The organism is Phyllobacterium sp. 0TCS1.6A (assembly GCF_026420825.1).
Taxonomy (GTDB): Bacteria; Pseudomonadota; Alphaproteobacteria; order Rhizobiales; family Rhizobiaceae; genus Phyllobacterium.
Genome location: NZ_JAPMAB010000001.1, coordinates 455,456 through 512,591 on the forward strand (window position 1 = coordinate 455,456; position 57,136 = coordinate 512,591).

The 57,136-nt window shown below is 60.7% G+C and carries 50 protein-coding genes (2 of these 50 cut by a window edge); 29 read left to right on the forward strand and 21 right to left on the reverse strand.

From position 1 onward, the window contains the following. On the forward strand, positions 1-1,015 hold the 3' portion of the coding sequence (locus tag OSJ75_RS02170; protein ID WP_267226629.1) for an ABC transporter ATP-binding protein. The gene continues 800 nt to the left of window position 1, outside the view; only the last 1,015 of its 1,815 coding nucleotides appear in the window; its start codon lies off the left edge, out of view; it ends in the stop codon at positions 1,013-1,015. A gap of 78 nt (positions 1,016-1,093) precedes the next feature. Then, a complete protein-coding gene (gene gltX / locus OSJ75_RS02175; protein ID WP_267226631.1) occupies positions 1,094-2,467 on the forward strand; it encodes a glutamate--tRNA ligase in 1,374 nt (457 codons plus the stop codon). On the opposite strand, the gene OSJ75_RS02180 is transcribed toward gltX, so the two are convergent. Beyond that, on the reverse strand, positions 2,385-3,350 hold the full coding sequence (locus OSJ75_RS02180) for a DUF2865 domain-containing protein (RefSeq protein ID WP_267226633.1): 966 nt from the start codon (positions 3,348-3,350) through the stop codon (positions 2,385-2,387). The genes gltX and OSJ75_RS02180 overlap by 83 nt on opposite strands. A 66-nt stretch (positions 3,351-3,416) precedes the next feature. Further along, a complete protein-coding gene (locus OSJ75_RS02185; RefSeq protein WP_267226635.1) occupies positions 3,417-5,714 on the reverse strand; it encodes an NADP-dependent malic enzyme in 2,298 nt (765 codons plus the stop codon). Positions 5,715-5,934: 220 nt separating this feature from the next. On the opposite strand from OSJ75_RS02185, the gene OSJ75_RS02190 reads away from it, so the two are divergent. From OSJ75_RS02190 to OSJ75_RS02200, 3 genes are all read left to right on the forward strand, one after another. Beyond that, complete coding sequence (locus tag OSJ75_RS02190; RefSeq protein ID WP_250013599.1) at positions 5,935-6,756, forward strand: UDP-2,3-diacylglucosamine diphosphatase; 822 nt, start codon at positions 5,935-5,937, stop codon at positions 6,754-6,756. After that, entirely contained in the window at positions 6,746-7,807 is a 1,062-nt protein-coding gene (locus OSJ75_RS02195; RefSeq protein WP_250013602.1) for a glycosyltransferase family 4 protein, read from the forward strand. The genes OSJ75_RS02190 and OSJ75_RS02195 overlap by 11 nt, the downstream gene beginning before the upstream one ends. Positions 7,808-7,912: 105 nt before the next feature. Then, on the forward strand, positions 7,913-9,127 hold the full coding sequence (locus OSJ75_RS02200) for an MFS transporter (RefSeq protein WP_267226637.1): 1,215 nt from the start codon (positions 7,913-7,915) through the stop codon (positions 9,125-9,127). Here OSJ75_RS02200 and dgcA read toward each other — a convergent pair. Then, the gene (gene dgcA, locus OSJ75_RS02205) at positions 9,124-10,107 is read right to left on the reverse strand and encodes an N-acetyl-D-Glu racemase DgcA (RefSeq protein WP_267226639.1); all 984 of its coding nucleotides are present in this window, start codon (positions 10,105-10,107) and stop codon (positions 9,124-9,126) included. The genes OSJ75_RS02200 and dgcA overlap by 4 nt on opposite strands. Before the next feature lie 58 nt (positions 10,108-10,165). On the opposite strand from dgcA, the gene OSJ75_RS02210 reads away from it, so the two are divergent. The 4 genes from OSJ75_RS02210 (at position 10,166) to OSJ75_RS02225 (ending at position 13,871) form a co-directional block, all read left to right on the forward strand. Then, complete coding sequence (locus OSJ75_RS02210) at positions 10,166-11,341, forward strand: ABC transporter permease (RefSeq protein WP_267226641.1); 1,176 nt, start codon at positions 10,166-10,168, stop codon at positions 11,339-11,341. Positions 11,342-11,350: 9 nt separating this feature from the next. Next, on the forward strand, positions 11,351-12,226 hold the full coding sequence (locus tag OSJ75_RS02215) for an ABC transporter ATP-binding protein (protein ID WP_250013608.1): 876 nt from the start codon (positions 11,351-11,353) through the stop codon (positions 12,224-12,226). Positions 12,227-12,229: 3 nt separating this feature from the next. Next, positions 12,230-13,222 (forward strand): MlaD family protein, encoded by a 993-nt coding sequence (locus OSJ75_RS02220; RefSeq protein ID WP_250013610.1) that lies wholly within the window; start codon positions 12,230-12,232, stop codon positions 13,220-13,222. Between the two features lie 79 nt (positions 13,223-13,301). Continuing rightward, positions 13,302-13,871, forward strand: coding sequence for an ABC-type transport auxiliary lipoprotein family protein (locus tag OSJ75_RS02225; RefSeq protein ID WP_267227029.1), 570 nt, complete (start codon positions 13,302-13,304; stop codon positions 13,869-13,871). 147 nt (positions 13,872-14,018) lie between these two features. Here OSJ75_RS02225 and OSJ75_RS02230 read toward each other — a convergent pair whose 3' ends face one another. Next, positions 14,019-18,980 (reverse strand): kinesin, encoded by a 4,962-nt coding sequence (locus OSJ75_RS02230; RefSeq protein WP_267226644.1) that lies wholly within the window; start codon positions 18,978-18,980, stop codon positions 14,019-14,021. 303 nt (positions 18,981-19,283) lie between these two features. Here OSJ75_RS02230 and OSJ75_RS02235 point away from each other — a divergent pair, with 303 nt between their 5' ends. From OSJ75_RS02235 to OSJ75_RS02245, 3 genes are all read left to right on the forward strand, one after another. Continuing rightward, the gene (locus tag OSJ75_RS02235) at positions 19,284-19,652 is read left to right on the forward strand and encodes an Hpt domain-containing protein (protein WP_267226646.1); all 369 of its coding nucleotides are present in this window, start codon (positions 19,284-19,286) and stop codon (positions 19,650-19,652) included. A 102-nt stretch (positions 19,653-19,754) separates the two neighbouring features. Next, positions 19,755-20,075 (forward strand): 2Fe-2S iron-sulfur cluster-binding protein, encoded by a 321-nt coding sequence (locus OSJ75_RS02240; protein WP_250013618.1) that lies wholly within the window; start codon positions 19,755-19,757, stop codon positions 20,073-20,075. A gap of 205 nt (positions 20,076-20,280) precedes the next feature. After that, positions 20,281-21,306, forward strand: a complete 1,026-nt coding sequence (locus OSJ75_RS02245) for an NAD(P)/FAD-dependent oxidoreductase (protein WP_267226650.1) — start codon at positions 20,281-20,283, stop codon at positions 21,304-21,306. An 18-nt stretch (positions 21,307-21,324) separates the two neighbouring features. On the opposite strand, the gene OSJ75_RS02250 is transcribed toward OSJ75_RS02245, so the two are convergent. Further along, the gene (locus tag OSJ75_RS02250) at positions 21,325-21,951 is read right to left on the reverse strand and encodes a DUF922 domain-containing Zn-dependent protease (protein ID WP_267226651.1); all 627 of its coding nucleotides are present in this window, start codon (positions 21,949-21,951) and stop codon (positions 21,325-21,327) included. Between the two features lie 135 nt (positions 21,952-22,086). Here OSJ75_RS02250 and folP point away from each other — a divergent pair, with 135 nt between their 5' ends. Continuing rightward, positions 22,087-22,935 carry a dihydropteroate synthase gene (gene folP / locus OSJ75_RS02255; protein ID WP_267226653.1) on the forward strand — a complete coding sequence of 283 codons (849 nt, stop codon included), beginning with the start codon at positions 22,087-22,089 and terminating at the stop codon, positions 22,933-22,935. After that, on the forward strand, positions 22,932-23,438 hold the full coding sequence (gene folK, locus OSJ75_RS02260; RefSeq protein ID WP_267226655.1) for a 2-amino-4-hydroxy-6-hydroxymethyldihydropteridine diphosphokinase: 507 nt from the start codon (positions 22,932-22,934) through the stop codon (positions 23,436-23,438). Before folP ends, folK begins: the two co-directional genes overlap by 4 nt. Positions 23,439-23,450: 12 nt before the next feature. Here the strand turns inward: folK and OSJ75_RS02265 are convergent, their stop codons facing one another. The 4 genes from OSJ75_RS02265 to OSJ75_RS02280 all read right to left on the reverse strand — a co-directional run bounded on the left by OSJ75_RS02265 (position 23,451) and on the right by OSJ75_RS02280 (position 27,273). Next, positions 23,451-23,987 (reverse strand): hypothetical protein, encoded by a 537-nt coding sequence (locus tag OSJ75_RS02265; RefSeq protein WP_250013631.1) that lies wholly within the window; start codon positions 23,985-23,987, stop codon positions 23,451-23,453. Between the two features lie 164 nt (positions 23,988-24,151). Beyond that, on the reverse strand, positions 24,152-25,222 hold the full coding sequence (locus tag OSJ75_RS02270) for a YcjF family protein (protein ID WP_267226658.1): 1,071 nt from the start codon (positions 25,220-25,222) through the stop codon (positions 24,152-24,154). Then, positions 25,219-26,676, reverse strand: coding sequence for a YcjX family protein (locus OSJ75_RS02275; protein ID WP_267226660.1), 1,458 nt, complete (start codon positions 26,674-26,676; stop codon positions 25,219-25,221). The genes OSJ75_RS02270 and OSJ75_RS02275 overlap by 4 nt, the downstream gene beginning before the upstream one ends. 81 nt (positions 26,677-26,757) lie before the next feature. Further along, positions 26,758-27,273 carry a SixA phosphatase family protein gene (locus tag OSJ75_RS02280; protein WP_267226662.1) on the reverse strand — a complete coding sequence of 172 codons (516 nt, stop codon included), beginning with the start codon at positions 27,271-27,273 and terminating at the stop codon, positions 26,758-26,760. 358 nt (positions 27,274-27,631) lie between these two features. Between OSJ75_RS02280 and dksA the strand changes: the two genes are divergently transcribed. After that, positions 27,632-28,048 (forward strand): RNA polymerase-binding protein DksA, encoded by a 417-nt coding sequence (gene dksA / locus OSJ75_RS02285; protein ID WP_091877580.1) that lies wholly within the window; start codon positions 27,632-27,634, stop codon positions 28,046-28,048. A gap of 58 nt (positions 28,049-28,106) precedes the next feature. On the opposite strand, the gene OSJ75_RS02290 is transcribed toward dksA, so the two are convergent. After that, positions 28,107-29,129 carry a flagellar biosynthetic protein FliO gene (locus OSJ75_RS02290; protein ID WP_267226664.1) on the reverse strand — a complete coding sequence of 341 codons (1,023 nt, stop codon included), beginning with the start codon at positions 29,127-29,129 and terminating at the stop codon, positions 28,107-28,109. A 407-nt stretch (positions 29,130-29,536) separates the two neighbouring features. Here OSJ75_RS02290 and cckA point away from each other — a divergent pair, with 407 nt between their 5' ends. Then, positions 29,537-32,134 carry a cell cycle histidine kinase CckA gene (cckA, locus tag OSJ75_RS02295; protein ID WP_267226666.1) on the forward strand — a complete coding sequence of 866 codons (2,598 nt, stop codon included), beginning with the start codon at positions 29,537-29,539 and terminating at the stop codon, positions 32,132-32,134. A gap of 36 nt (positions 32,135-32,170) precedes the next feature. Here cckA and OSJ75_RS02300 read toward each other — a convergent pair whose 3' ends face one another. Then, entirely contained in the window at positions 32,171-33,601 is a 1,431-nt protein-coding gene (locus OSJ75_RS02300; RefSeq protein ID WP_267226668.1) for a PLP-dependent aminotransferase family protein, read from the reverse strand. Between the two features lie 103 nt (positions 33,602-33,704). Between OSJ75_RS02300 and OSJ75_RS02305 the strand changes: the two genes are divergently transcribed. Beyond that, positions 33,705-33,959 (forward strand): DUF1127 domain-containing protein, encoded by a 255-nt coding sequence (locus OSJ75_RS02305; protein WP_267226670.1) that lies wholly within the window; start codon positions 33,705-33,707, stop codon positions 33,957-33,959. Positions 33,960-34,036: 77 nt separating this feature from the next. Here OSJ75_RS02305 and purB read toward each other — a convergent pair whose 3' ends face one another. The 5 genes from purB to OSJ75_RS02330 all read right to left on the reverse strand — a co-directional run bounded on the left by purB (position 34,037) and on the right by OSJ75_RS02330 (position 38,999). Then, positions 34,037-35,338 (reverse strand): adenylosuccinate lyase, encoded by a 1,302-nt coding sequence (purB, locus tag OSJ75_RS02310; RefSeq protein WP_267226673.1) that lies wholly within the window; start codon positions 35,336-35,338, stop codon positions 34,037-34,039. Between the two features lie 88 nt (positions 35,339-35,426). Further along, complete coding sequence (locus OSJ75_RS02315) at positions 35,427-36,164, reverse strand: DUF2259 domain-containing protein (protein ID WP_267226675.1); 738 nt, start codon at positions 36,162-36,164, stop codon at positions 35,427-35,429. After that, positions 36,164-36,838, reverse strand: coding sequence for a ribulose-phosphate 3-epimerase (rpe, locus tag OSJ75_RS02320; protein WP_250013660.1), 675 nt, complete (start codon positions 36,836-36,838; stop codon positions 36,164-36,166). Before rpe ends, OSJ75_RS02315 begins: the two co-directional genes overlap by 1 nt. 70 nt (positions 36,839-36,908) lie before the next feature. Beyond that, positions 36,909-37,916 carry a P1 family peptidase gene (locus OSJ75_RS02325; RefSeq protein ID WP_250013662.1) on the reverse strand — a complete coding sequence of 336 codons (1,008 nt, stop codon included), beginning with the start codon at positions 37,914-37,916 and terminating at the stop codon, positions 36,909-36,911. Continuing rightward, positions 37,917-38,999: a branched-chain amino acid ABC transporter substrate-binding protein gene (locus tag OSJ75_RS02330; protein WP_267226678.1), complete on the reverse strand. Its 1,083-nt coding sequence runs from the start codon at positions 38,997-38,999 to the stop codon at positions 37,917-37,919. 186 nt (positions 39,000-39,185) lie between these two features. Here OSJ75_RS02330 and OSJ75_RS02335 point away from each other — a divergent pair, with 186 nt between their 5' ends. The 5 genes from OSJ75_RS02335 (at position 39,186) to OSJ75_RS02355 (ending at position 42,134) form a co-directional block, all read left to right on the forward strand. After that, positions 39,186-39,641 carry a flavin reductase gene (locus OSJ75_RS02335; RefSeq protein WP_250014384.1) on the forward strand — a complete coding sequence of 152 codons (456 nt, stop codon included), beginning with the start codon at positions 39,186-39,188 and terminating at the stop codon, positions 39,639-39,641. Positions 39,642-39,643: 2 nt separating this feature from the next. Further along, positions 39,644-39,967, forward strand: a complete 324-nt coding sequence (locus OSJ75_RS02340; protein ID WP_250013668.1) for an XdhC family protein — start codon at positions 39,644-39,646, stop codon at positions 39,965-39,967. A gap of 2 nt (positions 39,968-39,969) precedes the next feature. Beyond that, positions 39,970-40,671 (forward strand): XdhC family protein, encoded by a 702-nt coding sequence (locus OSJ75_RS02345; RefSeq protein WP_267226681.1) that lies wholly within the window; start codon positions 39,970-39,972, stop codon positions 40,669-40,671. A gap of 20 nt (positions 40,672-40,691) precedes the next feature. Continuing rightward, the gene (locus OSJ75_RS02350) at positions 40,692-41,573 is read left to right on the forward strand and encodes an alpha/beta hydrolase (RefSeq protein ID WP_416362513.1); all 882 of its coding nucleotides are present in this window, start codon (positions 40,692-40,694) and stop codon (positions 41,571-41,573) included. Positions 41,574-41,696: 123 nt separating this feature from the next. Continuing rightward, on the forward strand, positions 41,697-42,134 hold the full coding sequence (locus OSJ75_RS02355; RefSeq protein WP_267226683.1) for a hypothetical protein: 438 nt from the start codon (positions 41,697-41,699) through the stop codon (positions 42,132-42,134). Positions 42,135-42,161: 27 nt separating this feature from the next. Here OSJ75_RS02355 and OSJ75_RS02360 read toward each other — a convergent pair whose 3' ends face one another. Together OSJ75_RS02360 and OSJ75_RS02365 are read right to left on the reverse strand one after the other, a co-directional pair. After that, on the reverse strand, positions 42,162-43,085 hold the full coding sequence (locus OSJ75_RS02360) for a diacylglycerol/lipid kinase family protein (RefSeq protein WP_267226686.1): 924 nt from the start codon (positions 43,083-43,085) through the stop codon (positions 42,162-42,164). 34 nt (positions 43,086-43,119) lie between these two features. Then, positions 43,120-44,424 carry a glucoamylase family protein gene (locus OSJ75_RS02365; RefSeq protein WP_267226688.1) on the reverse strand — a complete coding sequence of 435 codons (1,305 nt, stop codon included), beginning with the start codon at positions 44,422-44,424 and terminating at the stop codon, positions 43,120-43,122. Between the two features lie 87 nt (positions 44,425-44,511). Between OSJ75_RS02365 and OSJ75_RS02370 the strand changes: the two genes are divergently transcribed. From OSJ75_RS02370 to OSJ75_RS02385, 4 genes are all read left to right on the forward strand, one after another. Continuing rightward, positions 44,512-45,207 carry a fumarylacetoacetate hydrolase family protein gene (locus tag OSJ75_RS02370; RefSeq protein ID WP_267227031.1) on the forward strand — a complete coding sequence of 232 codons (696 nt, stop codon included), beginning with the start codon at positions 44,512-44,514 and terminating at the stop codon, positions 45,205-45,207. Between the two features lie 247 nt (positions 45,208-45,454). Further along, positions 45,455-45,934, forward strand: a complete 480-nt coding sequence (locus OSJ75_RS02375) for a hypothetical protein (RefSeq protein WP_267226691.1) — start codon at positions 45,455-45,457, stop codon at positions 45,932-45,934. Positions 45,935-46,063: 129 nt separating this feature from the next. Further along, positions 46,064-48,685 (forward strand): bifunctional lysylphosphatidylglycerol flippase/synthetase MprF, encoded by a 2,622-nt coding sequence (mprF, locus tag OSJ75_RS02380; RefSeq protein WP_267226693.1) that lies wholly within the window; start codon positions 46,064-46,066, stop codon positions 48,683-48,685. Next, on the forward strand, positions 48,682-50,052 hold the full coding sequence (locus OSJ75_RS02385; RefSeq protein WP_267226695.1) for an AcvB/VirJ family lysyl-phosphatidylglycerol hydrolase: 1,371 nt from the start codon (positions 48,682-48,684) through the stop codon (positions 50,050-50,052). Before mprF ends, OSJ75_RS02385 begins: the two co-directional genes overlap by 4 nt. Positions 50,053-50,054: 2 nt before the next feature. On the opposite strand, the gene OSJ75_RS02390 is transcribed toward OSJ75_RS02385, so the two are convergent. Further along, positions 50,055-51,044, reverse strand: a complete 990-nt coding sequence (locus OSJ75_RS02390; RefSeq protein ID WP_267226697.1) for a bile acid:sodium symporter family protein — start codon at positions 51,042-51,044, stop codon at positions 50,055-50,057. A 74-nt stretch (positions 51,045-51,118) separates the two neighbouring features. Beyond that, the gene (locus OSJ75_RS02395) at positions 51,119-51,823 is read right to left on the reverse strand and encodes a GntR family transcriptional regulator (protein WP_250013690.1); all 705 of its coding nucleotides are present in this window, start codon (positions 51,821-51,823) and stop codon (positions 51,119-51,121) included. A 76-nt stretch (positions 51,824-51,899) separates the two neighbouring features. Between OSJ75_RS02395 and OSJ75_RS02400 the strand changes: the two genes are divergently transcribed. Genes OSJ75_RS02400 through OSJ75_RS02410 form a run of 3 tightly spaced genes read left to right on the forward strand, consistent with a single transcriptional unit; the run spans position 51,900 to position 55,765 of the window. Beyond that, positions 51,900-53,498, forward strand: coding sequence for a sugar ABC transporter ATP-binding protein (locus tag OSJ75_RS02400; protein WP_267226700.1), 1,599 nt, complete (start codon positions 51,900-51,902; stop codon positions 53,496-53,498). A gap of 26 nt (positions 53,499-53,524) precedes the next feature. Beyond that, complete coding sequence (locus tag OSJ75_RS02405; RefSeq protein WP_371929508.1) at positions 53,525-54,781, forward strand: ABC transporter permease; 1,257 nt, start codon at positions 53,525-53,527, stop codon at positions 54,779-54,781. A 24-nt stretch (positions 54,782-54,805) separates the two neighbouring features. After that, the gene (locus OSJ75_RS02410) at positions 54,806-55,765 is read left to right on the forward strand and encodes a substrate-binding domain-containing protein (protein ID WP_371929509.1); all 960 of its coding nucleotides are present in this window, start codon (positions 54,806-54,808) and stop codon (positions 55,763-55,765) included. Between the two features lie 30 nt (positions 55,766-55,795). Here OSJ75_RS02410 and treY read toward each other — a convergent pair whose 3' ends face one another. Next, positions 55,796-57,136 carry the 3' portion of a malto-oligosyltrehalose synthase gene (gene treY, locus OSJ75_RS02415; RefSeq protein WP_267226705.1) on the reverse strand. 1,266 nt of this gene lie beyond the right edge of the window, so 1,341 of the gene's 2,607 nt are visible here — the last part of the coding sequence; the start codon falls outside the window, past its right edge; its stop codon occupies positions 55,796-55,798.

Here is a 57,136-nt window from a genome sequence, read left to right on the forward strand (position 1 = left end):
GCTGCTTGTCCTGTTGCGCGCCGCCATCATCGGATTTTCGCTGGTCCTGTGGGCCAGCGGCCAGGCCAGCGCCGGTGATATCACCTTCGTCCTCACGTCGTTTTTCATTCTGCAGGGTTACCTGCGGGAGGTCGGCATGGACGTCCGCAACCTGCAGCGATCGGTGAACGACATGGAAGAACTGGTTGAAATCCATGGGCAGAAGCTGGGTATCGAAGATGTGCCTGGGGCCAAGCCGATTCGGATTTCCGCCGGCAAGATCGAGGTGGACAATGTGACGTTCCATTATGGTGCTCACCAGAAACCGCTCTATGACCGCTTCTCCGTTGTCATAAAGCCCGGTGAGCGGGTGGGTCTGGTCGGTCATTCGGGCTCGGGTAAATCGACCTTCGTCAAGCTGGTACAGCGCCTGCACGACGTGAAGGCGGGTCAGATATTGATCGACGGGCAGGACATCGCCAGCGTCACGCAGGCATCCCTGCGCCAGCAGATAGCCATCGTGCAGCAGGAACCGATCCTGTTTCACCGTTCGTTGGCCGAGAATATCGCCTATGGACGGATGAATGCCACGCAGGCGGAGATCGAAGAGGCCGCGCGTCAGGCCAGTGCTCATGATTTCATCATGAACCTGCCGAAGGGCTACGCGACGCTGGTCGGCGAACGGGGCGTGAAGCTATCGGGCGGCGAGCGCCAAAGGGTGGCGATTGCGCGTGCTTTCCTGGCGGACGCACGGATCCTCATCCTGGACGAAGCCACGTCGAGCCTCGACTCCGAATCCGAGGTGCTGATCCAGCAGGCGATGGAGCGGTTGATGTATGGGCGGACGACCCTGGTCATTGCCCATCGGCTGTCGACCGTCCGCTCGCTGGACAGGCTGCTCGTGTTCGACCATGGCCGGATAGCCGAGGAAGGAGACCATGATACCCTGATCCGCAGGCCGAACGGCATCTATCGCGGCCTGTTCGAACTGCAGGCGCTGGAACTGACAAAGGGGCTCGTCCTCAATGATGGCTAGGCTCTTCGCCCCTGATATGGGCCGCGGCGACACGCGGCCCATATTGCCAATCCAGGCGCCATCCGATATGCCCCGGTCATGACTGTCACCGTTCGTTTTGCGCCGTCTCCGACTGGCTACATCCACATTGGCAATACGCGTACTGCCTTGTTCAACTGGCTGTTCGCCCTGAAGAATGACGGTCAGTTCATTCTGCGGTTCGATGATACCGATGTGGAACGTTCGAAGCCCGAATATGCCGAGGCGATCAAGGAGGACGTCGAATGGCTCGGCATCCGTCCGTCGCGCATCGCCTATCAGTCGGATCGTTTCGCGATCTACGCGTCCGCGGTGGAAAAGCTGAAATCCGCCGGGCTGCTATATCCCTGCTACGAGACACCGGACGAGCTTGAGCGCAAGCGCAAGCTGCGCCTTGCGCGGCGATTGCCGCCGGTTTACGGCCGTGATGCGCTGAAATTGAGCGCTGACGACCGCGCGAAACTCGAAAGCGAGGGCCGCAAGCCGCATTGGCGCTTCCTTCTGCCCAATTTCTCCGCCGATCCTTTCGCGCCGCAAAGAACCGATGTTCATTGGGACGATGTCGTGCGCGGGCCCGAGACGGTCGATCTCGCCTCGCTGTCAGATCCTGTATTGGTGCGTGAGGACGGCACTTATCTGTATACGCTTCCTTCGGTCGTCGATGACATCGACATGGGCGTTACGCATATCATTCGTGGCGATGATCACGTCACCAATAGCGGCGTCCAGATCGCCCTGTTCGAAGCTCTTGGAGCCGTGGCGCCTGCACTCGGCCACCATAATCTCCTTACGACGGTTTCGGGCGAGGGCTTGTCGAAGCGGTCCGGCGCTCTTTCCGTCGGCAGTTTGAGACGCGACGGCTATGAGCCCATGGCCGTTGCAAGCCTTGCGGTGCTTATTGGCACGTCCGAGAATGTTTCGGCGATGCCCGACATGGCGGCGCTGGCGGAAGTCTTCGACCCCAAGGCGACATCCAAATCCGCCTCGAAATTCGACCCGGGCGAGTTGGATACGCTGAACAGGACGCTGATCCACGCAATGCCCTTCGCTGAAGCTGCCCCGCGGCTTGCGGCTCTCGGTATCGAAGGCGATATCGCCGAGCCATTCTGGCTGGCCGTGCGGGGCAACCTGTCGCGTCTGAGCGAAGCGTCGCAATGGTGGGGTATTATCAGGGATGCGCCGTCGGGCGAAGAGACGGTGGCGGAAGACGACAAGGATTATGTGCGTTCCGCATTCGATCTGCTGCCGCCGGAACCCTGGAGCCGCGATACGTGGAAGATCTGGACCGACGCGGTCAAACAGCAGAGCGGACGCAAGGGAAAGACCCTCTTCATGCCGCTGCGCATCGCACTTACCGGACTTGCTTCTGGTCCGGAGCTCGCAGATCTATTGCCCCTTCTTGGTCGGGAAGAAACGTTGGCCCGACGACCCTGACCTTGCGGCTCGGGTCCATCGGCTTGTCTGGCGACAAAGGCTTGGGCAGGGGAGCCTCTGCCTTCGGTGCCTCTGGCTCGCCAGGTCCTGTCACGGCTGAAGGTTTTGCATCGGCGTCGGTCTTCGGGGCGGGCTGCTGTGCTTCAACTGCCGCAGGCGTTTCCACCGGATCTGCCGTTGTCGGAGCGGCCGGCGGCGTCGTCTTGGCCTCGACGGGTGCATCGGCACGCGCGGCGGGCTTTGGCGCGGGAACAACCTCTGCAGCCTTGCCCATGGACCCATCGCCGAGACCTTTGTCATTGCCGGCAGTGCTCTCGCACGTGCACTGCGCCGTGCCATTGGCTCCGGCCTTGCGGAATTTGAAGGCGTTCGGCAGCTTGCCATAGGGCTGGCCGGCGAGCGACATCATCGCCTCCGGGCTCTGCCTGTCGGTCGGCCTGTAGAACAGTTTCGCGCCCGGGCACTGCGCTTCGCACCTCGCCTGGTCGCGCTGGAAGTTCTCGGCGCCCGTCTGGTAGGTCAAGGGAAAGTAGTAGCCGTCGCAACTGCGTACGCAGAGCGTCTGGTAGTCGCCGCCATAGATGGGCGTCGTTTCCGCCGGCCGCTCAGCCCCTGGCTGCCCCAGGACCTCATAGGGCGGGTCGTCGTTGACGGAGGGCAGATTGCGGTACTGATGATCGCGTATGGGGCAATCATTGGCATCGAGCGCAGCTTCGATACGGTCCCTGCGCAGATTATATTCGTAGTCGTCGATAGCGTAGTCGCTCGTCAGTTCATCGAGCCTTGCCTGCATGCGGGCACAAACGGCAGGATCGGCCAAGGCCGGTCCTGTCAGCAGAAATGCACCCAGCGCGAAAAGCAGCAGTGAACAGAAACGTATCATCGTCATGCCTATTGATTGGCCGCATGAACCATCACGTCCATGCGGCAGCAATAAGACACCGGGCCGTCAGTCAATTCGTTGTGATGCTTCAACAACCGCAAGCGCCGTCATGTTCACAATACCGCGCGAGGTAACGGACGGCGTCAGGATATGTGCCGGCTTGGCGGCGCCCAGCAGGATGGGGCCGACATGCAAGGCATCCGTCACCGACTTCACCACATTCAAGGTGATGTTCGCGGCATCGAGATTGGGGAACACGAGGAGGTTTGCCTCGTCGCTGAGCCGTGAGTGCGGCAGCACCCTGTCGCGCAGGATCTGCGAAAGCGCTGAATCGCCGTGCATTTCGCCATCCTGTTCCAGGTCGGGCGCTTTGGAGCGCAGGATTTCCGATGCGAGGCGCATCTTCGCCGCGCTTTCCGAATCGCGGGACCCGAAGTTGGAGTGCGACAGCAGCGCAGCCTTGGGCTCGATGCCGAAGCGGCGGATTTCGTTGGCGGCAAGCACGGTCTTTTCAGCGATCTCCTCCGATGTCGGGTCGATGCTGACATAGGTATCGGTAAGGAAGAGCACGCCGCGCTGCGAGATCAGCAGGCTCAGGGCGGAAAAGTTGCGAATTCCCTCCGTCTTGCCGATGATCTGTTCGACATTGCGCAAATGGCGTTCGAACCTGCCTTCAAGGCCGCAGATCATGGCATCGGCTTCGCCGCGCACAATGGCGAGGGCGGCGATCACGGTTCCGCTGGCGCGCACCATGGTCCGCGCTACCTCCGGGGTCGTGCCACGACGCCCGGTGAGGTTGACGAGAAGATCGACATAATCGCGGTAGCGCGGATCGTCTTCAGGGTCGATGACGTCGAAATCCGTCCCCAGCTTGATCTTGAGGCCGTAGCGCTTGAGCCGCGTCTCGATGACCTGCGGGCGACCGATGAGCGTCGGGATGGCTATGCCTTCCTCCAGCACCACCTGCGCGGCGCGCAGGACCCGTTCATCTTCGCCATCCGAGTAGATCACGCGCTTCTTTTCCGCCGATTTTGCTGCGGTGAAGATCGGCTTCATGATCAGGCCCGAACGGAAGACGAACCTGTTGAGCTTGTCGAGATAGGCGTCGAAATCTTCGATCGGCCTGTCGGCGACACCGGTTTCCATGGCGGCCTTGGCCACCGCCGGCGCGATACGCAGGATAAGCCGCGGATCGAATGGCGATGGAATGAGATAATTCGGTCCGAAAGTCGGCGTGTCGCCGGAATAGGCGCGGGCCGCCACGTCCGACGGCTCCTCGCGCGCCAGAGCGGCAATCGCCTTTACCGCCGCCATCTTCATCTCCTCATTGATGGCGCGCGCACCGCAGTCCAGCGCACCGCGGAAGATGTAAGGGAAACACAATACGTTGTTGACCTGATTGGGAAAATCCGATCGACCGGTGCAGATCATCGCGTCCGGACGGGCAGCGCGGGCCTCCTCCGGCATGATTTCGGGGTTGGGGTTGGCGAGCGCCATGATCAGCGGGTTCGGCGCCATCTGCTTCAACAGTTCAGGCTTGAGGACCCCGGCCGCCGAAAGGCCGAGAAAGACGTCCGCGCCGGAGATCACGTCCGCCAGGACCCTCGCATCGGTCTTCTGGACGTAGGCGGATTTCCACCGGTCCATCAGCGTATTGCGTCCTTCATAGACGACACCGTCGAGATCGCAGACCCAGATGTTTTTCCGATCCACGCCGAGCTTGACCAGGAGGTTCAGGCAGGCGAGGGCCGCCGCGCCGGCACCGGAGGCGACGATCTTCACCTTGGAGAGATCCTTGCCGGCGAGTTCCATGCCATTCAGGATGGCTGCGGCAACGATGATGGCCGTTCCGTGCTGGTCGTCATGGAAGACAGGGATGTTCATCCGTTCGCGCAGCTGTTCCTCGACCTCAAAGCACTCCGGAGCCTTGATATCCTCGAGATTGATACCGCCGAATGTGGGTTCGAGCGCCGAAACGACATCGACGATGCGCGCAATCTCATTGGCGTCGATCTCGATGTCGAACACATCGATATTGGCGAACTTCTTGAAGAGGACGGCCTTGCCCTCCATGACCGGCTTCGAAGCCAGCGGGCCGATATTTCCAAGGCCGAGCACCGCCGTACCGTTCGAGATCACGGCGACGAGATTGGCGCGGCTGGTATAATCCGCGGCGGCCGCGGGATTTTCATGGATTGCAAGACAGGGCGCTGCGACGCCCGGCGAGTAGGCGAGCGCCAGGTCGCGCTGGTTGCCCAGGGGCTTGATCGCCTGGATTTCCAGCTTACCCGGCTGCGGAAAGCGATGATAGAACAGAGCGCTCTCTTCGAGATCAGATTTACCGGGCGTTTTATCCTCTGCCATGGACGGTCCTTTCACCTTCGCTCTGCTGCCTTCACGGTTGCACATCCCGAAGAGGTTTGCATCCGCGTCTTGAGGCTGAGAGGCTTAAATGAACTCAGAATCGATACAAGTGTTTATCGCCAGGAACCCCCATTTTTAGCGCCGTCATACGTTTGTGACATGAATCGGGTTTGTGTCGGCCAATCGGACGCATCCACGTCGTAGCAACGGAGATCGGATCATGATGGATGGCGAGGCACGAAAATTCCGTACGCTCTTTCTGTCAGATATCCATCTTGGGTCGAAGGGCGCAAAGGCCAACTTCCTGCTGGATTTCCTCAAGCATCATGACGCCGATACGATTTATCTCGTCGGCGACATCGTCGATGGATGGCGGCTCCGGCGTTCCTGGCATTGGCCGCAGGAGCACAATGACATCGTGCAGAAGCTGTTGCGGAAGAGCCGGAAAGGCGCCCGGATCTATTATATCGCGGGCAATCACGATGAATTCCTGCGCGATTTCCAGGGGACGCATTTCGGCGGCATCGAGGTGACGGACCGGATGATGCACGAAACCGCGAACGGCAAGAAATATCTCGTCATCCATGGCGATCAGTTCGATGTCGTGGTGCGAAACGCCCGTCATATCGCCTATCTCGGTGATTGGGCCTATGACGCAGCACTGGCGATCAATACGGTCATGAACAAGATGAGGCGCTTGCTGGGCCTGCGCTACTGGTCGTTCTCGGCCTGGGCAAAATTCCGGGTGAAGAAGGCGGTCAATTTCATCGGCTCGTTCCAGACGGTGGTGTCTGACGAAGCCCGGCGAATTGGCGCCGATGGCGTCATCTGCGGCCATATTCATCACGCGACGATCGAGCAGATCGACGGTATCGAATATATCAATACGGGCGATTGGGTGGAAAGCTGCACCGCCATCGTGGAACATTTCGACGGCCGGATGGAGCTCTTGTCCTGGACCCACCTCATCGGCGAGAATGCAGGCTTCGCCCCTGTCGTTCAGCTTGCCGATAAGCGGCCAAAGGCGGCGAATGCAGCCTGAAGACGATACACGGCGACTGGTGATCGTTACGGATGCCTGGCATCCGCAGGTCAATGGTGTTGTCAGGACATTGACCAAGGTGCGCGAGCTGATGGAGGCTCGCGGCTACGAAGTCACCATCATGTCGCCGGCGGATTATCCCTCGGTGCCTTGCCCGACCTATCCGGAGATAAGACTTGCAATGACGCTGCCCGGCGCGCTGAAGGCGCGTCTTGAGGCCATCCAGCCCGCCTATATCCACATAGCGACGGAGGGGCCGCTTGGTTTCATGGCCCGGCGCGCCTGCATGAAGAACAATTGGCGCTTCACGACCAGCTTCCACACGCGCTTTCCCGAATATCTGCGCCAGCGCCTTCCGGTTCCACTGTCGCTTTCCTACGGCCTGCTGCGTCGATTTCACAACTCGGCCCAATGTTGCCTGGTGCCGACGCAGTCGATCCACGATGAACTGTCGCAACGGGGCTTCAAGACGCTAAAAGTCTGGACGCGGGGCGTCGATCGCGCGCTGTTCAAGCCTGAACGCGGTGCCGACCTTGGGCTTCAGCGACCCGTCTTCCTCTGTGTGGGGCGGGTAGCACCGGAAAAAAACCTTGAAGCCTTCCTCGACCTGGATCTGCCCGGCACAAAGCTGGTCGTTGGCGACGGCCCTGAACTCGAGTCGCTGCGGCGCAAATATCCGAGCGTCGTCTTCGCAGGCAAGAAAGAGGGCGCGGAGCTCGCCCATCACTACGCGGCATCGGACGTCTTCGTGTTTCCCAGCCGGACGGACACTTTCGGCCTTGTTCTGCTTGAGGCGATAGCTGCCGGATTGCCGGTCGCGGCCTATCCGGTGCCGGGACCCAAGGATGTCATCGCAGCGACGGGTGCGGGCATATTGGCCGAGGATCTGAGCGTTGCCGCTCTGGAAGCCCTGGCGATGGGGCGGGTCGATCCCGAGAAAAGCCTGAATAAATTCAGCTGGGAAGCCTGCGCCGAAATATTTGAAAGCATATTGGCCTTTATCGGCGCCTCAAGGCCGCGCAATCTGTCCGACCAGGCCCAGAAACCTTAGGCCTCGCTGGATGGAGGTTTTCTAGGCAGCGGCGCGGTTTCGTGTTAGCGACGTAGGGCCGGGCTATTGATTCTACCGGCCTGTTTCACACCCGAAAGTCGATTGATGACAGCCGCATTGGCGGATCCCAGCGTAGAAAAACCGTCGCGGTTCGAGCTTCGGATCGCGCTGATGTATTTCGCGATCTTCATGTCGACCGGGCTGCATCTGCCCTATTTTCCGCTCTGGCTCGAATATAGGGCGCTCACGCCCACCGAGATTTCGATCGTGCTGTCGATGCCGCTTTTCGTGCGCGTGGTCGCGGCTCCACTCGTATCGATGCTTGCGGACAAATCCAGTGACCGCGCCCATGTGCTGTCGGCGGCGGCGGTAATGGCGGCGCTTATCGCCGCGTTTTATTTCGTCCCTTTCGGTTTCGCTGGAATCCTTGCCGTTTCACTGCTGCTGTCCCCGCCCTGGACGTCGCAGATTCCTCTAGCCGACACGATCGCCCTGTCCGGCGTGCGCCGATACGGCATCGATTTTGCGCGGATGCGGGTCTGGGGCTCAATTTCCTTCCTGCTCACCTCTTTCTTCGCGGGGATCATCATCCAGCGCATCGGCGAACACATCATCCCCTGGGCGCTGCTGGCGGCGTTGATCCTCGCCTGTGCGACAAGTTTTGCCGTGCCCCGAATCGGCAGGCCCCGCCGCATATCGCCGCTGTCGGACATAGACATAGCCAATGCAGGAAGGGCATTGCGCCGGCCCGCCTTCGTGACGTTCCTCATCGCGACCGGCATCACGCAGGCGAGCCATGCCTATGGCTACAGTTTTTCAGCCATCTACTGGAAGTCGATCGGCATCGAAGAGACGGTGATCGGCATATTCTGGTCCATATCGGTGGTCGCAGAAGTCATCATCTTCGCGACGTTCCGGCGGTTCTTCGGCAAGGTTCATCCGGCCAAGGTGCTGATGATCGGCTCTGCCGTCGCCATGTTCCGCTGGACCTTGTTCCCTCTGGTCGAGCCGCTCGGGCTCGGCATAGGCGGGTTCCTGTTCTCGCAGTGCCTGCACTGCTTTTCCTTCGCATTGTCGTTTCTCGGAATGCAGAAGATGATCGCCCTGACCATTCCGGAGGAACGGGGCGGCACCGCCCAGGGCCTGTCGACCTTCTTCGTCGGAACTTCGCTTGCGGCGGCGACGATGGCATCCGGGCCGCTTTATTCGGCGACGGGCATAAATGGCTTCTACGTGATGGTCGCCCTGGCCGCCATCGGCCTCGTTCTGGCGCTGGCCTCGTTGAAACTCGAGAGAGGCGAGCGGGCTGCCGCCGCCTAGCCCCAGAGCACGGGCGAAGGCGGAGAAACGAGGCTGCCGGAAAATGTCAATCCCGGCTCCCGGTCCTTCTTCAGTATGAGCGGCCCGTCGAGATCCACATAATCCGCATCCTGAGCGACGAGCATTGCCGGCGCCATGGCCAGCGATGTGCCGACCATGCAGCCCACCATGATGCCAAATCCCAGGCGCCGGGCTTCCTGCTGCATTCGCAGCGCTTCCGTCAGGCCGCCGGTCTTGTCGAGCTTGATGTTTACATAATCATAGAGTCCGGCCAGTTGGTGCAGATCGTCCGCAGCATGGACGCTTTCGTCCGCACAGATCGGCACAGGATGCGGTATCCGGCGCAGGATGGCATCTTGGCCGGCCGGCAAGGGCTGTTCGACGAGTGCCACCCCGGCCTTGGCGCAAGCGAGGAGATTGGCGACGATATTATCGTCGTTCCAGCCCTCATTGGCGTCGATTATGATGCGGCTGGCAGGAGCGGCGGCTGCAACCGCGCTTATGCGATCGGCATCGTCGTCGCCGCCGACCTTGACCTTGATCAGCGGCCGATGAGCGAATTTCGCCGTCGCGGCAGCCATGGTCTCGGCGTCGCCGAACGACACGGTTACCGCCGTCGTCAGGTCCCGCAATTCTCCAAGACCGAGTAATTCTGCGACACTGGTCCGCGCGCTCTTGGCTTCGAGGTCCCACAGGGCGCAATCGACCGCATTGCGCGCCGCGCCAGCGGGAAGCAGCTTCGCCAGATCGTCGCGGTCCAGTCCTTGAACCAGCTGCTCGCGGATCGATTCGATCTGCTCGCAGACGCTGTCGATACTTTCGCCGTAACGCGCATAGGGAACGCATTCACCCCGACCGGTTGCAGTTTCGGTGACGAGCCTGCAGATGACGACGGCGGCCTCGGTTTTCGAGCCTCGGGATATGGTGAACGTTCCGGCGATGGGCCATCTCTCCACCCCGATTTCAAGTATTGTTGACATTATTGAGTGCCTTAATTGTTCAAGTGACACGCACCGAAAGACTCGATATGTGTGAGGAATGTTGACCGATAGAGCAAGCAAATCAAGTGCTTCTACCGCAGCGCCGCCTCAGGTTGAGTTCAGTGAGGACGGCGGTCAGGCCCTGATCGCTCTATCGGGTGCCTGGACGACGCGGAACGTCAGGCGTGTGGACGATACCATGCGGCAAATCGGCGAGAATCGCAGCTTTTCCAGCGCAACCATCGATCTTTCCGGCGTTGAACTGCTTGATACGGCCGGTACCTGGCTGGTGGAGCGGCTGCGGACGACGCTTGAGAAGGCAGGCAAGCAAGTCGCCCTGAGGGGCCAGGCGCCGGGTTGGGCGGCATTGTTCGAAGCCGTAGGCGAGGCAGCTTCTGCTCCGGACGAGGCTGTGACCGTCGATCGGCCGTCGATGCTGACCCGCATGTTTGCCGGCATCGGGCGCGGGGTCTATGCTTTCGGCGACGACTTCCTGAAGGCAATGCACATTCTTGGCGCCACCGTGCGTGGCGCGCAGATGAAGGGCAGCGGGCGCACGGGCATACGGCCGGCCGCAATCGTCCATCAGATCGACAGCATGGGGATCGGCGCCATCCCGGTCGTCGTACTCATGTCGACGATCATCGGCGCCATCATCGCGCAGCAGGGTGCGTTCCAGCTCCGCTATTTCGGCGCCGAGATTTTTGTCGTCGATCTCGTAGGCATCCTCGTCCTGCGTGAAATCGGCGTGTTGTTGACGGCAATCATGATCGCCGGCCGCTCGGGAAGCGCCATCACGGCCGAAATCGGCTCCATGAAGATGCGGGAAGAAACCGATGCGCTGACGGTCATCGGCCTCAATCCCGTCGGCGTGCTGGTGTTCCCCCGTCTGGTGGCGCTGGTGATCTCGCTGCCTCTGCTAACCATAATTGCGGACTTTGCCGCATTGGTCGGCGCGATCATCATCACCTGGGCCTATTCCGGCATTTCCCCCGATGCCTTCATTCAGCGGCTCCGCGATGCGGTGGATCTCTCGAGCTATCTCGCGGGGCTGATCAAGGCGCCGTTCATGGCAATGATCATAGGCGTAATGGCCTCGGTCGAGGGCATGAAGGTAGGCGGCAGCGCCGAATCCCTCGGACAGCGCGTGACGGCCTCCGTGGTGAAATCGATCTTCGTGGTAATCGTGGTCGATGGCTTTTTCGCCATCTTCTACGCGTCTATCAATTTCTGAGCGAGCGGTATGAACCCGAAACAGCAGAACCCGGATGGAGACACGACGACCAGGGAGGTAATCCTCTCGGTCAAGGATGTCAGCGTCTCGTTCGGCCGGGCGCAAATCCTTGATCACCTCGATCTCGACGTCTATCGCGGTGAAATCCTCGGCTTTGTCGGCGCTTCCGGCACGGGAAAATCGGTGCTGATGCGGACGATCCTCGGGTTGAACCAGAAGCAGAACGGCAGCATCAGCATATTCGGCCACGACATAGATCATGCCAGCGAGCAGGAAAAACTCGCCGTGGACATGCGCATGGGCGTGCTTTTCCAGCACGGCGCCCTGTTTTCATCCCTCACCGTACTCGAGAACATTCAGGTACCGATGCGGGAATATCTGGACATCCCGCCGCGCTTGATGGACGAACTTGCCCGGCTGAAGATCGACCTGGTGGGATTGAAGCCGGATACGGCCGACAAATTCCCGTCGGAACTTTCAGGCGGCATGATCAAGCGCGCGGCGCTGGCCCGGGCTTTGTCGCTGGATCCGGAAATCGTCTTCCTCGACGAGCCGACATCGGGGCTCGATCCGATCGGTGCCGCGGAATTCGACGAACTGATCGCGAATTTGCGCGATACGATGGGCCTGACGGTCTACATGGTCACGCATGATCTGGACAGTCTGTTCGCGGTATGCGACCGAATCGCGGTATTGGGCAAGAAAAGGGTACTCGTGGAAGGAACGATCGACGATATGCTGGCGTTTGACGATCCTTGGGTTAAGGAATATTTCCAGGGAAAGCGAGCCCGCCAGATCGTGCCGGCGGGCGAGAATTTGCGTCGGTCCGAACGCGCGGCCACAACAGAAACGGCACCAGCGGGGCTGCACGGGCAGGCGAAATAATCGATGGAAACCAAGGCAAACTACGTTCTGGTCGGAATCTTCACGCTGGTCGTCTGTCTGTTCGCATTCGGATTCGTTTATTGGATCGCCCGTTATGGCGACAAGACGGAGACCGCAACGCTGGAAATCCGGATTCTTGGCTCCGTCACGGGTCTCGCCGATGGCAGCCAGGTGCTCTTCAACGGCATCAAGGTTGGCACCATCCGCCGCTTGTCGATCGACGACAAGAACCCGGATGCCGTCATCGCCCAGGCGGAAGTGAACGCATCGACGCCGATAACCCGCTCTACCCAGGCCACATTGGGCTTTGCCGGTCTCACGGGGCAGGCCTTCATCGAATTGAAGGGCGGCAAGCTCTACGAGCCGAAGCTTCTGGAAGAGGCGGCGAAGGAAGATGTCGTCGCGCGCATCGATGCCGATCCTTCAGTCGTCAACAATTTGCTGCAGAAGGCGCAAACCATCCTGGAGCGTGTCGAGACGGCGGTTGGTTCGATCGAGAGTTTCATCACCGAGGTAAAGGGACCGCTGGTCGATACTGTCAACAATACGAAGAAATTCACCGATGCCCTCGCCAAGAATTCGGACGTCATCGACAAGTTCAGCCGCAGCGCGGAGGATGTGCAGGTCCTCGTGCGCGAAGCCCGAGAGATGATGACGCGGCTCAATGCGGCTTCGACCCGCGTCGATGGTGTATTGGCCAAGCTCGATCTGCAGCTTTCCGATCAGGATGGCAGCATCGTTCGGGAAGCGCGCGCCACGTTGCAATCCTATCGCAGCGTTGCCGACAATCTGAATACGCGGCTTGGGCCGATTGCCGACAATCTCAACCGGTTTTCGGGGCAGGGCCTGCGCGACGTGCAGTCATTGGTCAATGAAAGCCGGCAATCCGTGCAGCGGATCGAACGCGCCATCAGCGATCTCGAAAAGAATCCGCAGAGGGTGATTTTCGGGGGCGGCGGTAATGTGCCGGAATATGATGGCCGCACGCGGCGTTGACATTCGCTCGTGCCCATATCATTAACGTGAATTAAGAATTGCTGTGCAGGGATGGGTTGAATCGGTGAGTTCGCAAAAAATCATTGCAGCTTTGATTGTTGCCCTTTCCGTTACTGCATGCGCCAGCGCGAAAAAGCTCGATACGTTCGATCTCTCGGCCGCAACGCCGGAGGTAACAGCCTCGAGGAAGCAGGGTCGGCAGATACTGATCGCTGCCCCATCGGCGCTCAAGGCGCTGGATGGCGAGAATATCGTCGTAAGGTCCGGCCCCAATTCGATATCGTTCCTCAAGGGCGCGCAGTGGGCGGATCGGCTGCCGAATATCGTCCAGTCGCGCCTGGCCCAGGCCTTTGAAGGGACAGGCCGCCTCGGCGGAGTAGGGCGTCCGGGTGACGGCCTCGCGATCGATTACCAGATCATCACCAATATCCGTACATTCAACATCGATGCGTCAACTGGAGAAACCGCTGTCGTCGAGATTGCCGTCAAGGTGCTCAACGACAAGAACGGCACGGTGCGCGCAACCCGCGTCTTCCGTTCGGCGGCGCCGGTCGCGGGGGGCGGCAACGCATCCTACGTCGCGGCGCTTGACCGGGCCTTCGACGATGTGAGCGGCGAGATCGTCCGCTGGACGCTGTCCGTCATTTAGTCAAAAGTAGATCGATTGGGATAGAGCGGCAGGTGCCTTGCCGAGGCGCTGGGCTTCCCTGAATTCATCCTCCCCTGAATTCTTCGCTAAACAAAAAAACGCGGCCGAAGCCGCGTTTTTTACGTTTGTGGCTCGTCGAGCCGGCGCTTAGCGCAACCGTCCGCTGGCATGGGCAAGCATCGTATAGACCTTGCCCGTGTCCGATGTGAGGTAGTTCTGCGTCGTGGTATTGTCACGATCATTGCGCGTCACATCTTCCAGCAGGCGCTCGAAATCATCCATATAGCGGTCTACAGCGCGCTTGAATTCGCTGTCGGACTGATATTTGCGCTTGATCTCGTCGAAGGTCTGCTGGCCCTTCAGCGTGTAGAGGCGACGCGTGAAGACGTTGCGCTCGCCCGCCCGATAACGCTGCCAAAGTTCAACAGACGCATCATGATCAATGGCACGCGTGATGTCGACCGACAGTGAGTTGAGGGATTCGACCACCTGGCCCGGCGTGCGGCCGGCGGGCACCTTGGCAGCCGCGTCGCTCTCTTCGGTCGATGCGCGGCGCAGAAGATCCGACACCCAGCCATTGCCGCCGGCGCGTGGCTGCTCGGCATTGCCGCGCGTGTCGATCGTTCCGCGCATGGCGGGTGCCGCCGGTGCGGGAGCGGCAGGGGCGGGACGCGGTGCGGCGACCTGCGGCTGCGGAGCCGCAGCGACCGCCGCTCTTGCCGGTGCAGCGCGCTGGGCGCGGGCTTCACCGACATCGGTAAGGCGGCCGGACTTCTGCACGATTTCCGAAAGTTCCTTCAACGCATTGATCTGTTCCGCCACGGCCTTGCGCATCTGCGCAGTGGACTGCTTGGCTTCTTCTGGCATGTCCATGACGCCGCGCTGCAGTTCGGCGCGTGTCTGCTCGAGTTCCGTGCGGATCGCCGCCGAGGAACGACGGATTTCATCCGTCGCATTGGCGAACTTCTGCGAAGCCTGCTCGACGACTTCCGAAATCGAGTTGCGAATCTGCTCCGTCGTCTGCGACGCGCGTCCTTCAGCCCGATCGAAGGCAGAAGCCACCAGCGTTTCGAAGGAGCGCATATTCTTCTCGATCATCTCCGACTTGGCGACGAGACCTGCTGCCAGCGACTGAAGTGCTTCCTGCCTGTCATCGAAAGTGGATGCGAGGTTGGACTGGGAAGCATTGATCAGTTCGGCCGCGTTGCTCAGCATCGCACCATGTTCGTCGAAGCGCTTGGCGATGGAGGCAATATCCGTGAGCGTGCTGTTCGACAGATGCGAAAGCTTGCCCATATTGCCGTCGATCAGGCGCGTCGAGTTCTCGAACGATTCCGCGGCCTTGGTCGCGTTCTCGGCGAAGGCGGTCGTCGTATCCAGCAGGCGGCCGTCAATATCGCCGAGGTTCTTCGTGGCCATGTCGATGAGTTCGCCCAGCTTGGCATTCGACGACGACAGGCGATCGATGAGATTGCTTACATCGTCCGTCAGGCCTGCCTTGGCTGCCTGAACGGCGGTGATGGTTTCCGCGGTACGGCTGGCGATCGCGTTGATGAGCGCTGCATTCTCTACCCGCAGCCGCTCAGTTGCCGAGGTGGTGGCCTCGACCAGTTGCGATGCGAGCGTGCGTCCATTGTCCGCAAGGCTTTCGACCAGCGGCTGGGCGGTATTGTCGAGAATGCTGAGGATTTCCTGCGAACGGGCGGAAAGAACCTCGTTCAGCTGGCGTGTGCTCTCGGCGAGCTTGGACGCCGTGCTGTCCGTTGCCGCCGTGAAGCGCGCCTCGAGAGCTTCGAGGTTGGCGGCGGCTTCGGTCGCACGCTGGCCGAGACGCTTCTCGGTTTCGCTCAGGCTTTCCACCATGCGCTGGCTGAAAGCTTCGCCATGGCCGTCGAGCGCCTCTCCGGCCTTCTGCGCTTCGGTGGAGAGCGACGAGGCGGCCTCCGAAATCTTGTCGCGCAGGCTGCGTGCAACGACAGACGCGCTCTGTTCGAGCGATTTGCGGACGTTTTCCACGCCGATCGCCAGTGCGTTCTGCATCGTATTGGTCCGCTCGTCGATCGTCCCGCCATGGCTTTCGAATGCCTTGGCCAGGATTTCGGAGCTGTTCTGCAGGACCGTCTGTAGCTCTGCAGTACGGCTGTTGATGGCCTCCGACTTCGCGTCGAGGACCGTTCCGAGTTCGGCATTGCCCTTTTCGAGCGCCGCACGAATGCCAGCAATGCGCTGCTCCAACTGGTTCGCATGATCGTTGAGCGTGTCGCCGACGCGGGAGTCGCTTTCCGACAGCGCCGCGCGGATGGCCGCTGCGCGTTCATCCAGAGCGTTGAGGTGCAGCGACAGCGTATCGCCGATCTGGCCGTTGCTGCTATCGAGCAGGGAACGGATGCCGGTAGCGCGGTCCTCGATGTCGCTGGCATGCTTCGCCAACGTCTCGCCGATACGCACATGTGTGTGCTCCAGCGCCGCCTGGATACCCGAAGCACGCTCGTCGAGCACGGAGGCGTGGGCGGCAAGCGTCTGGCTGATACGCTCGTCACTGTTGACAAGGGCCTGCTCGATGCCTGCGGTGCGTTCGTCGATAGAACTTGCGTGGGACGACAGGATCTCGCTGATGCGGGAATCGCTGTTGATCAGCGCAGCACCGATTCCGGCCGTACGTTCCTCGATCGTGCTGGCATGGGAGGCGAGCACATCGCCAATCTTGGCATCGCTGTTGCTGAGCGCCAGTTCGATGCGATTGGTGCGCTCGTCCACGGATTCGAGGAAGCTGCCGAGCGTGCCGTCGATCTGGGTGCCGCTGTTGAGCAGGGTTGCCTGGATCTCCGCATTGCGTGCATCGATCGTCTGGGTATGGGCGGCGAGGGTTTCGCCAAGCCGGGCATTGCTATTGCTGAGAGCGAGCTGAATCTCCTGATTGCGCTCGTCAAGGCCTTGATTGTGCTTGTCCAGGGTCTGCGCGATCTTGGCATGAGTCTCGACGAAGGCCGAGCGCATGCCCGAAGTCCGGTCGTCCATGATCTTGGCATGCGCTTCCAGCGTCTGCCCGATCTTGGCGTCGGTTGCCTGGAGCGCCGTCTCTATGTCGGCGCTGCGCAGATCGATATTGCGTGCATGCTCGTCGAGCGTGGCGCGGATTCTGCTATCCGTATCGGCGAATGCGGCATGTATGCCGGACGTCCGCTCCTCGACAGCCTTGGTATGCTGCTCCAGTGCCGCGCCGATGCGGGCATCATTGTCTTCAAGGGAAGCGCGCAGGCCCGCAGCCTTTGTCTCGAGAGCATTGCCGTGACCCTCGATGATCTGGCCGATAGCAGACGTGCTGCTCTCGAGGATGGTCTTCAGGTTGGACGTATGGTCGCCGATCTGACCGGCCTGGTCCCTGATGATCGATGCGGCGCGTTCGGTCTCGCCGGCGAGCGTCGCCGCCAGTGCTTCGCGGTTTTCGGCCAGCTTTTCGGCAAATGCTGCCGTATTGGTCGAAAGCAGGCTGCCAACCGACTCCGAAAGGCTGGAAAGGTCGTTGCCGATCTTCGCCTTTGTCTCATCGACGATACCGTCGATCGACGCACGTCCGTCGGTGAAGGTGCGGGCGATATCGCGGGTACGCTCTATCAATTGCTCGTTGATCTGGCGCGCACGCGCTTCCAGTGCCGAATTGAGGCGTTCCGTGCTGGTATCCAGCGCCTGCGCACGCGTCTCGAACTCGGCGAGAAGCGAACGGCCGCGTTCGTTGATCGTCGTATCGAGGCCGGCAAGGCGGCTGTCGAACTCACCGACCAGCGTCTGTGTTGCGTTGCCGAGGAGCGACAACATGCTGTTGGTACGTCCGTCGAGCGTATCCGCCAGCTTCATCGTCACGGAATCGGTCTGTTCCGACAGGGCGGCGATGCGCATTTCCAGAAGATTTGCAAAGGCTTCGCCGGAAGTGCTGATCTTGTTTGATATGTCGTCGGAACGCGATACGATCGATTCCGCGATGGCCTGGCCACCCTGCGTTAGCCGGTCGATGAGCGATTCGCCCGACTGGTTGATCGACATGCTGAGATTGGTCGAGGCATGGGCAAGATGATCGCGCAGCGATTCGCCCGCCTGGGAGAGTTCGTCCTTCAATTGTTCATGAGCGCTGGAAATCGACGCCCGGACGCGCTCGGCATGGCCGATGACGGACTCGCGCTCGCCGCCCAGGCGATCGACCAGTGTGCGGATGCGATATTCATTGTCGGTGTAGACGCGCTCCAGCTGGTTGACCTCGGTCTGAACGAGGGTTTCGAGTTCCACGGCGCGAGCAAGCGTGCGTTCGACGCCTTCGCTCATGGCCGCCACCTCGCGACGCACGGCCTGGCCGAGCGAGGCCACGCGATCGGAGGAAAGCATTTCCGGCTCGGAAAGGCGCATCGCCGCTTCGGCCATCGACCGCGCAGCGTACTGCATTTCCTGTGCCCGCCTGATCATCATGGAGAAGGCGAAGAACAGCATGATCGGAACGACGATCGCCACCGCAATGCCGATTGCATGCGGGCGCGCCGCGAAGTCCGACAGCGAACCGATAGACCACAGCGAGGAGCCGTAAAGTGCATGGCCGAGCGCCAATACGCCGGCTGCCCAGACTGCGCTGACCACGGCAGTGATGAGGCCATAGGAGCGCGGCTGCGGCAGGGACGATGCGGAGCGCGAGGCTTTCGATGCCTGCAGGAGATCGTCGTTGGCCGCTCTGAAGGATGGCTGCGCCGGCACCGCCGGGGCCTTCGGCGGGGCAGGAGGAGCAGCCGGAATGGGATTTGCGGCCTTGATCTGCGGCTTTGGCGCAGGAAGGGGAATCGCGGCGATTTCAGCCGTGGCCGGCTTGGGCTGAGGCTCGGACAGCTTTACAGGCTCGGCCTCCGGCTCGCTGTTCGTGTCGAATTTCTCGGCCGCCAGTTCCTGGGCAGCCTGGGAAATCTGCTCTTCGAGATCGTTCAGGGAAAGGATGTCATCATCATCGATTGGCGACAGGTCCATATCCATCCCGAGCGTCGACTCGTCGAAGTCGATTTCCAGGGCCTTTTCAAGGGCTTCTCCGAGTTCGTCTTCGGCTTTGAACGCCTTGTTTTTTGGGGCTGTGGCCATGTTTACCTCACAATATTGGACGGCGGCCACATGCGAAGCCTGCCGCGCCATACTCTTTACGCCGCTATCCTAATGTACTGGCACATGGATTGGAAAGAAACAATGGAATCCCGAAATGCTTAAAAGTTTAAACACAAGGTTAATTTTTGAAGCTCGCGACAAATTTCATTTGCCGGAAAAAATTTACCAGGTGTTCACCATAGCACGCCATTTCGGGGGCTTTTCTGCCTCGTTTTAACCTAGAAGCAGGTGCAATGGGGGACTGTGTTCGTTCAGTTGTAAAAGCGTTCAGGAGAATATTCAATGGCACTACAAGCATCAATGGCCTTCGCTTCGCCGGGTGGCGAGCGATCGCAACCGACGCGTAACCGACCGATTGATCTTGTTCATCTAACGCGCGAAACATTCGGCAACAGAGCTCTCGAAACCGAGATACTGAACCTGTTTTCCCGTCAGACATGCGGCATCGTGGATCGCCTGCTCCAGGCGAATGCACAGGAGCGCGTGCGGCTTGCCCGTTCGCTCAAGGGGTCGGCGGAGGCCATCGGCGCGTTTGGAGTGGCCGAACTGGCGGAGGCTGTGGAAAACGCGCCTGCCGACGCGAAGAATGTCAAGGCGCTGCGGCCGGCGATCGATGCGGCCCGGGATTATATAGCAGCCATTACCCGCTGAAAGCTGCCCGGGCATCGCGGGCCCTGCGTCAGGGAGTACAGTTGACTTGGCCGTTCAAAGCCCTATGTCAGCGGTAAATTTCTCGACCAGGACACTTTAATAATGGCGAAGATTACATTTGTCGCATTCGACGGCACACGCATCGAGGCGGAAGCAGAAAATGGCTCGACCGTCATGGAAAACGCCATCCGCCACGCGGTGCCGGGCATAGACGCCGAATGCGGGGGCGCCTGTGCCTGTGCAACCTGTCATGTCTATGTCGACGAGGAGTGGACGAGCACCACGGGCGATCCCGAGGCGATGGAAGAGGACATGCTCGACTTTGCCTATGATGTGCGCCCCAATTCCCGCCTGTCATGCCAGATACGCGTATCGGACGAGCTCGACGGCCTGGTGGTTCACGTTCCCGAGCGGCAGTCCTGACACTGGCGACGCCGTCTTTCCCTTGAAAATTCCTCACCGGCTGTTGAGATAATTCCTCGGCAGCCGGTTTTGACGTCAGACAACCGGTTCTCCGGCTTGACCTGACCAGACACAATCGCTACGCGAACGGCAGCCCGCGTGCTTGCACGCCAGCCATCCCCCACATTCTGCGCCAGCAGATCATTCCCGGCACGAGGACGTTGTGATGAGCGAGATGATAAAAACCGATGTTGTGATCATTGGAGCAGGGCCTGTCGGCTTGTTCGCCGTGTTCGAGCTTGGTCTTTACGATCTGAAATGCCACCTCATCGACATTCTCGATCGTCCCGGAGGGCAGTGTGCCGAGCTCTATCCGGAGAAGCCCATCTATGACATCCCGGCCTGGCCGGTGATCAGCGGCCACGAACTGACCGAGAAGCTTCTGGAGCAGATCAAGCCGTTTTCGCCCGAGTTCCATTTCAACCGCATGGTCACAAAGCTCGAACGCCAGGAAGACGGGACGTTCCATGTCGAGACCGACGAGGGCGAAGTCTTCGAAGCGAAGGTGGTGGTGATTGCTGCCGGGGGTGGCTCCTTCCAGCCAAAGCGGCCGCCTGTGCCGGGCATCGAGGAATATGAGGGCAAGAGCGTCTTTTATTCCGTCCGCCGCATGGAAGAGTTCCGCGACCAGGACATATTGATCGTCGGTGGCGGCGATTCAGCGCTCGATTGGGCGCTGAACCTCCAGCCGATCGCACGCAGCCTGACCGTCGTGCACCGGCGCGCGGAATTCCGTGCTGCCCCGGACAGCGTGAAGAAGATGTTCGAACTCGTCGAGAGTGGCAGCGTTCGCTTTGAATTGGGGCAGGTCGCCGGCCTGAAGGGCGCCGATGGCCAGCTCTCCCATGCGGTGATCAAGGGTTCGGAGGGGGAGGTCGAAATCCCCACGACCCGCCTGCTTCCTTTCTTCGGCCTGACGATGAAGCTTGGCCCGATCGCAGATTGGGGCCTCAATCTTCACGAGAACCTCATTCCGGTGAATGTCGAAACATTCGAAACGTCGGAAGCCGGAATATTCGCCATCGGCGACATAAACTGGTATCCGGGCAAGCTGAAGCTCATCCTTTCCGGCTTCCATGAGGCTGCCCTCATGACCCAGGCCGCCAAACGCATCGTCAATCCGGGCGAGCGGGTGGTGTTCCAGTACACGACGTCATCGACGAGCCTGCAGAAGAAGCTCGGCGTCAGTTGACGCCGACGCGGTCGGGAATCAATGGCTGCCGAACTCGCGAATGATGCGATAGGCCAGCAGACGCTCGAAACGGGCATCGAAATTGATGCTTTCGACCCTGTCGAAACGGACCTGCGCGGCGTCGTGCTCCTTGAGCAGTCGCGCGGTGATCTTGTCGACGTCGGCCTTCATCTTCACGCAATCGCTGCGCCAGTGCAGGGCCTTGATCCGCCGTTCCATATCGCCCGCCGCCGTATGGGCGATGGCGATATGGCTCTCCTCATGCCGTTTGATGTCGGCTGAAAGCGTATCCCAGATCAGCGCCAGATCCGTCCTTGCGGTGCGCCTTTGCTTCCAGCGGGGCAGGTAGACATTGGCATGGACGATGATATCGGCATCGACAACCCGGCAATTTTTGGCGGTCGACGCGAATTTCACCTTGCTGTCGAAGCGCATCCGCGTCATCCCGGGATGTCTGGCGCCGGTCTTGCGCAAGATCGGGCCGCGTCGCCCGAGTTCGCGGTCAAGATCGCTGGCGGTCGTCCCGTTGATCGGGAAATACTGGTATTTTCGCAGCACGGTTGCCGCATTGGCCGTGGTCAGCGTCATTGCCGAGCCAATGAGGGCAGCACAGACGGATGCAAATATTCTGGCCCGGATACGCATTGAAAACTTCCTTTGATCATGGCCAGTCTGCCTCATCGACAGCTTAGCGTCAAAAACCTTGCCGATGAATTGACGTAGACGCGGTTCTGTTGAAAAACGGCTTAGGCAATCAACGATGTATTGGAGGCGCGGCTGATGGAACGGGAATGGCAATTGGCGCATGGCCGCTCTCTGACGCTGGGCAAACGGGCACTGCTCATGGGCATATTGAACGTCACGCCCGATTCCTTCTCCGATGGCGGCTTGCATCTATCCATTCCGGCAGCGCTGGCTGGCGCGCGCAAGATGATCGGCGAGGGCGCCTCGATCATCGATGTCGGCGGAGAATCGACGCGGCCCGGCGCAACAAGGGTGGAACCGGCGGTCGAACAGTCACGGGTGCTCCCGGTCATCGAGGCGCTGAGCAAGGAAACCGATATCATCATTTCCGTCGATACCTACCGGGAGGAAACCGCGCGGCTGGCCGTGGAGGCGGGCGCCCATATCGTCAATGACGTCTGGGGCGTCCAGCGCGAACCTGCCATTGCCGATCTTGCCGCCCGGACGGGGGCGGGCCTGGTGATCATGCACACGGGACGCGAGCGGGAGCGGGACCCTGACGTGATCGCCGACCAGTTCTTCTTTCTGAATCGCTCGCTCGAGATCGCCAGACTTGCCGGTGTCGCAGAAAACCAGATCGTTCTTGATCCTGGTTTCGGCTTTGCCAAGGATACGGCCGAGAACATCGCGCTGATGGATCGTTTCTCGGAATTGTCGGCCTTCGGCTTTCCGTTCCTGGCGGGCACGTCGCGCAAGCGGTTCCTTGGCGGCGTTTCGGGCGGGGAGGCCGATGAGCGCGACGTCGCCACGGCGGCATCCTCCGCGATTCTGCGTCTGGCCGGCGCCGAGATATTCCGCGTCCACGACGTTGCCATGAGCAGGAAAGCACTGGCGCTGGCCGATGCCATCCTCGAAGCCCGGAATCAAAGGGGTGGGAGGCCATGAACCGCGCGTGGCTGGGCCTCGGCGGCAATCTCGGCGATCCGATCAAGGCCATGAGCAAGGTCCTGCGGAGCCTCGATGGACGCGACGATACGACGGTGAGGGCGGTGTCGCCGGTTTATATGACGCCCCCCTGGGGCAAGACGGACCAGCCGGCTTTCAAGAATGCCTGTGCCGAAATTGCGACGACACTCTCTCCGCAGCAATTGTTGCGTGTGGGCCTCGATATCGAACTCGAATTGAAACGGGAGCGGCTCGAACGCTGGGGGCCGCGTGTCATCGATGTGGATATATTGGTCTATGAAGGGATCGGCGTTCTCGAAGAGCCGGAACTGACGCTGCCGCATCCAAGGATGACGGAACGGGCATTCGTGCTGGTTCCTCTTGCCGACATAGCGCCGGATCTGGTCGTCGGGGGTCTTTCCATCGCCGAATGGGCATCCAGTTCGGATGCTTCCGGCATAGAGAGGATCACGCCGGGCGACGATTGGTGGCAGTCAGGCTGATCCTGGTGGGGATCAGTTCTTGGCGATGCTGCCGACAGCGGTCTCATCGACGCGCTTCAGCGACATGCCGACGACCGGAATCATCTGGTCCTCGAGACGTACGGATATCGTGACGTTGAGGCTGTTGTCGCCGGTCATTTTCGCCTGCATCGCACCGCTCAGCTGCTTGCGGCTGATGGCGAGCACGACGCGATTTCCCGAAACATTGCCGCCGGTGATGTCGAGGCCCTTGCCGGCGGAGCCATCAAGGAAGCTGCCCTTGTAGCTGTTTCCGGTGCGCACGACCGTTGCTTTCATCGGCTGATTGAAGATGCCGACGCGGCAGTTTCCGTCGAGGGTCATGCCTGTTGCTGCTGTTGGTGTCGAACCGTCCAGCGTGCAGGTGAATTTCGTGCCCTTGTACTTGCCGGCGACAATTTCGCCGGGCCCCACCCATTGGCCTTCGATGGTCTGGAAGAATTCCGCGTCCTTGTCCTTGGCATGGGCCGTCATTGCCATAAGCGAGCAGGCAAACAGGGAGAGGGCGGCGGCTGCAACGCTTGTTTTCATTGAACGGACTCAACACAAATCATTGGAATGGATCGTTGGGCCAATCATCGTCCGGAATGGTTAATGGTTGGTTGCCACGGTTACGGCAAAGCGTGTTTATTCAAGCGGCGGCGCCTTTTGTCAATGGCAGAACCAGGCCGGAGGCGGCGATTGGCAGCCAGCTATCAGGGTTTCTTGACGCCGCCGATGCGGGCGAGATCGCCGATGAAATCGCCGATCGTGGGGCGCTTCTCCGATTGGAAGGGGAAGGGCCTGACCAGATCCATGGCCGATATACCGATGCGGGCCGTCATCAAGCCATTGATGACGCCTTCGCCAAGACGGGCGGAGAGGCGGGCGGCGATGCCATGGCCGACGAGTTGTTGAACGATACTGTCTCCCATCGCGACCGTGCCGGTCACGGCGAGATGGGCGATTACATTGCGCGCCAGCCGCAGGAAGCCAAGCGTACCCGGCCTTCCGCCGTAGAGTTCCGACAGGCGACGGATCAGCCTTGCCGATTCGAAGACGACATAGCCCACATCGACCAATGCACGCGGACTGACGGCCGTCACGATCGATACCCGCTTGGCGGCCGCCAGGATCAGTTCCCGCGCCTGGCGATCGAGCGGACGCAACAGCTCGGCCTCGCTCAACCTTATGAGGTCGCGCCCGTCGATCACGTCATCGCGCAACTCATGCAGCATGGCGCGGCCCTTGGCGGTGGCGGGCAGCGTCTCGGCGATGCCGACGAGTTTGGCCACGGCGGCCTTGGCCTGGCGCACGTCATTGTCGTTGGCCGCCCGCGCGGCTTCGACGCGCAATTCCTGCACCGTCGCCAGCCGCCGCAGCGCCAGCGCCTCCCGGGCAAGGAAGGCAAAGAGCGCGAGAGCGCCAACGACCGTTGCCGCCAGTGCGACCCAGCCGAGCCATGGCGCGCGTTCGAACAGCGTCCGGATCAGATTGTCGGCCCACAAGCCCACACCAAACGACACCAATATGCCGAGCGCGCTGGCGAAGACCGCCGCAAAGGAGAGACGCCTGCGCCTCGGAAGCGCCGGCGGCGGCGTCAAGGCGTCGAGTTCGTTCGCGGCGGCAGGGTCGAGATCGAAGATGTCGACCGCAGATGGCGTTACGACAGCGAGGTCCTTTATCGCAGCCGGCCGGCGCGGCGCGGAAGGCTCGCTGGTGGCTGGGGCCTCCTCATTCGGGGAACTGTCGACGCGGAACGATGCCGGCTTGCGCTTGTCGGTCATGCGAGGCGATCTCCGATGAGGAACTCGATTGCCCGGTCCAGCCTGATATGCGGCAGGGAGAGCGTATAGCCTTCCGCGGTCCGTTCGAGTTTCGGCGGGCGAAAACGCACGAACCTGACCATGGCATCTTCGGCGACAGGGCCTTCGAAAAGCGAATCAGGATCCTTGGGTAAGTCTCCGGGAAATATAGCGGTTTCCGTCTTTCCGTCGAACTCTTCATCGCCGATCGTCTCGCCCTCGATGGGCGTGCCGACGATGACCGGAAGAACGTCCTTTCCTTGCGTGACGGTTGCTTCCCTGGTCGTCCGGACAGCTGCCATGGCAAGGACATCCACCTGCGCGCCCGAGAAATCGGCGCGGGAGATTGCCCGGTCGACCAGGCGGCGCACGATCGCCTGCAGCCGGTCGTGGCTTTCATGATGCAACTGATCTGCCTTCGTCGCCGCCACCAATATCCGGCCGATGCGGCGTTGGACCAGACCAGTCAGGAAGTTGGTCACGCCGGGACGGAAACACGACAATATCTCCGTCAGCGCCCGCTCCAGATCGGCGACGGCGGCGGGACCCGCATTGATCGCCTGCATCGTATCGACAAGGACGATCTGTCGGTCGAGACGCGCAATATGTTCGCGAAAGAATGGCTTGACGACGTGGGTCTTGTAGGCCTCGTAACGCCGTTCCATCATCGCGGCCAGCGATCCCGGCTTGGTGCGGCCATCGCCAAGGGACGGCAAGGGCGCAAAGGTCAGGGCAGGCGAACCATCCAGGTCGCCGGGCATGAGAAAGCGGCCGGGTGGCAGGGTCGACAGCGCGCGTTCGTCCGCCTTGCCGGCGCGAAGATAATCGGTAAAGGCCTTGGCCAGCCCTTGCGCCGTCATCTCGTTGGCGTCGCCAGCCGGATCAACGGCGCCCGCGGCGGCAAGCCATGCCGCGGCAAGGTCCTTGCGGCTCTCCAATTGCGCCAGTTCGAACGAAGGCCGCGAGAACTCGGCATAGGACTTGTGCAAAAGCGGCAGATCCAGCAGCCACTCGCCAGGATAATCGACAATATCGACCGAGAGCTTGCCGCCGGAGAACATGCGGTTCCACATCGAGGCGGACTCATATTCGATCGTCAGCCGCAATTCGGAGATGGCGCGGGTCGAATCCGGCCAGATTCGCTCGTCGAGCAGTGCGTTCAGATGGTCTTCATATTGAAACCGCGGAACCGCATCATCGGGCTGCTGCTCGAGATAGGCTCGGGCGATACGTCCGGACTTCTGCGCCTGGAACAGCGGCAGCCGGCCGCCATGGAGCAGATTATGGACAAGTGCGGTGATGAACACGGTCTTGCCGGCGCGCGAAAGCCCGGTAACGCCGAGCCGCAGGGAAGGAGAAACCAGTGAAGCCGTACGGTCCGACAAAGTGTCCAGGGCAATCTTTGCTTCGTCGGTCAGTGTGGTCAGCGTTCCCAAATTTATATCCTGTGGCGGCGTTTGAGAGGTTGATGCCTCGCCCATATGGGGCACCGGCCCGCTAAAGACAAGAATTCACGCTCATAAGTGCTCGGATGGCGACAGGAACTCCCGCAATATGCCGTGGCCGGGACGGACATCCTGCAAGGGCGCGTCGAACTCGATCACGGCAAGCCCGGCAGTGGGAAAACCCGGCACGAAGCTTGGATGGGTAGGCGGATCGCCGCGCCCGGCCAGCGCGGTCGCCATTTCCTCCATCATGGGATTGTGCCCCACAAGCATTACCGATTGGGCCTGGTCGAATTCGAGGCCGATCATGCGGACGGCGAGGAGATAGGCATCCGGGCCGCCCGAATAGAGTTTTTCCGCCTCCTGGTGCGCCAGGCGCGGCGTGATATCGACATGTTCGAGCGTCTGGCGGGCGCGGATTGCCGGCGAACACAGGATGACGTCGGGAATGAGCTCCATTCGCCGCATCGTCTCGCCCAGCATTCGCGCTGCGTCGATACCGTCCTTGTCGAGCGTTCGATCGAAATCCTTCTGGCCGGTGGTCGGCCAGACAGCTTTTGCATGCCGCAACAGGAAGACTCTACTCATTGGCACCCCCCTCCGGATGAGCGTTGCACGCTTTTCACGCAGAGGCAATTGCCTGCTTTGCGCGCCGGGAAACAGCCCGGCCGATCAAAAAAATGTGCACAACCATACTGCGAAATTAATATGCTCCGTGCATCCATTGCGAGCATCGCCTGGTCTGCTGCGCATGCCCACGCCACTAAAAATGATCAATTTGGTCCGATTTCGGCCGCTGCAACGATAATTTTACGGAACTTTGCTGATATTTTGAGCGTATTCGTAGGGAGATGTGGCCGACCTCTTATGCTTTTGTAGTTGTGTGCCAATCTGACACGACATATATAGGCCTCCTCGCGTCTCATAGGTGCAGGGTGATTCAATGATGAATAAGCTTATCGATCTTGACTACAAGCCCACGGATGACGAGCCCTTCATGAGTGATCGGCAAAAATCCTACTTTCGTGAAAAACTGATCAACTGGAAAAACGATATCCTGCGGGAGGCGCGCGAAACGCTTGAGATCTTGCAGCAGGAAAATGCAAATCTACCGGACATCGCTGACCGTGCTTCCTCGGAAACAGACCGAGCGATCGAATTGCGTGCGCGTGACCGTCAGCGCAAGCTGATTTCGAAGATCGACGCGGCACTGCAACGGATCGACGACGGGACCTACGGGTTCTGCGAAGAGACCGGTGATCCCATCAGCCTGAAGCGGCTGGATGCCCGGCCGATCGCCACCTTGTCGATCGAGGCGCAGGAGCGCCACGAACGGCGCGAAAAGGTCTATCGCGACGACTGATACAGAAAAAGCCCGGTTCGCCGGGCTTTTTTTATGACCGCTGCATCGGACTGGAGGTTCAGCGCCTTTCGTCGCGCGAAAGTTCGCCAAGCAGACGCTCCATTTCGTCTTCGATTTCATCCGTTTTCTTCGGCGCCTCGTCCTTGCCTGGAGCGATATGGAGCTCGCCATCCGAGTCGCTGTCGAACTGGTCGTCGAAATCGACCTCGCCAAGATTGACCCTGTCCTCGTCCTTGGCAGGCGTCACCGCATCAAGGGACGAGCCTTGCACAGGCTCGGCGGGCGGGCTGTCGCGCAGGCTGAACGGAAAGGCGGCGGCCGTCGTCGGCCTCGGCTCGCTGATCGGCTCGATCCTCGGCCGCGGCGGCATTGCCGGGGACTGCGGACGTGGTTCGCCCGTGAAGGAAGGGGCTGGAGTGCTGCTTTTCTCCCATCCGGTTCCGGTGTCGCGCGCCGCTATGCTTGGCATGGGCGCTGCTGCTTCCGCAATCGGCGCTGGCGTATTGACGCGCGGGGCAGCGGACGGCGTCACTGGTGCCGATGGAACCGGCGATATCGGAATGCGAGGCGCATCCTCTTCGCCTGCCTCCGGTGCGGACGAGGCTGGCGGAGATACCGGTTGTGATTGCCTCGGCTGGGGCGCAGGCCGTCTTGACGCTTCGATGGGCGCTGCCTGTGGCGCTTGGCGCTGCGGCGTTTCCGCCGGCTTGGGCTCAGGTTTGAGATCGGGTTCGGGCGCCGCAATTGGCGCCGTTGCCACCGGCTCACTGCGCGGCGCCTTGGCGAACTGTCTTATGTTTTGCTCGACGATCACGTCGGTAGGGCCGCCGATCAGGATGAGATGCTCCACATCGTCACGGCGAACGAGCACCAGACGACGTCGATTGTCGACCGCGGCTGCGTCGGTGACGGAAAGCCTGACCTGCCGGTTTCGGCCGCCGGCAACGAAGGTTCCGCCCGTTAACCGGCGTAAAATGCCGAAAACGAGAAGGAGCAGGATGATGACCAGGGCAAACAATAGGACGAAGCCCACGATAGGCGCGGCTCGATCACCGACGATAGTTGCAAGCCAGGCATTCATGACGAGTCTCCTCTGCGATCTCTAACCCGAAACCATGCTCCCCAATGCGGGCTCGAAGCATATGTTTACATGACATTAGTGCCGGAACCTATTAATTTGATGGAAATGAGGCGACAGGGAAATCCCTCATATGCTGGTCGAATGCGTTTTCCCCACCCCGCCTGGCTCAACGTTCGCAGGCGGGCATATTGCTTCTTTGCCTGATGCTCAGGGCGCTCGTGGCAGAATTAATCGGCTGAAACTAACGGCTTGGCCATTGGTATGCAACTGCGTGCCCATGCGGTCCGGCCCGATAATCGTGGAATAACGGACTTCCTGCGGGGGATGGGGTTTTACCTTTGGCGCAGATATGATCCAACCGATTCGAATGGGCGCGCCAGCCTGAGGGAAGAAGGGGTTTGAGACGGATGTCTCAAGAAACGAACAGCGATCTATATCCTGAGCCGATCATAGCGAAGACCAAGGCAAACCGGGCCGGCCTGCGGCTGGTTCTGCTGGGGGCGCTGCTGATCGGCGTGGCGGTGCTGTATTTCGTCTACCGCGATCAACTCGGCCAGCCATTCCTGCTCGGCCTTCTGGGGCTGCTCGCCATGATCGGCGTCTTCTACCTGTTCGGTTCGGCCATCAATGTCATCCAGTTCACCCCGCGCGGCACGAGCGACGAACTTACCCGTGCTTTCGTCGACACCTATCCCGAAGGAACCGTCGTTTGCGACCAGAAAGGGCGCATCGTCTACGCCAACCGGGCCTATGCGCAGCTCACCGGTGCCACTGGCGCCGACGACGTGCGCCCGGTCGAGCATATCTTGTCCGGCGAAGCGGCGGCGTCGGACCCGATCTACCGCCTCGCCAATGCGGTCCGGGACGGGATAGCGGGGCAGGTGGAAATACGCCTGTCGCGCCCGCTGGACCCGGCGCGGGAGCCGGTACCGACCTGGTATCGCGTCAAGACGCGTGCGGTCGCCGGAATTCCCGACCAGACCACGCCGGTATATGCCTGGCAGATCGCCGACATATCGGCGGAGCGGGCCGAGCAGGAGCGCTATTTTCAGGATATACAGGAGGCAATCGACCATCTCGATCATGCTCCCGCCGGCTTCTTCTCGGCCGACCCGGAAGGCCGCATCATCTATGTCAATGCCACGCTTGCCGACTGGCTCGGCATCGACCTGACCCGCTTTACTCCCGGTTCCATGACGGTGCGCGAGATCGTGGCCGGCAATGGCATGGCCCTGCTGGATGCCGTCCGGACCGAACCCGGCACCAGCCGCAACACCGTCATCGATCTCGATCTTGCCACGGCCCATGGTCAGAGCCTCGCCGTCCGCTTCTACCACCGTGTGCAAATACATCGCGATGGCCGCCGTGGACCGACGCGGACGATCGTCCTCAACCGTGCGGAGGGCGAGGACACGTCCGCCGCCTTGCGCGCCGCCGAAGTCCGCTTCACCCGCTTCTTCAATTCGGCCTCCATGGCCATTGCCGCCGTTGACGCCACCGGCAAGATATTGCGGACGAATGCGCGCTTCCTCGGCCTGTTCGCCCCTGTCGTAGACCGCGACGAGATCGATCGCCGCATCCCGCTCGAGACGGTGGTGCATGAGCGCGACCGCGATGCCTTCGACCGGGCGCTTGCCGCCGCCTTTGCGGGCAAAGCCGAGATTTCGCCGGTCGATACGGTCATTCCGGGCCATGAGGACAGGCATTTGCGCTTCTATATCAGCCCGGTCTTCGATGCCGGTGCGGAAGAGGGCGCAGAAGAAGCGGCCATCGTCTCCGTGGTGGAAACGACGGAGCAGAAGGCGCTCGAAGCGACGATGGCGCAGAGCCAGAAGATGCAGGCGGTCGGGCAACTCGCGGGCGGCATCGCCCATGATTTCAACAATGTCCTGACGGCGATCATCATGTCGTCGGACCTGCTCCTGTCGAACCATCGCGCCTCGGACCCTTCGTTCGCCGACATCATGAACATCAAGCAGAATGCCAACCGTGCTGCCTCGCTGGTGCGGCAATTGCTGGCATTCTCGCGTCGCCAGACATTGCGGCCGGAAGTGCTCAACCTTACCGATGTCATCGCCGATGTCCGCATGTTGCTGACTCGACTGGCGGGTACCCAGGTCAGCCTCAAGATCGAACATGGCCGCGATCTCTGGCCAGTCCGCGCCGATCTCGGCCAGTTCGAGCAGGTCATCGTCAATCTGACCGTCAATGCGCGCGACGCCATGCCTGAAGGCGGCGAACTCACCATCCGTACGCGCAACATGACCGAAGCGGAAAGCACGGAGCTGAACAACAGGGACGTGCTCCCGGGCGAATATGTCGTCGTCGAAGTCTCGGACACCGGCACCGGCATGGCGCCGGACGTCATCGCCAAGATATTCGAGCCGTTCTTCACCACCAAGGAAGTGGGCAAGGGGACGGGCCTCGGGCTTTCCATGGTCTATGGCATCATCAAGCAGACGGGTGGTTCCATCCACGCCGTATCTGAACTCGGCAAGGGATCGACCTTCCGCATATTGCTGCCGCGCTATGTGGAGGGGCAGCCCATGCCGCAGCTCAATGCCGAGGGTGAAACCATCATCATCGAGACTCCGAAGAAGGAGAAGAAGCAGGACAAGCCCAAGGATCTTTCCGGGTCGGCGACCGTGCTGCTGGTGGAAGATGAAGATGCGGTGCGTATCGGCGGGCTGCGCGCCCTGCAATCACGCGGCTATACGGTCCATGAAGCTTCCAGTGGCGTCGAGGCGCTCGAAGTCATGAAGGAACTGGACGGCAAGGTGGATATCGTCGTGTCCGACGTGGTGATGCCCGAAATGGACGGGCCGACGCTGCTGCGCGAGCTACGCAAGGAATATGGCGACATAAAATTCATCTTCGTCTCGGGTTATGCCGAAGATGCCTTCGCCAAGAACCTTCCCGAGGATGCCAAGTTCGGCTTCCTGCCGAAGCCATTCTCGCTGAAGCAGCTCGCCACGGCCGTCAAGGAAATGCTCGAAGAAGAGTGAAGGACCGTCGCATGTTGGCGATCGCGCGGCCTGGCGCTACGAATAGCTGTCATAGCTGGCATTGTCCGTCACCATCAGCCGCCGAAGCACGGTCAGCCCGTTCTTCAGTTCCTCGCCGCTGCCGGGAACGGTAATGCCGAGCCGCACGCGGTGGAACGTTTTCTCCGTGCGGCCGGTCTTGAATTCATCCTCGTCGTCGATGAGGACGCCTTCGTTCAAGGCCGCGTTCTTGAAGGTCGCCGACAGCCAGGGATCCGGCAGCTTGACCCAAAGGAAGGCTGACAGGGGCTGCGTGCTGAATTCGATACCGGCAAGAGCCTGGCGGGCAATGGCGCCCCGGCTCCTCACCTCATTGCGGACGCGCGCGCGGATTTCGTCCGCATCGCCCGAATTGACCAGCCGCGCCGTCAGTTCCGCCATGAGAAAGGGAAGGCCGCCGGTCACCATCTTATGGGCCGTATGCACGCGCGCGGCGAGATGCGGAGGGCAGGCGACCCAGCCGCCGCGCAGGCCGGCCGCGACCGACTTCGACATGCCGCCGATGACGAATGTGCGCTCGGGTGCGAAGGCTGCGATCTTTACATGATCGTCCTCGACCAGCGAGCCATAGATTTCATCCTCGATGATCCAGACATTGTAGCGGCGCGCGATCTCGGCGATCGCACGGCGATAGTCCTCGGGCATGGTGAATGCCGTCGGATTGTGCAGCGATGGCATGAGAAAGACGAGCTTCGGGTGCTGCTGGGCGCAAAGGCGCTCGAAATCCTCCGGCGTGGCGCTGCCATTCTGCGTGTGCATGATGATGCTGCGCCGGCCCATCAGATTGACGCTGCGGGCGGCCGAGCAATAGGTGAGGTCCTCGAAGGCAATCTTGTCGCCCGGCACGGTGACGGCAGCAATCGCCGCCAATATTGCGGAGTGGGCGCCAAGTGTCGGAACGACGCTTTCACCGTCCGGTGACCAGCCTGCGCCGGAGAGCCATCTGACGCCCGCATCGCGCCACGAGGCGGGCAGGCTACGCGAATAGCTCGCTATCTCGTTCGGGTGCTGCCGCGTGATCTCGGTCAGGGTGGAGCCCATGAGTTCCGCCTGGCCCACTTCCACTGCGGCGGTGCTGTCGAGCCGGATCAGCCCGGAATGGACGAAGGTCGAGCGTGTTCCACCGAAGGGCTCGCTCGGACTGGCGGGTGCCACGAGCCCCGCTGCCTTCGGATCCATCACATAGGTGCCGCGGCCCACCTCTCCACTGACGAGGCCGCGCTCACGGATCAGATTATAGGCGCGCCCGACCGTGCCGATGGTAACGCCGATATCGAAGGCGAGATTGCGCTGGGGCGGCAGTTTCGTCCCCGGCGGCAATATTCCACCGGCAATGTCGGCCTCTATTCGCTCCGCCAGGCGCAGGTAGAGCGGGCCCTTGCGGCCCTGATCGGGGTCATTGTCCAGATTTGGAAGCCAATTTGTCATGGTAACAATGAATATATTGCGTGTTGAATTGAGTCAATACATGACTGCAATCGCAGAATATGCAGACAATTTACTGCGGAACTATGGTTTGGAGACCGCAAAAATGAGTACAATTGATACAATCGGTGTCGATGAATGTGCAAACGCCCGTACCGATGGCGTGGCAATCGGTACGGCCGTGCGAACACCGTTCAAGGGCAGGCTGATTGCCGTGATCGACTGGATCGGCACTGCAATGATGAAGCGCCGTAGCCGGATCCACCTGAGCGAACTCACGGATGATCAATTGCGCGATATCGGGGTCGCGCCGCGGGAGGCGCGCCGGGAATCGGAACGCTTCTTCTGGGACTACCGATAGATTCGCTGAGCCGAATGCAGGAAAACCCGCGATCCGGTCCGGATCGCGGGTTTTTCGTTCGTTTTTGCCTCGATCGTTCAGCCGAAGACGCGCTTGAATATCGTATCCACATGTTTGGTGTGGTAGCCGAGATCGAACTTCTCGCGAAGGTCGGCCTCCGACAATGAGGCCCGCACATCCTGGTCCGCCAGCAGTTCCTCGAGGAAGTCCTTGCCCTGTTCCCACACTTTCATCGCATTGCGCTGAACCAGCCTGTAGGAGTCTTCGCGCGAGACACCAGCCTGCGTCAGCGCCAGAAGCACGCGCTGGGAATGGATCAGGCCCCTGAACTTGTTCATGTTGGCGAGCATGTTGTCGGGATAGACCAGCAGTTTCTCGATGACGCCCGTCATGCGAGCCAGGGCAAAATCGAGCGTGACGGTGGCATCCGGCCCGATCATGCGCTCAACCGACGAGTGGGAAATGTCCCGTTCGTGCCAGAGCGCGACATTTTCCATGGCTGGCAGAGCAAAGGCCCGAACCATGCGGGCGAGGCCGGTCATGTTCTCCGTCAGGACGGGGTTGCGCTTGTGCGGCATGGCCGAGGAGCCCTTCTGGCCGGGCGAGAAATATTCCTCCGCCTCCAGCACTTCGGTGCGCTGCAGGTGGCGGATCTCGACCGAGAGCCGCTCGACCGACGAGGCGATTACGCCGAGGGTCGCGAAATACATGGCATGGCGGTCGCGCGGAATGACCTGAGTCGAGACCGGCTCGGCCTTCATGCCCAATGCCTTCGCGACATGTTCCTCGACGCGCGGATCGATATTGGCGAAGGTTCCGACGGCTCCCGAGATGGCGCAGGTGGCGATTTCCTCGCGCGCGGCGACGAGCCGGGCGCGGCACCGCTCGAACTCGGCATAGGCCTGCGCCAGCTTGACGCCGAACGTCGTCGGCTCGGCATGGATGCCGTGGCTGCGGCCGATGGTGACCGTGTCCTTGTGCTCGAATGCACGCTTCTTGAGCGCGGCAAGCAGGCGATCGAGATCGTCGATCAACAGGTCGCTGGCCCGCATCAACTGGACATTGAAGCAGGTGTCGAGCACGTCCGAGGAGGTCATGCCCTGATGCACGAACCTGGCATCGGGGCCGACGATCTCGGAAAGGTGCGTCAGAAAGGCGATGACGTCATGCTTGGTCTCCCGCTCGATTTCGTCGATACGGTCGATGTCGAACGTAGCCGCGCCGCCTTTTTCCCAGATCGTCGCTGCGGCTTCCTTGGGAATGACGCCAAGTTCCGCCAGTGCGTCACAGGCATGGGCTTCGATTTCAAACCAGATGCGAAACTTGGTTTCCGGGGACCAGATGGCGACCATTTCGGGCCGCGAATAGCGCGGGATCATATTTCTTCCTGTCGGCGATGTCGTTCGGGTTCAGCGGGGGTCTATCAGAGGATGCGCTGGCGCTCAACGCGAGTTTTTCACGCACAGCCTATCTTTGCCTGGTTACGGCCAGCCATCGATAGTCCGGTCCTTCGAAACCCTGTCCGCGGATGGCGATCATCACGGCAACGACCGGAGCGCCCGATTGCGGGTAGAAGGTCTGGACAGCGCCGATCGAATAGCCGAGCGGGCAGCCACGGCTTGCCGGAACTGAACTGTCTTCATGGATGGTCGATGGCGCCGCATTCGGCGTCTCTTCCTGCAGTGTCAGCCTGAAGCCCTTGATATCGCCGATGTTCTGGCAATTGCTACCCGCGGCAAGGGGGAATTCGTCAAGCGAAATGGCCAGAACCGGATCGAGAGCCGGAAAAATCGGGCGAGGATTGACCTTCACGGCCATGGGATTGGCGGAAAGCTCGGTGACAGGATTGAGGGCCACCGTATTGCCGCTATTGGCCAGCAGTTCCGCGTCCGACAAGGATGTCGCGCTCTGTGCCTTCGTTGCGGCTTCGCCGCGCGCCTTGCCGACATCGGCGCTTTCATCGTCGAGGCGCACGCGGATCGGCGTTCCTGGAAGGAATTTGTCGTCCGAGGTGCGGATATAATAGCGATTGGCGTAGGGGAAGCCGGAACCATCCTGCACGCCGAATTCCTCGAAGGCGAAGATGTCGCCATCCTTGGAGAAGCCGAGTATGTTGAGGTTGGCGACGTCGCCGGCGCCCGCCTCGACAGGAAAGGCGAGGGCGGAGGCTGCAATCAGGCCCTGCAACAGGCGGCGTTTGACCATCAGCTTGCTTTCATGATCGATGCTCTGATGCGATCGATATTATCCTTGTAATGCGCTTCTGTCCCGCCCTTATAGATCGCCGAGCCCGCAACAAGGGCGTTTGCACCAGCAGCGACTACGAGCGGCGCGGTATCGGCAGTGATTCCGCCATCTACTTCGAGATCGATCGGACGGTCTCCGATCATCTGGCGGATGCGCCGGATTTTCTCCTGCATGCCCGATATGAAGCTTTGTCCGCCAAATCCGGGATTGACGGTCATCGCCAGGATCAGGTCGACGTCATCGAGCACAAATTCGATCGCGGATTCAGGCGTTGCGGGATTGATCGCAACGCCCGCCTTCTTGCCATGCGCGCGGATCGCCTGCAGGGAACGATGCAGATGCGGCCCGGCTTCCGCGTGAACCGTTATGATATCGCATCCTGCCTTGGCAAAGGCTTCGATATATGGATCGCAGGGCGCGATCATCAGATGCGTGTCGAATATGGCATCGGTCAAGGGGCGGATAGCCTTGACGACGTCCGGCCCGAACGTGATGTTGGGGACGAAGTGGCCGTCCATGACATCGATATGAATCCAGTCAGCGCCGGCCTTGAGCACGGATTTGACCTCATCGCCCAGTCTGGAGAAATCCGACGCGAGAATGGAAGGGGCGATGACAAGCGGGCGGCTCATGGTTGTTCTCCGTACTGAAATTATCGGTGGGCGTTACCATGGGTGGCATTGCCGGACAATGCACAAGCGATTATCGCAGCGAGCTCCATACGGGATAGGGGTCACCATCGGCCGGCGTCGCTGAAAATACACCGCGCGCAATCGCCCGCGCCGTCGTGGAGGCGGCATGGGCACAGAGCTCGATGAATTCGGCCGCATCCGGTGTTCTGCCGCTGGCCCCGGTTGCGAGAGCGAAGACGAGATCGCCATCATAGGCGGTATGGGACGGCCAGATGGCGCGGGAATAACCGTCATGGGCGGATATGGCGAGCCGCTTGGCTTCGGCCTTGGTCAGGATGTAATCCGTCGCCACGACGCCGATCACCGTGTTCGAATTGGCAGGCGGGTGGGAAAATTTCGTACGAACTGCCGCAACTTCGGCAGGAAGCGGATGCGGAAGACCGAGCCCGCCAAATTCCGCGGCCAATTCGAATGGCGCCGCCCAGAAATGTCTCGATGAGCCGACCGTGACGGAACCAAGCGCGTTGGAAGCCACGAGCGCACCGATGCAAGTGCCGTTTTCGAGCATTGCCGAAGCCGAACCCAACCCGCCCTTCAGCCCGGCGACGGTCGCGCCCGTGCCTGCGCCATGGCTGCCCAGTTCGAAATCCGGGCCACTCGCTTCGACGGCGTCATGGCCGAGTTCGCGGTAGGGCGGATATCTGCCCCAGTCCTTGTCGCCGCCATTCATGAGGTCGAACAATATGGCCGCCGGCACGATCGGAACCCGGTGGCCACCAACTTCGAAACCTATCCCGCGTGCGCGCAAGGCTGCCTGCGCCCCGGATGCCGCATCGAGCCCGAAAGCCGACCCGCCGGAAAGGACGATGGCATTGACTTGCTGTACGGTATTGTGTGGCTCCAGTAGGTCGGTCTCGCGGGTACCGGGTGCCCCGCCCAGCGCCTGATAGGCCGCGGTAGCGGGTTCTTCGCAGAGAATGACGGTGCAGCCGGATTTCAGCCTGTGATCTTCGGCATTGCCGACGAGAAGGCCTTTGACGTCCGTTATGAGATTGCGCGCTCCGGGTGTAGGTGGCATTTATTCGGCCTCCGGTACGAATTGGGCGCCGTCATAGCGTTGCAATTCGTAAACATTGCCTATCCTCTGGCCGTTCTGGTCGAATTGCAGGGTGCCAAGCGCGGTCTCGAACTTGGTGTTGCGCAAAAGTTCGCTGATTGAACCGGCCTGCGTTTGCGCGGCAGTGAGCACGTTCAGCGCTGCCTCCGTCGCTGCAAAGGCTGCTATCGTATATCCCTCGGGAGCCTTGCCGGCGAGTTCCACCGCATTCCTGGCGTTGCGGGCGGTGTCGAGGAACTGCGGCTCCGTCGGCGCGACCATCAGCGTTCCCGGAACGAGATCGCCTTCCTTGCGGCTGGCATTCAGCGCTTCTCCGCCGATTATGGTGAGCTGGGTGCCCATTGTCTGCGCGCTGAGGCCGATGGATGCCGCATCGTCGCGTTCCCCGCCGACGAAGACCTCGGTCGCGCCGGCGCGTTTCAACCGCCCGACCAGTGCGTTCTGGTTGTCCAGCCCTGGCCGGTATGTGTCGTTGTACACCGGCTTCAATCCTTTTTCCTCAAGCCGTGCCCTGACGCCGCCTGCCAGTTCGCGGCCCGAAATCGTGCCGTCATCGATGATGGCGAATGGCGTGGAGCGCCAGCGTTCCGCCAATATATCGCCGGTTTCCAGGATCGCCTTGCGTTCGGAAGGCGCCGTGCGGAATACCGCAAACGGCGGATCGGCACGCAGTTCCGTCAACGTCGGTGACCGGATCGCCGGGGTGATCACGACCACGCCCTTCTGGTTGAAGAGTGGAAGGGCAGCTTCGAGCGACTCGCTGCACAGGAAGCCGATCACGACCATCACGTCGGATTGTATCAGGCGCCGTGCCACTTCCGCGCCTCCTTCCGCCTCGCACCGGTCATCTTCCGTAACGATCGTCGCACGATCCGCACCGCCATTCGCGGCTATCGCGGTGGAAACGCCAGTGACGATCTGGTCGCCGAGGCGCGCGAATGGGCCTGACAAGGGTGCTACGATACCGATCCTGTCTTCAGCATGCGCGGCACCGCAGACCATCAGGCTCAATCCCAAGAAAGCTGCCCGGATCATTGCCGTCATTGGACCTGTCGTAATTCCCTGTAAACCATTCGTACCATGCTTTTGGGTAGCGGTTTCCAGCGGTTGGCGCAATCGGGGGTCTATATAAAAGCTTTGGCTTGCTATACTGATGCGTGGGTTGAGTGGAAGAAAGCTGTGTTTATCGCCAAAGATCCTAAAATCGAGCCGCTGGCTTTTCGCAATGCAATGAGCCATTTCGCAGAAGCAGTGCATGTTGTGACCACAGATGGCCCGGCGGGCCGGCGCGGCGTGACCATTTCAGCCGTATGCTCGGTCTCGGATAATCCCGCGACCATGCTGGTGTGTCTCAACCGGGAACATGAGTCCAATCATATATTCATCGAAAACAAGGTGTTCGCGCTGAATACGCTGTCCTTCGGACATATGGCGCTGTCGGAAGCATTCTCCGGCAAAGGCAGCCTGTCGCAGGCCGACCGGTTTGCGCTCGGCGAATGGCAGACATTGCAGACGGGCGCGCCCGTGCTTGCCGATGCGCTGGCAAGTTTCGATTGCCGTATCATCGAGACGCATGAAGTCGCGACGCATTACGTGGTCTACGGACGGGTAACAGCTCTGAAAGGCGGTGGCGATGGCCAATCTCTCATCTATCTCGATCGTTCCTACCATCATGTCGGCGGTTGATCATGGTGTCCGAGACGTCTGATCCGCTTTTCATCGCCGAAGGCTGGATGAACAATGGACGCGCTGTCGCCATAGCGACTGTCGTCGAGACGTGGGGATCGTCGCCGCGGCCTGCCGGCAGTCAATTGGCGATCGACGAGGATGGCAACTTCGAGGGATCGGTCTCGGGCGGCTGCGTCGAGGCCGAAGTGATCACGACTGCGATCGACGTCATCAGGTCCGGCGAGCCGACCATGCTGGAATTCGGCGTTGCGGATGAGGTGGCCTGGAGAGCCGGACTTTCCTGTGGCGGCCGCATCAGGATTTATCTCGAGCGGCTGGGCTGACAGTGGATCCTTTTTGTCTGAAAAAGCTCAACCAGGCCCGCCGATTGCGGCAGGCCGCCATACATCTGACCGACCTCGCCGATGGCCGGGACAGGGTGATATTGCAGAACGACGCCGTTGCGGGCGAGCTAGGCGCGGCCATGGCACAGACTTTCGCAGCCGGACGTTCCCGGCTGGTGGTGGCCGACGGCCGCGAGTTCTTTCTCAATCTGCACCAGCCGGCGCTGCGTCTCGTTCTCGTGGGCGCCGTGCACGTCAGCCAGACACTGGCGCCTATGGCGGCCAAGCTCGGCTATGAGGTCGAAATCATCGATCCCCGCACCGGATTTGCAACGAGCGCGCGTTTTCCTGAGACGCAGGTTATCGCCGAATGGCCGCAGGATGTGCTGACGAACAGGCCGCTCGATCGCTACAGTGCGCTTGCCGCCCTGTCGCACGATCCGAAGATCGATGATCCGGCGCTCGAAAGCGCGCTTGAAGCGGGTTGCTTCTATATCGGGGCACTTGGTAGCCGGAAAACCCATGAGAAGCGCATCGAAAGGCTGCGCCAGAAAGGCATTGATGACGACCGGCTGGGGCGGGTGCACGCGCCAATTGGACTCGCGATCGGTGCGGCCAACCCACAGGAAATAGCGGTCGCCATCCTCGCTGAAGTCATTCAGGCGTTTCGAGTTGGTTCGATTGCCGAGGAGGCGCGGAATTGAGGGGAATGGCGTTGAGTAGGATGGTTTTGAAAGCGGTTTTGCTTTCCTCGATGATGTCGCTGGCCGGGCTGTCGTACGGTTCTGCTGCAGAACTCGCGCCCTACAAGGACGAATTGTTCCAGTATCCGGGCATATTGCAGACGGGGGATTCCGGCGATTACCTCGTCGTCGATTATGACGAGATGCGCGACATCAATGGGCGCGACCAGATACCCGAGCGCCGCGTCAAGCAAGCCTATGTATCGTTGCAGCCGAAGCGCTCCCAGAAGGACCTGGTGTTCCGGACGAGCGGAAGCGGAGTAAAGGCGATGGTCGTCGGCGACATCGGCGACCGGCCGGCATTGGTGGTCATTTATCTCCACGGTCAGGGCGGCAATCGCCAGCAGGGCATGAATGATTATACCTTTGGCGGAAATTTCAATCGCCTGAAGAACCTGATGGCGCGCAATGACGGCGTCTATATAAGCCCGGATTTTACCGATTTCGGGTCAAAGGGCGAAGAAGAGATAGCTTCGCTGGTCGGGTATGTTGCGGGACAGGCACCATCAGCCAGGATTATCATCGCCTGCGGCTCCATGGGCGGCCAATTGTGCTGGAGGGTGGCGGCCAACCAGCAGGCGGGGCAAAGCATAGCGGGTCTCGTCCTGCTCGGTTCGTTGTGGGATGAAAACTTCATTGGTTCAGCGGCCTACAAGCGCCGCGTACCGGTGTTTTTCGGTCATGGCGGCCGCGATCCGGTGTTCGCGGTTGAGAAGCAGGAAGCCTTCTACCGCAAGCTGCGTAGCGGTGCGAAGAACTATCCGGTTCGCTTCCATCGTTTCGAGGGCGGCAACCACGGCACGCCGATCCGGATGACCGACTGGAGGGCGGCCTTGAACTGGATGCTTTCCAAGGCTCCATGAAGGCTTTGTTTCATGTTGCAATAAAGTCCCAGTGTGGCAGCTGTGCCACTCGACAATTGTTAAAAAGCGAATAGTTTCCGGCCAATATTCAGCCATTCAAAAGACGATTTTGCGGAGAAAGCAATGGGTCTGCCCAACAACATTCTATGCCGGATTGCCCCTTTGGCGATCCTTGTCCCGCTGGCAGCGTGTTCGACCACGAGCGACATGGGATCGCGCCCGGTGATCATTCCAACCTTCGCGCCGCCACGCCCGCCGGTTGACGCTGCTCTTGCCGACCCTTGCATATCGGCGGCTTCGGCCAAGTATTTCCTTGCCGAACGCCATATCAAGGTCATCGACTCGGAAGCCGTCGGCGGCGGTGTCAACCATGTTCGGCTGAAGGCCGATATCCGCGACGCTCTCTGCACCGTCACGGACAAGGGCAAGGTCCGTTCCGTCGTGGATACGATGCCGAAGAGCGCCGACCAGGTTGCCGCCGAAGAGGCTGCCGCCCGCAAGGCGGCATCGGGGCAGGCGGAAGCGCCCGCGCCCGTCAAGAAGGCCAGGAAGAAGAGCTGAGCCCAAGGGCGAAGAAGCGGCGCAGCATCAGCTATCCGCTTCTTCCGCGCCCGGCGAACGCGGCACCAGCACTTTCAGTTCACCAGGGTGGATCTGTATTTTCACGTCGCGCGGAAGTTGTATCAACTCGCCGTCGATGGTCGCCTTGGCGTGCTTCCTCAGATGCGGGAAGTGAAGCTCGATCGTCCTGGCAAATTTCTCCTCGACATCCGGATGGTCCCGCCAAGAGCCGGTAAAGACGCTAAGGGCGAGCTTCGCGATGGAGGCGGGCGTCGGTTTGCGCGCGATATAGATTCCGAGTTCGCCTCTGCCGAGCTTGTCGGGCACCGGCAACATGCCTTGCCCATAGGGATTGTTGGCGACGGATACAGCCGAGACTTTTCTTTCGCTCGCCTTTCCGTTCAAGGTCATGCGCACCTTGAAGTTCGGCGGTTTGCTGACTGCCTTCGCAAAGGCCCGCAAGCTCGCAAGTCGCTTGCCCCATCGTGAACTATATTCCAGCGTGTTGCGGAATTCGATCATCTGGGGCTGGAAGCCGATGGAGAACTGATGGACGAAGCTCTCATCATTGGCGGTCGAGATATCGACGGCGATGATCTCGCCGGTGGCGAGGCTTTCCAGAGCTGCCGTCAGATCCAACGGGATCTTGAGCGCACGGGCGAAGAGGTTCATCGTCCCTGCCGGTAGAACGGCGAGGGGAATGCCGGCTTTCCATGCGATATCGGCGGCGGCCGAGATCGTCCCGTCGCCGCCGCCGGCCATCAATACCGGCTCACCGGACTCGCCTGCGACCCGTTGCATCGCCTTGACGATGTCTTTTCCCGAGACGATCTCGCTGCTGAATTCGTGGCCGCGCTCTTCGAACAGGGTTTTTGCCGTCTGGCTGAATTGCTGCATATCGGTGGTGCGGAATGTTCCGCCATCCCGATTGAAAACGGCGTGAATTCTCATTCATGGCCCCTCTGTTGGCGGATGACGCTGCCGCTCACCCCGGACACGAGCAATGGTCGAGGCCGGATTTGGTTCCCTGCGCCTTTCCCAGATGCGGACTGTCAAACCCGAGTTCGGCCAGCGCTCCCCTTATCTCCGCGGCGCTCATGAACAGGCGCCAGAGCAGGCCGCTGCGGTAGTTCTCGATCATGGCGATGATCGGTCCCTGGTCTATGGCGAGGTAGGTTCGGGCAAACCAGTTGAGCGAAGGCGCGAAGGCGTCGACGAAGCCAAAGCGGCCACCGATACGGCCCCGGGGCAACGACAGGAAATAGCGCAGCGCCTGCAGCGATTCCTCCGGCAGATAGGGCATGCTGCTCAAGGCGGCGGTGGGCGCGATCACGCCATTGTCCGTTGCCGGGGAGCCGACGCTATAGCCTTTCGGCCCATGGCTCGACGTCAATCCCCAACAGAACGGGGCATGGCCCGCCTGGACGCTATGATTATAGTTGATGCGGCAATGGGCAACATTCTGCTCCCAATAGTCGGCATAGCGATCAACCAGGCCGCGGGGATCGAGGCCGCAGAAGGAATAATGGGCGAAGAAGAGCGGCCCGCCGAAATCCGGCCCGAGCGGCAGTTTGACCCCGTAGAAGCTTTGACCGTTGCGCAGGGCGCCGTTGGCGGCAAAACCCTCATGATAGATGATCGGGTCGATCGCTGCCGTGGGTGACGCCGCTGCCAGGAGATAGGTAATCAGAGCCTCATTCCAGCCCCGGACAGGGACGTTGCGGCGAAAGCCATGTCGGGGGCTGCGGTGCCAATAAAGCACTCTCTCGCCGGATTTGATGTGCGAGGTCCAGCGAACTTCGCGCCACAGGCCGTCGATGCGGCTCCGGATATCGACCTCATCGTTGCAATCGCCGGAAAAATACTGCCGGGCGCAGATGAGACCTTGCATCAGCAGGGAGGTTTCGACGAGGTCGCCGCCGTCGTCGAGCCGGGAAAAAGGCACCGTCGAACCGTCCATTCCATTGATGAAATGCGGAAAGACGCCATCATAGCGCCGCGCGCCTTCAAGGGCGGTCAGCATCCGGTCAAGCCTCGTTGTCGCTTGCGTCCGGTCAATCCAGCCCCGCTCGACGCCGATGATGATCGCCATGATCGCAAAGCCCGAACCACCGATTGCGACGAGATCGTTCTTTGGATCGGCCGTCCGTCCGGATCGGTCGCGCGCGAGGCCGCTCGCCGGATGCGCGCCATCCCAGAAATAGCGAAAGCTCTGGCGCTGGATCTCCTCCAGCAGATCATCATCTTTGCCAGCGACGATTGACGATTGCTGGTCTATTCTTAAATTCATGTGAACAGTTTGCGCATACTGATCGGCAGCGAAACAGCTAATGCGCGCGAGACGCGCTTCTCCACAATCCATAGGGGCAATCCGGTCATGAAGAACGACCAATATAGTTTCGAGCCGCAACCACAGCCATTCTTGCGGATAAAGCAGTCGGAAAAACTGTTTCCGGTGCACCGAATCTACTGTGTCGGCCGCAATTATGCGGATCATGGCATCGAAATGGGCCACGATCCAAACCGGGAGCCGCCGTTCTTCTTCCAGAAGAACCCCGATTCGCTCGTGATAGACGGGGCCGATTTTCCCTATCCGGGCGCCAGCAGTGACGTGCATTTCGAAATGGAACTGGTGGTCGCAATCGGCAGGGACGGCGCGGGGATCGCCGCCCAAGATGCGCTGGACCACGTGTTCGGCTATGCGGCAGGGCTCGACATGACCCGCCGCGACCTGCAGGGCGAAGCCAAGAAGCTCGGCAGACCCTGGGAGACCGGGAAGGCGTTCGAAGCGTCGGCGCCATGTTCCGAGATTGTGCCGGTATCGATGATCGACCATCCGGGCGAGGGCGCAATCTGGCTGAAGGTCAATGGCGTCGAACGCCAGCGCGGCGACCTGCGTCAGATGATCTGGAACGTATCGGAGACCATCGCCTTTCTGTCGACGCTGTTCACCCTGAGGGCAGGCGATCTTATCTTTTCCGGTACGCCGGCGGGCGTTGGCGCCGTCCAGCGCGGCGACGAACTGCATGGAGGTGTCGATGGCGTGGCCGAAATTCGGACCAAGGTGGTCTGAAGATCAAACTTCGCCGACAAAATGACCTTGTTCGCGACACCTCGACGAACAATAATTCAGGGGAGCAGTTGCAACTGCAGCGCGTAAAATCATCGCCAAATCAATCATGTGCAACTGCGCCGCCGGCTAATGAATAAAATTGTGATCAGATGTGAGAAATTTGTCCCTTGTATTTGATTTCAAATGGTTTTATCTGACTGAAGTATAACGTCAAATTCCCTCTCCATTGTGTCTGTACGGTATCCGGATGAATCATCGCATCGTTTTTGGTTCTTACCCAATCCCTCGCTTTGCGGGGATTGCCAGCCATAATTTCGTCGCCTGGACCGATGCGGATGGGCGGCCGCTCTACGAGATCAATGGCGGTGCGGCAAATGCCGATGGCAGTTTCAATTATTGTGCGGTCAAGGGACCGCTGACGGCGGTCGTTACCGACTACCGGCACCGCAATCTGACCTATTATCCTGAATTCTATGTTCGGCCGACATCGGTTTCGAATGTCCTGATGGAAGCGCCCTTTGCCGTCATTGCCGCACGCTGGAATGCTGCGGTAGAGGTAGCGGAGATGATAAGGCAGTCCGGTCTGCGCTATTCCTTCCTGGTGCAGAACAGCAATAGCGTCGCCACGGCCATAACCGAAGCCATGGGCCTTACGCCTCCCTCGGCCGCAATCGGACGGCTGAAGGCGCCGGGAAGCTTCCGGAGACTTGCCCTGAAGGCTGCCTGAGGTCGGGCCGCGCCGAGGCGCCCGGCATCATCGATAGTCAAGGCGCAATCCCGCCATTATTTGATTGCTAATGACGGCGTCCCGAATTCATGTTGATTTGGGGATGTTCAACCGTCGAAGGCGGTCCTCATGACTTCCGTCAATGATAAAGTGGATGCCACTGACAAACCCAAGGATGTATCCGGGGTGGGTTTTCAACTGGGCAATCGCACGCGCTCGGCACTGTTTGCAGCCCTGGGCATCGGCGTCGCTGCCATCAGTCTTTTCATACTCAGCCGCGTATCGAGCGACCTGCACCTGCACGATGTGCGGCGCTCGCTTCACGCGCTTCCGGCAAGTTCGCTATGGCTGGCGCTGCTTCTGACGCTGGTCAGCTTTGCGGCAGTCGCGCTTTACGACGTCGTGGCGGTCGAGACCATTGCTCCGGGCCGCGTGCCCTATCGCATATCGGCGCTGGCCGGCGGTGCGGGCTATGCCATCTCCAACGCTCTTGGTTTCTCCCTGCTGACGGGCGGGGCGCTCCGCTACCGGGTTTATGCGGCGGAAGGCATAGATACGGCCGATATCGGCAGAATTATCGGCACATCGTGGATGGCGATCTGGTTCGCATTCACGATCATGATCGCCGTGGCACTCGTTACAGACCCGTCGCGGATACCCTGGCTGGTCTCCTTTGGCCCGGCTCTCGATGAGGCGATCGGTATCGGTATCCTGCTTGCCGTGGCGGCGCTGCTTTTCTGGCTGTCGCGACGCGAGCGGACGTTGCGGCTGGGAAGATTGTCGGTGCGGCTGCCTTCGACACAGGGTGCGCTGCTGCAGATCGTCGCCGGTCTCATCGATGTCGCGGCGGCTGCCGCGACGCTTTATGTGCTGTTGCCGCCGGATGCCGTTGGCAGCATCGCCGCCTTCGCGCTGATCTATGTCGTGGCCGTCGCACTTGGCCTGCTCAGCCACGCCCCTGGAGGCCTTGGCGCATTCGAGGCGACGATCGTTACAGGGCTGGGGCTTGGTCAGAATCCCGATGCCATTGCCGGGCTTGTTGCCTATCGTGTCATTTATACGCTTATCCCGTTCCTGATTGCCGTTGCCGGTTTCGTTCTGTCCGAAATATTGCGCCGCCGGCATCTTATCGCAGCGCCAGCCCAGGCCGTGGTGCGCTTGTTCGAGCCGCTGATACCACCGCTGTCCGCGGGGATAGCCTTTCTCGGCGGCATCGTCCTCCTCATCTCCACGGTCATTCCCGGCGCTCGCGGCAGGATAGAGACACTCGCCGACATAGTGCCATTGCCGTTCCTCGAAATGTCCCATCTTGGCGCGAGTTTCGTCGGACTGGCGCTGCTGATCGTTGCGCGTGGACTGGCGAGGCGGCTGTGGCGGGCGTGGCTTGTCGCCATCGTGCTGTTCAGCCTCGGTGCAGTGTTCGCGCTGTTCAAGGCGCTGGCCTGGGAAGAATCGGTCATTCTCGGACTGATGGCGGGAATATTGCTGCTGTTCGGCGATTCCTTCTATCGCAAGCCGCTCGACGAGCGTTTTGCCTTGAGCTGGGGATGGCTTGCCAGCATCGGAACGACCGCATTCGCCATCATCTGGCTCGGATTTTTCGCCTATCGGCACGTGGAATACGCCAATGAACTCTGGTGGGAGTTCGCCTGGGATGCGCCGGCATCGCGCTTCCTGCGGGCAACCGTGCTGTTGCTTACATTGCTCGCAGCAGCGACCATCAACACGATCATCAATGGCGCCGGGCGGAGCAGGCTGAAAAAGCAGCCGATCCCGTCCGGGGTTCCGGCCCTTGTCGAGGCATCGCCGCGCGCATCCGATGCGCTGGCGCTGCTTGGCGACAAGCGATTTCTCCTTGACCCGCAGGGCCGGGGATTTGTCATGTATGCGCGTTCGGGCGGCAGTCTCGTCTCGATGGGCGAGCCGGTCGGGAACGCTGCCGTCGCCGACGAACTCGCCTGGGCATTCCGGGCGCTTGCCGATCGCTCGGGCTTGAGAACGGTGTTCTACGCGGTCGGGCCGGAGCGCATTCCGCTGTTCCTCGATATGGGCCTGACGGCACTCAAGCTTGGAGAGGTCGCACGCGTCGAACTCGAGGATTTCTCGCTGGAAGGATCCAGGCGCCAGCCGCTGCGATATGCGGCGCGTCGCCTCGAAAAAGAAGGGATATCCTTCGAGATCGTCGGCCGGGACACCACCGCGGAGATCATGGATGAACTGCGGCAGGTTTCGGACGCCTGGCTCGATATGAAATCCGGTTCCGAGAAGCGCTTTTCGCTCGGCTCGTTCGACCCTGACTATCTGACCTATTTCGACATTGCGGTTCTGCGCAGGGAGGGCCGCATCGTTGCCTTCGCCAATCTGTGGCGGGGTGCCGACAAGCATGAGATGGCGGTCGATCTGATGCGCCATCTGCCCGACGCTTCGAGCGTCGTCATGGATGGGCTGTTCGCCAACCTGCTGATGGCCGCCAAGAATGAAGGCTACCAATGGTTCAATCTGGGCGCTGCGCCGCTGTCCGGCCTTTCCGACAGCCATCTCGCCTCACGCTGGAACAGGATAGGCTCCTTCATCTATCGCCGCGGTGCTGAATTCTACCGATTCGACGGGCTGCGGTCGTTCAAGGACAAGTTCGGGCCGAAATGGACGCCCTATTATCTCATCTGCCCCGCCGGACTGGCCACGCCGCGCTCGCTGATCGACGCGACCAATCTCGTCAGCGGCAACCCCTTCGAGGTTCTCAAAAGATGAAATTGCCGCGTCGTTCGCTATCCGGACTGCTCGTCGCCCTGGTGCTCGTCAGTCTCGGGCTGGCGCTTTATCTGAACTACGGCCTGCCTGGTCTCAGGCCCAACGCTGTCACGGTCACGGCCGAGAGGTTGAAAGACGTTCCGCTGTTGCAGCCCAAGGGAGAGGTGACCGGCCTTGCCATACTTGTGTCGCAGACCGGCGGTCCTGCTGCCGACGATCGAGCTCTGGCGGACAAGCTCCTCGACCGGGGTTTTCTCGTTCTCACTGTCGACCTTGAGAAATGGCGGCGCGAACTGAACCAGGATACCGGCGATTGCACCTATTTTGTTGCCGATTTCGAGGGCCTCGCAAAGGAGGCGCAGCGCCTGGTCGGAGGCAGTACCTACATGCACCCGGTGATCGTCGGCATCGGCGAGGGCGGCGTCATGGCCTATGCGTCCGACGCCGATACGCCTGCGGCGACCCTTGCCGGGGCAGTGATCGTCGATCCCGCCGCCGCCCTGAACACCAAGCTTCCATCGTGCGAAGGTGCGGATTACGAAGCCGTTGCCGGTCAGGGATACAGCTATTCCTACAATGCCGATCTGCCGAACCCCGCCATCATCGTGCGCGAGAAGCCGGATGCGGAGCCGAAAGGGCCGCCGACGCAGGGGTATTTCCTTGCCGAGGAACGACTTGCCGACACCAGGGCGAAGCGTCTCGACATGGCTGCCGATGCTGCTGTGGAAATCGCGCGCGAAGATGCCTCTGCGGGTGCGCTTCCGACGATCGACATTCCTGCAAAGGATGGTCAGGCGAAATATCTCGCGCTGTTCTTTTCCGGCGATGGCGGCTGGAGAGATATCGACAAATCCGTCGGCGACATCATTGCGGGCAAGTCCGTGCACGTCGTCGGTGTCGATTCCCTTCGTTACTATTGGAGCCTGCGCAAGCCGGAGGGGATTGCCAAGGATATCGCGCACATGGTTGCGAAGGCTGATCCCGGCGGCAGGCTTCCGGTCGTGCTGCTGGGCTATTCGTTTGGAGCGAACACGCTGCCTTTCGCCTGGCCCTATCTGCCGAAGAGGCTGCAGGACCGCACCGCAATGATCGGCCTTATCGGTACGGAGAAGACCACGCCTTTTCAGGTTTCCGTCGGCGCCTGGCTCGGTCTGGGCGGCGATAGCGACGTTGCGCCAGCCATTGCCAGGCTGCCGGCGTCGAAGGCGCTGTGCGTCTATGGGTCGGAGGAGGACGATACGGCCTGCAACGATCCGGCGCTGGCCGCCGTCGAAAAGATCGAGCTAGCCGGCGATCACCACTATGACGAGAAGTACGAGCTTCTGGCCCAGAAACTGATGGAGGCGCTGGGCCGACGCTTGCCGTGACATCACTCGGTGCGGCTGTCGGATAGGGGCTGCCGAGCCGCCACGTCGGCATAATGCTTGGCAATGACGGCGCATACCATGAGCTGGATCTGGTGGAACAGCATCAGCGGCAGAACGATCGTGCCGATGCTCTGGTCCGCAAATATGACGGTGGCGATCGGTATTCCGGTCGCGAGGCTCTTCTTCGACCCGCAAAACGTGATGGCGATTTCATCGGCCTTCGAGAAACCGGCGAGGCGGCTGCCATACATGGTGATGGCCAGTACGATGGCAAGAAGCACGATGTCGATGATGATGACCGCAGCGAGATCCTGGATGGAGGTTGTCCGCCACAGGCCTTCGGTCACGGACTCGCTGAAGGCGAGGTAGACCACCATGAGGATGGAGCCGCGATCGACCGGCATCAGCAGCGATTTCCTGCGGCGCAGAAACTCGCCGATCCACGGCTGCAGGATCTGACCGAGCACGAAGGGCGCCAGAAGCTGCGTGAGGATCGACTCCAGGGCATCGAGCGAGAAGCCCGCATGACCGCTGGCCGATATCAGCAGTCCGGCAAGAAGCGGCGTCAGGAACATCCCGAAAATGTTGGAGGCGGACGCCGAGCAGATGGCGGCGGGCACATTGCCACCGGCTATCGATGTGAAGGCGATCGAGGACTGAACGGTGGAGGGGAGTACGCACAGGAAGATTATGCCGGTGTAGAGCGCAGGCGAAAGTACCGAGGGAACGAGAAAGCCGGTTGCGAGCCCGAGCAGGGGAAACAGCACGAAGGTCGACGCCAGGATGGTCAGGTGCAGCTTCCAGTGAAGAGCACCAGCGATCACGACCGCACGCGACAGCCGCGCACCGTGCAGAAAGAACAGCAGGCCTATGGCGATCTTCGTGGCGATCGCAAAATACTCGGCCGCATCGCCGCTGATCGGCAGGAACGAGGCGAGCACGATGGTCGCGACAAGCATGACGGTAAAACTGTCTGGGATCAAACGGGACATGATATTCTCTCGGCCTGGGAAGGGCCGCTCTACCACGTGGAATGACAGGAAGAAAGCCTTGCAAGGGCAGCGGATCAATCTCCGAAGAGTTCGGGCCGCTTGTCGCGAAGTTGAAGCAGCATCGTACTCATCTTGGAAATATGGGCTGCCATTGCCTCTGCCGCCTGCGGCCCGTCTCCCTCGGCGATCGCCGCGATGATGGAACCATGCTCCGCCAGCGTCTCCGACATGCGGGTCTCGTAGTGCAGCAGCAGACGGCGGGCCCGGTCGATCTGGCTACGCTCCTTGGCGGCGATCTCCCGCAGTCCGATCAGCCCAGTGCCGTCGCAGATGAGATCGTGCAAGGCTTCGTCGAGTGCGTAGAAACGTTCGAAATCGGCGGCTTCGGCAGCGGCCTTCTGCTTTTCCAGATTGTCGTTCATGAGCGCCACGATCTCCGGGGAGACCCGCTGCGCCGTGTGCCGCACTGCAGCCGTCTCAAGGGCCAGGCGCACAAACTGGGCCGTTTCGATCTTTTCCATCACGAGACGCGCGACGAATGTTCCGGTCTGCGGGTAAATTTCGACGAGGCCCTCGCCGGCGAGGCGGCTTATCGCCTCCGTTACGGGGGTGCGCGATACGCCGAGTTGAGACGCCAATTGTTCCTTGCGGATCAATTCGCCCGGAGAAAGCTGCGATGAGATGATCGCCTGCCGCAAGATCGTATAGACCTGGTCGCGGCGAGACACCACGATGACCTTCTGTGCCCGATAATCCGTGGCCGCCGTCTTCGTTTGCAAATCCCCTCCAAACCTGTCGCTGCTTGATTTGCGTGACAGGAAAGTATTTGACTCCGCGCCTGTCTTCGCATCTAACATGTTACACATCAGCTTGAAAGAGTGTTTTGGGAGGAACATTTTGGAGAGTTCGGCGCCGATCGTCTCGCTACGCGGGATCAGCAAGAATTTCGCCCACATCATGGCCCTGGAAAGCGTTGATCTCGACATCCACGCTGGGGAAATTCACGCGGTCATGGGCGAGAACGGGGCGGGGAAATCGACGCTGGTCAAGATATTGAGCGGCGTTTACCGGCGCAGCGGCGGCACGATGACCGTGCGCGGCGAGGAGGTCGATTTCGTCTCTCCAAAGGAAGCCGAACGGTACGGCATCGCCATCATCCACCAGGAACTCAATCTCATTCCGAGTCTCAGCGTCGCGGAAAACATCTTTCTCGGGCGGGAACCGATGAAGAAAGGGCTCTTCATCGACTACAGGGCGACCGAAACGCAAAGCGCCGAGCTGTTGTCGAGATTTGGCATCGATATCGATCCGAAGGCCGATATCGAGAACCTGCGGGTTGGCGAGCAGCAGCTTGTCGAGATTGCCCGCGCGCTGTCGCTGAATGCCGATGTCCTTATCCTGGACGAGCCGACTTCGGCGCTTTCCGAGGCGGAAGCGCAGCAACTTGCGCGTCTGGTGCGGATGCTTGCAGAGCGCGGTGTCGCCATCGTCTATATTTCGCATCGGATGAACGAGGTGTTCGCGCTTGCCGACAAGATCACGGTGCTGCGCGACGGCAGGTTCATCGCTACCCATCCGGCATCGGCAATAGGCGAGCGCGACGTCATCCGGATGATGGTCGGGCGCGAATTGCAGCCGCAGCGGGCAAAGGAGCCTGTTACGGCCAAGCCGGTGGTTCTGTCGGCGCACCATCTCGGATTGAGCCGCCCGAATTCGCGCGGCCGGGTCCATGCCGTCGTCGACGATGTCAGCTTCGACGTCCATGCGGGCGAAATCCTCGGTATCGGCGGCCTGCTGGGTTCCGGGCGGACCGAGGTTCTGGAACTGATATTCGGTGCAGCCGAAGGGCAGCGGTCCGGCACGATCATTCGCGACGGCAGCAGCCTCGACGTCCAGTCGCTCACGCCGCGCCAGTCGGTCGTCAATGGCATCGGCTTCCTGACGGAGGACCGCAAGGGAACCGGACTGCTTCTCGATGCCGATATCCGATCCAATGCCGTCCTGCCATCATTGCCGTGGCTTGCGCCGACAGGCCTCATCTCGAAGGGGCGGGAAAATGCGGTGGCCAGGCGGATGATCAAGGCCATGCGCGTCCGCTGCCAGGGGCCGGACCAGAAAATCGATGAACTCAGCGGCGGCAACCAGCAGAAGATCGTGCTGGGCAAATGGCTGGAGACGAGGCCGCGGGTCGTTCTGCTGGATGAGCCGACACGCGGCATCGACGTCGGCGCCAAGGAAGAGATCTACGAACTTCTGAACGGGCTCGCCGCTTCGGGGGTCGCCATTGTCATGGTGAGTTCGGAACTGCCGGAGCTGCTGGCGCTGTCGCACCGGATCGTCGTCATGTGCGAGGGCAAGGCCACCGGTATCGTTGCGAGCCGGGACTTTTCGGAAGAACGCATCATGGAGCTTGCGACACCGCGAGGCTCGGCGCTTGTCGAGGCGGCGGCATGACCCATGCGAGCGATGAAAGGCTTCACATGCCCGATCTCGTTGGACGGTTGAAGAGCGTCCTGAAGCACACAAAACTCTATTGGGGCCTCGGCTTGCTGTTTCTCGTCGGCGTTCTTTCTTCGCCCGTTTCGTCGAAAGGCAACAATATCTTCCTTTCCTTCGGCAATTTGTCGGACGTTTTCCGGCAGGTATCGGTGACCGGCATCACCGCCGTTGGAATGACGCTCGTCATACTCATCGCCGGTATCGATCTTTCCGTTGGCTCGGTCCTGGCGCTCGGCTCGGTGGTCTGCGCCATGTTGCTGACAAATGAAGGATGGTCGGCTGCCTATTCGCTCGGCGTGCCGGCCGTGTTTCTCCTGTCCTTCCTCGTCATATCGAGCATCGCGGCCTTTGCGGTGAAGGCGATGAGGGCTTCGCAGGATTCCAGCGCGGCCGTATCTTCCGGCATGTCCCGCCCGGCGCTGGCGCTGGCGCTCGTCGCAGCGGCCGCTATCGCCGCATGGGTCTTTGCCGGTTCGGGAACGAAGGCCGGGGTCCTGCTTGTCCTCCTCGTGGTGCCCGCCGTCGGTTTCATGCTCGGAGCCATAAACGGCCTTGTCATCGTCGGTGGCAGGCTGCAGCCCTTCATCGTCACGCTGGCGATGATGGTCGCGGGGCTAGGCGTCGCGCGGCTGACGGCAGGACAGAACACGGCGGTCTGGCCGGTCTATACGGGCAGCAATGCCACCGAGAACTTCGAAGTGCTGCGCTCGCTGATCTTCGGCATCGTGCCGGTGCCGGGCGTCATATTCGCGGCCATCGTGCTCCTGTTCTGGGCCGTGCTCACCTTCACCAAGTTCGGGCGGTATATTTACGCGATCGGCGGCAATGAGGAGGCGGCGAGGCTGGCCGGCGTGCCCGTCTGGCGCGTCAAGATCACGGTCTATGCCATATCCGGCTATCTGGCGGCGCTCGCCGGCATCCTCTATGTGGCGCAATACCGCCAGGGCAAGCCGGACGCCGGAATGGGCCTGGAGCTCGATGCGATCGCCGCCGTGGTCATCGGTGGCACCAGCCTCATGGGCGGGCGCGGCTCCATGATCGGCACGTTGGTGGGAGTGCTGATCTTCGGTTTCCTCAGCAATATCCTGCAGCTCAACAATATCGACAGCAATACCCAGCTCGTCCTGAAAGGCATGATCATCATCGCCGCCGTTCTCCTGCAGGAGCGGCGGTCGAGCGGATGGGCATTCTTTCTGTCGCAGTTGCGGGCCCGCAGTGCATCGAAACACAAGAAATAAAACAAAGGGAGAGAGACGATGTTGATAAACCGACGCTTGTTTACGAAATTGGCGGTGGCGACCGCGCTTGCGACGCCGCTGCTGACGCATATGGCCCTGGCGCAGACCAAGGACAAATATGTGATCGGCTTCAGCCAGACCACCACGGTCGAACCCTGGCGGGTCCAGTTCAACAAGGATCTGGAGGCTGAGGCCAAGAAGCACGACAATGTCGAGCTTCTGATTGCCGACGGGCAGGACAAGACCGAAAAACAGGTTGCCGATGTGGAGAATTTCATCCGGCAGGAGGTGGATGCGATCCTCATTTCGCCCAAGGAGTCGGCCGGGCTGACCGGTGTGGTCGAGAAAGCCATGGATGCGGGTATTCCCGTCATCGTGCTCGATCGCAATGTCGATACGGACAAGTTCACCCAGTGGATCGGCGGTGACAATGTCGTCATTGGCGAAGCCGCAGGCAAATATGCGGTCGAGCTGCTGGGCGGGCCGGGCAAGGCCAAGGGCACGGTCGTCGAGATCTGGGGCGGCCTCGGCACACAGGCCAGCCACGACCGCAGCAATGGCTTCCATAAGCTCACCGATGCGGAAAAGGGGATCACCTATCTGCTCGACAAGCAGTCGGGCGATTGGAAGCAGGACCAGGCCTATAACATCATGGCCACCGCCCTGCGCAATCACGAGGATATTTCGCTCGTCTACGGTCACAATGACCCGATGGCCTATGGCGCCTATCTTGCCGCCAAGGATGCCGGCCGGGAAAAGGACATCCTGTTTCTCGGGGTCGATGGCCTGCCCAATGAGGGTGTCCAGTGGGTGAACAAGGGCGAACTTGCAGCGACTTTCCTCTACCCGACGCCGGGCGCGGAAGGTCTGCGTCAGGCCTTGAAGGTACTCGCCGGCGAGAAGGTCGAAAAGAAGATCGTTCTCGACACCCAGACGATCACCAAGGAAAATGCGCCGGAAATCCTCAAGGCGAACGGCCTCTGATCGGATGGGCGGGCGGCATTGCTGCCCGCCCTATTTCGATACGAGCGTGACCGTCGAAAAATCGCGCATCAGATTGGCGACCTTGAGTTTGGCCCTGGTCGTTATCGACGCATCGGTGATGACGTTCCGCATCTCAATGCCGGTCAGCCGATCCGGTATCGCAAGCGCCGTGTTCTGCCAGTCCGGCAGCGGCATGAACGGGTCCTGATATTTGGACACCGCATCGAAGGGCAGGCGCGGCACGGCGACGATGCAATGCCGCTTGCCCTTGCTGCGCGCAAAGGCGATGACATGATCGGCCATCGGGCCGCTGACCTCCAGCGGCGTATAGGAACCTTCAAGGAACAGCGAGCGCTCCCGTCGTCGCAATTCGAGATGCTTGCTCAGAATTCTTTGCTTTATCGCCCCAGAATGCCAATCGGATAGAAGATTGGACAGGGGAGAGTCATTGACGTAGCGCAGCCTGTCGCGAAGCGCGGATGGCTCAAGGTCGATCGGTGCAACGACGTTCGACAGAGCAAGATCCCAGCTTTCAGAGCCGATGTGGACGAGCGGGATGCCCGGCGTCGTGGTTTTCAGGACGGTCTGGGAGAAACTGTTGATGGCGCCGGCCACGCGGAACGGACGCGTCTTCTCGGCGAAATCCGCAAGGAAACTGCGGTCGTGAAACAGGTTCTGCACATAGCGCGTCAGCGCCTGCTCGTAAGGCTTGTTGATCTCCGTCCAGAATGCCTCCTTGCGCGCCTCCCTTCCGGCCCGGATGATGAACTGCGAGAGTGTGTTCTCCAGAGTATCGAGGCCGGCCTGATCGTCCAGATGCAAGGTCGCCGGCCAGATCGCCATCAAGGTCTGGTAGATCAGCCATTCGGTTTCCGGCCCGGGCGCCGGCTTGTTCTCCATGCGGATGATGCTGTCCGCATGCCTGGAACGCCAATCCGACAGGTTCTCGGCCCACAAGGAGGGCGCCTCGGACAGGGCCAGCAGGCGCATGCGCGCGTCTTCGCCGAATTTCGTCGCGTAGGAGAAACTGGTGGCGACCATGCCATGGGGCGCTGCCGCCGCCTTGTTGGCCATCTGCCGGTGGAAAGCCCCGACGGGATCGTCGGCAGTCGCCATGCGCAATGTCATGTCGTCCACTGCGAGCGGGCCGCGGTCGTAGCGGTAGGATTCCTCCACCGCCTGCGCCATTACTGCGGCGGAAAGCTGCTGGAAGCGCCTGTCGAACGCCTGAACCAGTTCAGGCGATGCCGTTTCCCATTCGACACGGCCGGCCTGGAAAATGCTTGCATAATCCGGCTTGTGCTTCGGCGAGGAATAGGTGCGGAAAACCGGCATTTCAGCGATGGCGGCACTGATCGCCTGCCGGACGGC

What these genes read in the sequence shown, in the direction of transcription:
- gltX (WP_267226631.1), top strand. Translation starts at nt 1,094, where the DNA reads ATGACTGTCACCGTTCGTTTTGCGCCGTCTCCGACTGGCTACATCCAC.
- OSJ75_RS02180 (WP_267226633.1), bottom strand. Translation starts at nt 3,350, where the DNA reads ATGATACGTTTCTGTTCACTGCTGCTTTTCGCGCTGGGTGCATTTCTG.
- OSJ75_RS02185 (WP_267226635.1), bottom strand. Translation starts at nt 5,714, where the DNA reads ATGGCAGAGGATAAAACGCCCGGTAAATCTGATCTCGAAGAGAGCGCT.
- OSJ75_RS02190 (WP_250013599.1), top strand. Translation starts at nt 5,935, where the DNA reads ATGATGGATGGCGAGGCACGAAAATTCCGTACGCTCTTTCTGTCAGAT.
- OSJ75_RS02195 (WP_250013602.1), top strand. Translation starts at nt 6,746, where the DNA reads ATGCAGCCTGAAGACGATACACGGCGACTGGTGATCGTTACGGATGCC.
- OSJ75_RS02200 (WP_267226637.1), top strand. Translation starts at nt 7,913, where the DNA reads ATGACAGCCGCATTGGCGGATCCCAGCGTAGAAAAACCGTCGCGGTTC.
- dgcA (WP_267226639.1), bottom strand. Translation starts at nt 10,107, where the DNA reads ATGTCAACAATACTTGAAATCGGGGTGGAGAGATGGCCCATCGCCGGA.
- OSJ75_RS02210 (WP_267226641.1), top strand. Translation starts at nt 10,166, where the DNA reads ATGTTGACCGATAGAGCAAGCAAATCAAGTGCTTCTACCGCAGCGCCG.
- OSJ75_RS02215 (WP_250013608.1), top strand. Translation starts at nt 11,351, where the DNA reads ATGAACCCGAAACAGCAGAACCCGGATGGAGACACGACGACCAGGGAG.
- OSJ75_RS02220 (WP_250013610.1), top strand. Translation starts at nt 12,230, where the DNA reads ATGGAAACCAAGGCAAACTACGTTCTGGTCGGAATCTTCACGCTGGTC.
- OSJ75_RS02230 (WP_267226644.1), bottom strand. Translation starts at nt 18,980, where the DNA reads ATGGCCACAGCCCCAAAAAACAAGGCGTTCAAAGCCGAAGACGAACTC.
- OSJ75_RS02235 (WP_267226646.1), top strand. Translation starts at nt 19,284, where the DNA reads ATGGCACTACAAGCATCAATGGCCTTCGCTTCGCCGGGTGGCGAGCGA.
- OSJ75_RS02240 (WP_250013618.1), top strand. Translation starts at nt 19,755, where the DNA reads ATGGCGAAGATTACATTTGTCGCATTCGACGGCACACGCATCGAGGCG.
- OSJ75_RS02245 (WP_267226650.1), top strand. Translation starts at nt 20,281, where the DNA reads ATGAGCGAGATGATAAAAACCGATGTTGTGATCATTGGAGCAGGGCCT.
- OSJ75_RS02250 (WP_267226651.1), bottom strand. Translation starts at nt 21,951, where the DNA reads ATGCGTATCCGGGCCAGAATATTTGCATCCGTCTGTGCTGCCCTCATT.
- folP (WP_267226653.1), top strand. Translation starts at nt 22,087, where the DNA reads ATGGAACGGGAATGGCAATTGGCGCATGGCCGCTCTCTGACGCTGGGC.
- folK (WP_267226655.1), top strand. Translation starts at nt 22,932, where the DNA reads ATGAACCGCGCGTGGCTGGGCCTCGGCGGCAATCTCGGCGATCCGATC.
- OSJ75_RS02265 (WP_250013631.1), bottom strand. Translation starts at nt 23,987, where the DNA reads ATGAAAACAAGCGTTGCAGCCGCCGCCCTCTCCCTGTTTGCCTGCTCG.
- OSJ75_RS02270 (WP_267226658.1), bottom strand. Translation starts at nt 25,222, where the DNA reads ATGACCGACAAGCGCAAGCCGGCATCGTTCCGCGTCGACAGTTCCCCG.
- OSJ75_RS02280 (WP_267226662.1), bottom strand. Translation starts at nt 27,273, where the DNA reads ATGAGTAGAGTCTTCCTGTTGCGGCATGCAAAAGCTGTCTGGCCGACC.
- dksA (WP_091877580.1), top strand. Translation starts at nt 27,632, where the DNA reads ATGAATAAGCTTATCGATCTTGACTACAAGCCCACGGATGACGAGCCC.
- OSJ75_RS02290 (WP_267226664.1), bottom strand. Translation starts at nt 29,129, where the DNA reads ATGAATGCCTGGCTTGCAACTATCGTCGGTGATCGAGCCGCGCCTATC.
- cckA (WP_267226666.1), top strand. Translation starts at nt 29,537, where the DNA reads ATGTCTCAAGAAACGAACAGCGATCTATATCCTGAGCCGATCATAGCG.
- OSJ75_RS02300 (WP_267226668.1), bottom strand. Translation starts at nt 33,601, where the DNA reads ATGACAAATTGGCTTCCAAATCTGGACAATGACCCCGATCAGGGCCGC.
- OSJ75_RS02305 (WP_267226670.1), top strand. Translation starts at nt 33,705, where the DNA reads ATGAGTACAATTGATACAATCGGTGTCGATGAATGTGCAAACGCCCGT.
- purB (WP_267226673.1), bottom strand. Translation starts at nt 35,338, where the DNA reads ATGATCCCGCGCTATTCGCGGCCCGAAATGGTCGCCATCTGGTCCCCG.
- OSJ75_RS02315 (WP_267226675.1), bottom strand. Translation starts at nt 36,164, where the DNA reads ATGGTCAAACGCCGCCTGTTGCAGGGCCTGATTGCAGCCTCCGCCCTC.
- rpe (WP_250013660.1), bottom strand. Translation starts at nt 36,838, where the DNA reads ATGAGCCGCCCGCTTGTCATCGCCCCTTCCATTCTCGCGTCGGATTTC.
- OSJ75_RS02325 (WP_250013662.1), bottom strand. Translation starts at nt 37,916, where the DNA reads ATGCCACCTACACCCGGAGCGCGCAATCTCATAACGGACGTCAAAGGC.
- OSJ75_RS02330 (WP_267226678.1), bottom strand. Translation starts at nt 38,999, where the DNA reads ATGACGGCAATGATCCGGGCAGCTTTCTTGGGATTGAGCCTGATGGTC.
- OSJ75_RS02335 (WP_250014384.1), top strand. Translation starts at nt 39,186, where the DNA reads ATGAGCCATTTCGCAGAAGCAGTGCATGTTGTGACCACAGATGGCCCG.
- OSJ75_RS02340 (WP_250013668.1), top strand. Translation starts at nt 39,644, where the DNA reads ATGGTGTCCGAGACGTCTGATCCGCTTTTCATCGCCGAAGGCTGGATG.
- OSJ75_RS02350 (WP_416362513.1), top strand. Translation starts at nt 40,692, where the DNA reads ATGGTTTTGAAAGCGGTTTTGCTTTCCTCGATGATGTCGCTGGCCGGG.
- OSJ75_RS02355 (WP_267226683.1), top strand. Translation starts at nt 41,697, where the DNA reads ATGGGTCTGCCCAACAACATTCTATGCCGGATTGCCCCTTTGGCGATC.
- OSJ75_RS02360 (WP_267226686.1), bottom strand. Translation starts at nt 43,085, where the DNA reads ATGAGAATTCACGCCGTTTTCAATCGGGATGGCGGAACATTCCGCACC.
- OSJ75_RS02365 (WP_267226688.1), bottom strand. Translation starts at nt 44,424, where the DNA reads ATGAATTTAAGAATAGACCAGCAATCGTCAATCGTCGCTGGCAAAGAT.
- OSJ75_RS02370 (WP_267227031.1), top strand. Translation starts at nt 44,512, where the DNA reads ATGAAGAACGACCAATATAGTTTCGAGCCGCAACCACAGCCATTCTTG.
- OSJ75_RS02375 (WP_267226691.1), top strand. Translation starts at nt 45,455, where the DNA reads ATGAATCATCGCATCGTTTTTGGTTCTTACCCAATCCCTCGCTTTGCG.
- mprF (WP_267226693.1), top strand. Translation starts at nt 46,064, where the DNA reads ATGACTTCCGTCAATGATAAAGTGGATGCCACTGACAAACCCAAGGAT.
- OSJ75_RS02385 (WP_267226695.1), top strand. Translation starts at nt 48,682, where the DNA reads ATGAAATTGCCGCGTCGTTCGCTATCCGGACTGCTCGTCGCCCTGGTG.
- OSJ75_RS02390 (WP_267226697.1), bottom strand. Translation starts at nt 51,044, where the DNA reads ATGTCCCGTTTGATCCCAGACAGTTTTACCGTCATGCTTGTCGCGACC.
- OSJ75_RS02400 (WP_267226700.1), top strand. Translation starts at nt 51,900, where the DNA reads ATGTTACACATCAGCTTGAAAGAGTGTTTTGGGAGGAACATTTTGGAG.
- OSJ75_RS02405 (WP_371929508.1), top strand. Translation starts at nt 53,525, where the DNA reads ATGCCCGATCTCGTTGGACGGTTGAAGAGCGTCCTGAAGCACACAAAA.